Below are 57,671 nucleotides of genomic sequence, written 5' to 3' on the forward strand. Positions count from 1 at the left end.
ACCGCCGCCGACCGCGAGGAGCTGCTGTCGGGGCTCGCCGCGCTCGCCGCCGGTGAGGAGAGCGGCCGGGTCGTGACGGGCCGCGTCACCGCGTCGGGCGGTGGGCTCGCGGTGCTGTTCACCGGGCAGGGCAGCCAGCGCCCCGGAATGGGACGCGAGCTCTACGCCACGCACCCCGCCTTCCGTAACGCGCTCGACGAGACCCTGGCCCTGCTCGACGCCGAACTCGCCGCCGAGCTGGCCGAGGTCGACGCCGCCTCCCTGCGCGACCTCATGTTCGCCGAACCCGAAACCCCCCACGCCCAGGCCCTGGACCAGACGGTCTTCACACAGACCACCCTGTTCGCCCTGGAAACCGCCCTCTACCGCCAGACCACCGCCTGGGGCCTCAACCCCACCCACCTCGCCGGACACTCCGTCGGCGAAGTCGTCGCCGCCCACGCCGCAGGCGTCCTCACCCTCCCCGACGCCACCACCCTCATCACCGCCCGCGCCCGCCTCATGAACAACCTCCCCACCGGCGGCACCATGATCTCCATCCGCGCCACCGAGGAACAGGTCACCGACGCCCTCGCCGCCACCGGCACCGGTGACACCGTGGCGATCGCGGCCGTGAACACCCTCACCGCCGTCGTCATCTCCGGCGCCGAGGCGGACGCCCTCAAGGCCGCCGCCCACCTGGAGGAACTGGGCGTCAAGACCCGACGGCTCAACGTCAGCCACGCCTTCCACTCGCCCCTCATGGACCCGATGCTCGACGACTTCGAGAAGGTCCTCGACACCCTCACCTTCCACACCCCCCACACCCCCGTCGTCTCCAACCTCACCGGCGAACTCGCCACCGGCGACGACCTGTCCACCCCCCACTACTGGCTCCGCCACATCCGCGAAGCCGTCCGCTTCCACGACACCCTCACCACCCTCCACACCCAGGGCACCCGCACCTTCCTGGAACTCGGCCCCCACCCCGTCCTCACCGCCCTCGGCGCCGAGTCGCTCGCCGACGCGGACGACGACGTGCTGCTGGTCCCGGCGCTCCGCCGCGACGCGGCCGAACCGGCCTCCCTGTGGCGCGCGGTGGCCGCGCTGCACACCCGCGGCCTCTCGCCGCAGTGGCCCGCCGTCTTCGCCGGGCGCGGCGCGCGGAAGGTCGAACTGCCCACGTACGCCTTCCAGCACAAGCGGTACTGGTACCTCCCGGCAGCCCCCCAGGCGGCCGACGCCGCCGGGCTCGGGCTGGGCGCGACCGGGCATCCGCTGCTCGGCGCCGCCGTGCCGCTCGCCGGGCGCGACGGCGCCCTGCTCACCGGGCGGCTGTCCATGGCCGCCCAGCCGTGGCTGGCCGACCACGCGGTCCTGGGCACCGTCCTGTTCCCCGGCACCGGACTGGTCGAACTCGCGATCCGCGCGGGGGACCAGGTCGGCAGCGGTGTCCTTGAGGAGCTGATGCTGGAGGCGCCGCTCGTGCTGCCCGCGACCGGCGGCGTCCAGCTCCAGGTCGTCGTCGAGGAGGAGGACGAGTCGGGCCGCCGGTCCGTCGCCGTCCACTCCCGGGCCGAGGACGGCGACGAGGGCGAGTGGACGCGCCACGCGGCGGGTGTGCTCGCCCCCGCGCCCGCCGCCGACGCGGTACCCGCCGCGGCCGCCGCACTGGGCGGCGACTGGCCGCCGCAGGGCGCGCAGGCCGTCGACCTGGCGGGCCGGTACGAGGCGCTGGCGGACCAGGGCTTCGAGTACGGCCCCGTGTTCCAGGGCCTCAAGGCCGTCTGGCGGCGCGGTGACGAGGTCTTCGCCGAAGTCGCCCTCGACGACGCACAGGGCGAACAGGCCGCACGGTACGGTCTGCATCCCGCGCTGCTCGACGCCGCCCTGCACGCCATCGAGCTCGGCGCCCTCCCCGCCACCCCCGACGAGACCCACCTCCCCTTCGCCTTCACCGGCATCCACCTCCACGCCACCGGCGCCTCCGCCGCCCGCGTCCGGCTCACCGCGACCGCGTCCGACGCGGTCTCCATCGATGTGGCCGACGCGGCGGGCAACCCCGTCGCGACCGTCGAGGCCCTGCACCGCCGACCCGTCTCCCGGGCCCGGCTGCGGGCCGCCCGCGCCGCCGAGGACGGGCTGTTCCGGGTGGACTGGCGTGCCCTTGAGCCGTCCGTACGGGCCGGTGCCGAGCAGCGCTGGACGGTTCTGGGTACGGCGCCCGAGGGCCTGGACGCGAACGCGGCCGACCGCCTGGCCGCCGTCGAGGCGGCGCCGGACGTCCTGCTGCTGCCGCTCACGGCCGCCCCGGGCGGCGACGTGGTCGACGCGGTCCACGAGACGACGCGCCGGGTACTTGCCTCGGTGCAGGACTGGCTGGCACAGGAACGCTTCGAGGGCGGCCGCCTGGTCGTCGCCACCTCGGGGGCGGTCGCCGCGCTGGACGGCGACGAGGTCACCGACCTGCCGTCGGCCGCCGTATGGGGCCTGCTGCGCTCGGCCCAGACCGAGAACCCGGACCGGATCGTCCTCGCCGATGTGGACGGGACCCGCGAGTCCTGGGCGGCGCTCGCCGGCGCGGTCGCCTCGGGCGAGCCCCAACTCGCGGTACGGGGCGGGGCGGCGCTGGTGCCGCGGCTCGCACGGGCCGAGGCCGCAACCGAGGAGAGGGATCCCGGGGCGCGGTTCGGCGACGGCACCGTGCTGGTGACCGGCGCCACCGGAGCGCTCGGCGGCCTCTTCGTCCGCCACCTGGTCACCGCGTACGGCGTACGCGATCTGCTGCTCGTCAGCCGCCGGGGCGCGGACGCCGCCGGGGCCGGTGAACTCGCGGCGGAACTGGCCGGACTGGGCGCCCGCGCCGAGTTCGCGGCCTGCGACACCGCCGACGGGGCCGCCGTGGCGGCGGTCCTCGCCCGGGTGCCCGCCGACCGGTCGGTCAGCGGGGTCGTCCACATCGCCGGCGTCCTGGACGACGCGACCTTCGGGGCGCTCACCCCGGACAGCCTCGACCTGGTGCTGCGGCCCAAGGCCGACGCCGCCTGGCATCTGCACGAGGCCACCGCCCACCTGGACCTCAAGGCGTTCGTCCTGTTCTCCTCGATCCAGGGCTGGGTCGGCGGCGCCGGACAGGCCAACTACGCGGCGGGCAACGCCTTCCTGGACGCGCTCGCCGCCCACCGCCGCGCCCAGGGCCTCACGGCCACCGCGCTCGCCTGGGGCCCCTGGGCCCAGGGCGGCATGGCCGCCCAGCTCGGCGCCGCCGACCAGGCACGCTTCGCCCGGGCCGGGATGAGCGCGATCGAGCCCGAGCGGGGCCTTGCCCTGTTCGACACCGCGCTCGCCCTGGAGGCGCCCGCGCTGGCGCCCGTCCTGTACGACACGAAGGTGCTGCGCGCCCGGGGCGCCGAACTCCCGCACCTGCTGCGCGGCCTGGTCCGCGTCCCGGTACGGCGGGCGGCGGCCGCGGCGGGCGGCGCGGACGCCACCGCGCCCGGCCGGAGCCTCGCCGAACGCCTGGCGCCGCTGGCGGCGGCGGAGCGGGAGAAGGCCGTGCTCGACCTGGTCCGCACCGAGCTCGCGGCCGCGCTCGACTATGACTCCGCCGACGGCGTCGACGCCGTCAAGGGGTTCAAGGACCTGGGCCTGGACTCGCTGACCGCCGTCGAACTGCGCAACCGGCTCGGCAAGGCGACCGGCCTGCGGCTGCCCGCCACCGTCGTCTTCAACTTCCCCACCCCGGCAGGACTGGCCGGGCACCTGGCCGCCGAGCTGTTCCCCGCCCAGGACGAGGAGGCGGACGGGCCCGACCCGGCCGCCTCCGCGCCGCACAGCGAGGCGGAGGCCGTCGAGCCGGACCTCATCGACGCCATGGACGTCGAGGAGCTGATCCGTATGGCGCGCGAGGGCATCGAGCCCTGAGAGCCCTGCTGTGAACTCCCGCCTGCGCCCCGATCGCACGCACCGACCGCCGCTGCGCCCGCCCTCCGGGCGGACGGCGGGGGTTCAAAGACAGGCTCTGAGCCGCGGCGCGTGACGGACGGCCGCGCACCACCCCTCGTAGCCCCACATCGCCGGGAAGGACCACGGAGCACATGTCGGACGAACAGAAGCTGAGGGACTACCTCAAGCGCGCCACGGTCGAACTGCACGACTCGCGCAGGCGGCTGAAGGAGGCGGAGGCCGACCGGTCCGAGCCGATGGCCGTCGTCTCCATGGCCTGCCGCTTCCCCGGCGGGGTGCGCTCGCCCGAGGACCTGTGGGACTTCCTGCTCGACGGCCGGGAAGCGGGCAGCGCCTTCCCCGCCGACCGGGGCTGGACCCGGCCCGAGGACGGCGCGGGCGGGGTGCGGGTGGGCGGGTTCCTGCACGACGCGGCCGACTTCGACGCCGAGTTCTTCGGTATCTCGCCGCGCGAGGCCCTCGCCATGGACCCGCAGCAAAGGCTGTTCCTGGAGACCTCCTGGGAGGCCCTGGAGCGCGCCGGGATCGACCCGAGGGCGCTCAAGGGCAGCAGCACCGGCATCTTCGCGGGGCGCGTCACCGAGGACTACGGCCTGGTGCTCGCCGACCCCAGCGACGAGATCGAGCCCTACCGGCTGACGGGCCTGGCGGGCAGCGTCCTGTCCGGCCGGCTCTCGTACATTCTGGGCATGGAGGGCCCGGCGGTCACCGTCGACACCGCCTGCTCCACCTCGCTGGTCGCGCTGCACATGGCGGTGCGCTCGCTGCGCCGCCGCGAGTGCTCGCTCGCCCTGGTCGGCGGCGCGACCGTGCTGGCGACCCCCGACAGCTTCACCGACTTCGGGCGGCGCGGGGCCCTCAGCCCGGACGGGCGCATCAAGGCGTTCGGCGCCGGGGCCGACGGCACGGCCCTGGCCGAGGGTGTGGGCGTCCTGGTCGTCGAACGGCTCTCCGAGGCCCGGCGCCTGGGCCACCCCGTGCTGGCCGTGGTCCGCGGCACCGCCGTCCACCAGGAGGGCAACAGCGGGGGCGTCCCGGGCCGCCGCGCCCGGCGCCGCGTCATCGAACAGGCCCTGGCCGACGCCGGTCTCGCCCCGTCCGACGTGGACGCGGTGGAGGCGCATGGCGAGGGCACCCTGGCCGGGGACCTGGCCGAGGCGGCGGCGCTCGCCGCGGCGTACGGCAAGGGCCGCCAGGAGGACCGGCCGCTGCTGGTCGGCACCGTCAAGTCCCAGCTCGGACACACCCTGGCCGCCGCCGGTCTGGCGGGCATCGTCCGTACGGTGATGGCGCTGCGCCACGGTGAGCTCCCGGCGACGCTGCACACCGGCACACCGTCCCCGCACATCGACTGGGACGGCGGCCCGCTGGAGCTGCTGACCCGCAGGACACCGTGGCCCGAGACCGGGCGTCCGCGCCGCGCGGGCGTGTCCGCCTCCGGGATCACCGGCACCCACGCCCACGTCATCCTGGAGCAGGCCCCCGAGCCGGAGCCCCAGTCCGAGCCGCAGCCCGAGCCCCAGTCCGAGCCGCAGGAGGCCTCCCGGGCGCTCCCGGCGGTCCTGCCGTTCGTCCTGTCGGGCGCGGGGGAGGGCGCGTTGCGCGCCCAGGCCGCGCGGCTGCGCGCCTTCCTGGCCACCGGGCAGGAGCCCGCCGCGGCGGACGTCGCCCTGTCGCTGGCCGTCACCCGCTCCGCGCTCGGCCATCGCGCGGTCGTCCTCGGCGCGGACCGGGCCGAGCTCACCGCGGGCCTGGACGCGCTCGCCAGGGGCGCCGCCTCCCCCCAGGTCGTCAAGGGGGGCGGGGCCGGGCGCGGCCACGGCAAGACCGTGTTCGTCTTCCCCGGCCAGGGCAGCCAGTGGGTCGGCATGGCCCGCGAACTCCTCGCCGCCGACCCGGTGTTCCAAGGCCGCTTCGAGGAGTGCGCGCGGGTGCTGCGCCGCCACGTCGACTGGGACCCGGCCCGGGCGCTCGGCGACGCGGCCGCGCTGGAGCGCATCGAGGTGCTCCAGCCGGTCCTGTTCGCCGTCAACATCGCGCTCGCCGCCGTGTGGCAGGCGCGCGGCATCCACCCCGACGCCGTCGTCGGCCACTCCCAGGGCGAGGTCGCCGCCGCCCACGTCGCCGGATCGCTCACCCTGGAGGACGCCGTCCGCGTCATCCTGGTGCGCTCGCGGCTGTTCGCCGAGGAGCTGACCGGGCACGGCGCCGTCGCCTCCCTCCAGATGGGCGAGGACGAGCTCGCGCGCCGCCTTGAGGCCTACCCCGGCCGGCTGTGGACCGCGGGTGTCAACGGCCCCACCGCCGTCACCGTCGCGGGCGACAACGACGCCCTCGAAGAGCTCGTCGCGGCGGTGACCGCCGAAGGGATACGGGCGCGCATCGTGCCCTCCACGGTCGCCTCCCACAGCCCCAAGGTGGAGCCGCTGCGCGAACGCCTGCTGGCCGAGCTCGACTTCGTCACCCCCACCAAGGCCGCGCTGCCGCAGTACTCGACGGCCCTGGGCACCGTCCTGGACGGCACCGAGCTGGGCGCCGAGTACTGGTACGAGAACTGCCGCCGCCCCGTCTCCTTCGCCCCGGCCATGCACACCCTGCTGGCCGCCGGGCACACCACGTTCATCGAGGTCAGCGCACACCCGGTGCTCACCACCGCCGCCGAGGAGAGCGCCGAGGCGGCCGGCGCCCGGATCACCGCGCTCGCCACGCTCCGCAGGGGCCAGGGCGGACTCGACCGGCTGCACGCCTCGCTCGCCGAGGCGTGGGTGCGGGGCCTGCCGGTGGACTGGAGCACCGAGTTCACCGGCACCGCCGCCCACCGGATCGACCTGCCCACCTACCCGTTCCAGCGCAAGCGCTACTGGTTCCTGCCCGAGGCCGCCGACAGCGCCCGCACCCGGGCGCAGGGGCCCGCGCTGAACGCGCTGTGGGAGGCGGTCGACAGCGGGGACGCGCCCGGCGCCGCCCAGGCGCTGCGCCTGGGCGGCGCCGGGCGGGCCGGAGCGCTGCGCGAGCTGCTGCCCGCGCTGGCCACCTGGCGCCGCGGCCGCCGTATCCGTACGGCCCTGTCCTCCTGGCACCACCGGGCCGTGTGGCGGCCGCTGCCCGAGCCCGACGACGCGCTCCTGTCCGGCGACTGGCTGCTCGTCACCCGCAGCGGCGACAGCGCGGCGGACGCGGTCGAGGCCGCGCTGGCCCGGCACGGCGCCCGCGTGCGGCGCGTCGAGAACGACCCCGAGAACGCCGACGCCGAGCTGCTGGCCGCGCGGCTCGCCCGGGCGGACGCGGCGGGCGCCACTGGTGTGGTGGAGCTGGCGACCACGCCCGGCGACCCGCACGAGGGCGGGGTGGGCACGACCGCCGTCCTGCTGCGCGCCCTCGCCGCGCTCGGCGCCGCAGCGCCCGTGTGGACGCTCACCCAGGGCGCCGTCACCACCGGCCCGCGCGACGCGGTGGCCGGGCCCGCCCAGGCCCAGCTGTGGGACCTGGCCCGCGCGGCGGTACGGGAGAACCCGGCGCTGCGGGGCGGCCTGATCGACCTTCCGGCGCATCTGGACGAGCGGACCGGCACCCGGCTCGCCCTGCTGCTGGCCGCCTCCGGCGACCCGGACGGCGAACGGGAACTGGCCGTGCGCGCCACCGGTGTCCTGGCCCGCCGACTGGTGCGCGCCGACGCCCCGGCGGCGCCCGGCGAGGCCTGGTCCACCGACGGCGCGGCGCTGGTCACCGGCGGCCTCACCGGCCCCGGCCCGCACGTGGCCCGCTGGCTGGCCCGGGCGGGCGCGCGGCACCTGGTGCTGACCGAGGCGCAGCTGCCCGATACGCGGCGCAGCGCCGCGCTGGTCGCCGAACTCGCCGCCCTCGGCGCCGGGGTGACACTCGTCGAGGCCGACCCGGCCGCCCCCGGGGCACTGGCCCGCGCCCTCGCGGCGGTGCCCGAAGGCCTGGAGCTGAGGACCGTCGTGCACACCGGCGCCGCGCGCGGCGCGGAGCCGACGGCCACCGGCCCCGAGGAGCACGCCCGGCTGCTCGCGGCCGAGGCGGCCGCCGCCTGGCATCTGCACGACCTCACCCGCGGCCTGCCGCTCACCGCGTTCGTCCTGTTCGCCACGCTCGACGGGGCGCTCGGCGGCGGGCACGCGGCAGGCAACGCCTACTTCGACGCGCTCGCCGCGCACCGCGCCGCCGAGGGGCTGCCCGCCGCCTCGGTGACCTGGGGCCCGTGGGCCGAGGACCGCACTCCCGTACGGGAGGAGCCCGGCGCCGTCCGCCCCCTCGACCCCGAACTGGCGTCGGCCGCCCTGGAGGAGATCCTGCGGCGCGGCGACAGCGCGGCCCTGGTCGCCGACGCCGACTGGCACCGCCATCTCGCCGCGCTCGGCCCGGCGGTGCCGGCGGCGCTGCTCGCCGAGCTCCCCGGAGCCGCGCCCGCGCCGCGCCGCGCGGCGGCCGCGTCCGGCGCCGCGCCGCAGGAGGGGCCCGCACCGGCCGCGCTGCGCGCCTCGCTCGCCCGGCTCGCCCCGGCCGAGCTGCACCGCGAGGTACTCGCCCTGGTCTGCCGCGAGATCGCCGCGGTCCTCGGCCACGCGGACGCCGCCTCGCTCGATCCGGCCCTGATGTTCCTGGAGCTCGGCCTCGACTCGCTCACCACGGTCGAGCTGCGCAACCGGCTCGCCGCCGCCACCGGGGCCCGGCTGACCGTCCGCGCCATCCTCGAACAGCGCACCCCTCACGCGCTGGCGGCCCACCTCGCCGCCGAACTGGCCCGGCCCGGCGCCGGCGCGCCGCAGGCGCCCGGGACCGGTCTGCTCGCCCCGCTGTTCTCGCGGGCCCGTAAGGAGGGCCGGGCGGGGGAGTACGTGCGGTTCCTGACCGCCGCCGCCGGATACCGCGCCTCCTTCGGGGAGGTGCCCGAGGAGCGCGACCTGCCCGAGGCGGTCCCGCTCGCCTCCGGCCCCGGCGGTGTCGCGCTGTTCTGCCTGCCGAGCCCGCTGGGCGCCGCGGGCCCGGAGCAGTTCGCCGACTTCGCCGCGCACTTCGAGGGCGCGTACGACGTCACCGCGCTCAGCCTGCCGGGCCTGCGGGCGGGCGAGCGCGTGCCGGGGAGCCTGGACGCGCTGGCCGCGGCCGTCGCCGAGGCGGTACGCCGCCGGGCCCAGGGAGCACCGGCCGTGCTGGCCGGCCACGGCGCCGCAGGTCTGCTCGCGCGGGCCGCCGCGGCCCGCCTGGAGGCGGCCGGGGACGCGGTGGCCGGTGTCGTCCTGCTGGACACGGCGCTGCTGAGCGAGGACGAACTCGCCGCCGAACACGGGCCGTTCCTGGACGCGCCGCCCGCGACCGAGGCGGCCCGGGAAGTGCGGCTGACCGCGCTGGGCGCCTACGTCCCGCTGCTCACCGGCCCGCCCGCGCCCGCTCCCGCCGCACCCGTCCTGCTGGTGCGCACCGCCGATCGCGCGGACCGGGCATCCCGGCCCGCCGCGCACCGCACGGTGCGGGCACCGGGCGACCGCTTCTCCCTGCTCACCCACCACGCCCCCGCGACCGCCCGGCTGGTCCGGGCCTGGCTGCCGGCTCCCGCCGAGCCCGCCCCGCAATCCTCGGAACGAAGGAGCACGCCCGCATGACCGAGAGCACCCTGCCCGCATCCGAAAGCGGCAGCACCCCCGTTCTGATCGTCGGAGCCGGGCCGTGCGGCCTGGCGCTCGCCTGCGAACTGATGCAGCTCGGGGTCCCGGTGCGGATCCTGGAGGCCCGCACCGACCGGGCCATCGGCTCCCGGGCCGTGCAGCTGTGGCCGCTCGGCCTCGACGTCCTGCGCACCGTCGGCGTCCTGGACGAGGCGCTGCGCCGGGGCCTGCGCGTCCACAGCAACGTGTACCACCTGCGCGACAGCGTGCTGACCGTGCCGCTGGGCGGCAACGAGCCGCTGCTGCTGCCCCAGGAGCAGACCATGGAGCTCCTGGAGGAAGCCCTGGAGCGGCTGGGCGGACGCGTCGAGCGGGGCGTGCGCGTCACCGCCGTCGAGCTCACCGACTCCGGCGCGAGCGTCAAGGCGGAGGGACCCGACGGCGTCATGCAGCTGATCGAGGCCGACTGGCTGGTCGGCGCGGACGGCGTGCACAGCGTCGTCCGCGACCAGCTCGGCATCGAGTTCGGCGGGGTGCGGCTGCCGCTGGACTTCCTGCTCGCCGAGGGCCGTATCGAGGGCGACTACGAGCCCGGCACCCTGCACTACCACCTCGGCCCCAAGGGCTCGGTCGTCTTCGGCCCGATGCCCGGCGGCAGGGTCCGCGTCTCGGGCGTGCTGGCCCCCGGCTTCCCGCTCACCACCGAGGCCGTCCAGGAGCTCCTGGACGAGCGCACCGGCGGCGGGCTGAAGGTCGTCGAACTGGACACCCTCGCCACCTTCGCCACCGCCGAGCGGATCGCCGCCGGTATGCGCCGGGGCCGGGCGTTCCTGGTGGGCGACGCCGCCCACACCCACACCCCGGTCGGCGGCCAGGGCCTCAACCTGGGGCTCCAGGACGCCCACAACCTGGCGTGGAAGCTGGCCGCCGTCATCAACGGCCAGTACGCGCCCGCCCTGCTGGACAGCTACGAGCCCGAGCGCCTGCAGGCCGCCCGGCAGATCGTCACCACCACCCACCGGCTGATCAAGATGTTCACCCTCGGCCCGGCCGCCTCCCGGGTGCAGAACGCCTCCTGGAAGGTGCTCGGCGCCACCGGGGTGCTGCGCAACTGGTTCGTGCCGCTGCTCGCCGGACGCCGGGTGCGCTACCCCGAGGTGCTGCTGCCCGCGCACCGGCCCGCCTCCGAGCGGCGCGGCGCTGCGCTGCGCCTGCCCGGCCGCGCCCTGCCCAAGCCCGGCGCGCGGGCCCCGCACTGGGTGCCCGCCGCCGCTCCCGGCGCCGGCACGGGCTTTCGTCTGCTGACGCTGGGGCGCCCGGCCGGTTCGGCCCTGGCCGGCCGCGGCCGGCGCCTGGCCCAGGCGCACAGCGCGGCCCTCACCCACGAGCACCACACCCGGTGGGGCACGACCGGCTACGTCCTGGTCCGCCCCGACGGCTACGTCGCCGCCTCCGGCACCGACGCGGCGGGGCTGGACCAGGTGGAGAGCCTGCTCATCGGCCTGCGGGCCGGGCGGCTCACCCCGTCCGCCTGACCACGAAGAAGGAACAGGTATGCACAGCACCCTCGTCGGCGCGGTCCCGGCGGCCCGGACGGCCCCCGTCCCGTCCCCGGCCGCACCCGTCCCGGCCCCCGCGCCGGCTCCCCAGCCCACCTTCGCCGACCTGCGCGCCGAACTCGCCCGCCGCAAGGAGGCAGCCGTCCAGGGCCCGGACCCCGCGGCCACCGAACGCCAGCACGCCAAGGGCAAACTGACCGCCCGCGAGCGCATCGGCCTGCTCCTGGACAAGGACAGCTTCACCGAGGTGGAGGGGCTGCGCAGGCACCGCGCGACCGGCTTCGGCATGGAGGAGCGCCGCCCGTCCACGGACGGCGTCGTCACCGGCTGGGGCACCGTCCACGGCCGGACGGTCTTCGTCTACGCGCACGACTTCCGCATCTTCGGCGGCGCGCTCGGCGAGGCGCACGCCGCCAAGATCCACAAGCTGATGGACCTGGCGCTGGCCGCCGGGGCCCCGCTGGTCTCCCTCAACGACGGCGCGGGCGCCCGTATCCAGGAGGGCGTCACGGCGCTTGCGGGCTACGGCGGCATCTTCCAGCGCAACACGCGGGCCTCCGGCGTCATCCCGCAGATCTCCGTGATGCTCGGCCCGTGCGCGGGCGGCGCCGCCTACTCGCCCGCCCTGACCGACTTCGTCTTCATGGTCCGCGGCACCTCGCAGATGTTCCTCACCGGGCCCGACGTGGTGCGGACCGTCACCGGCGAGGAGGTCAGCCAGGACGGGCTCGGCGGCGCCGACGTCCACGCGGCGACCTCGGGGGTGGCCACCTTCGCCTACGACGACGAGGAGACCTGCCTGGAGGAGGTCCGCTACCTGCTCTCGCTGCTGCCGTCGAACAACCGCGAGCTGCCTCCCGCGGCCGCCTCGGGCGACCGGGCCGACCGCCGCACCGAGTCGCTGGCCGGCCTGGTGCCGCTGTCCGCGAAGGACTCGTACGACATGCGCGCCGTCATCGAGGAGATCGTCGACGAGGGCGACTACTTCGAGGTCCACCCCGACTGGGCGCTCAACGTGGTGTGCGCGCTGGCGCGCCTGGACGGCCAGGTCGTCGCCGTCGTGGCCAACCAGCCCCGGGCGATGGCCGGGGCGCTCGACATCTCCGCCTCCGAGAAGGCGGCCCGCTTCGTGCAGTTCTGCGACGCGTTCAACATCCCGCTGGTCACGCTGGTGGACGTGCCCGGCTTCCTGCCGGGCGTGGCCCAGGAGCACGGCGGGATCATCCGGCACGGCGCCAAGCTGCTGTACGCGTACTGCAACGCCACCGTGCCGCGGATCTCGCTGATCCTGCGCAAGGCCTACGGCGGCGCGTACATCGTCATGGACTCCCAGTCCATCGGCGCCGACCTGTCGCTGGCCTGGCCGAGCAACGAGATCGCGGTGATGGGCGCCGAAGGCGCGGCCAACGTGGTGTTCCGCCGCGAGATCAACGGCTCCGACGACCCCGAGACGATGCGCGCGCACAAGATCGCGGAGTACAAGGCGGAGCTCATGCACCCCTACCACGCCGCCGAACGCGGCCTGGTGGACGACGTGATCGACCCGGCCGACACCCGCACCGTGCTGATCAGGTCGCTGGCGATGCTGCGGTCCAAGCACGCCGACCTGCCCTCGCGCAAGCACGGCAACCAGCCCGCCTGACCCGCACCCGCCCCCCACCACCGCCAAGGAGCAGCGCATGCCCCAGCAACCGCCCGCCGCACCGCGGAGCTTCATCGAGGGACTCGCCTCGGGACGCCTCCCCTGGGAGCTGTTCGCCGACTTCCCCGAGCCCGGCCCCGAGGAGCCGCCCGCCCAGCGCGAAGCCCTCGCGGAGCTCGGCGGGCTCGTCGACGCCCGGGTCGACGGCGACGAGGTGGACCGTACGGGCGTATGGCCCGAGGGACTGGTCGAGGAGCTCCGCGCCCGGGGCTTCTTCCAGCTGCGCGGCCCCTCGGGGCGGGGCCTGACCCCCTACGGCCTGGTCCAGCTCGCGGCGCGGGCGGACAGCCGCTCCATGGGTGTGGGGCAGATGCTGCTGGTGCAGAACGGCATCGCCGCCGGCGCGCTGCTGCCCGCCCTGGAGCCCGGCCCGCTGTACGACTTCCTCAGCGCGCACAGCGCGGCGGGCGCCATCTCCGGCTTCGGCGACACCGACCCGGCGGGCCAGAACAACACCCTGCCCGCCACCACCGCCACCCTCACCGAGGACGGCTCGGCCTATCTGCTCGACGGCGAGAAGCTCTTCATCGCCAACGCGCACCTGGCCGACGTCATCGGGGTCTCCGCCACCGTCACCGGCCCCGGCGGACCCGTGGCGGGCGTCTTCTTCCTGCCCACCGACACCCCCGGCTTCGAGGTCATCTCGCCGAGCGAGTTCATCGGCGTCAACGGCCTGTCGGCGTCGTTCCGGCTCACCGGCGCGCGGGTCCCGGCCGAGCGCGCCCTGCTGGGCGACGCCACCATGCGCCTGCCCCGGGCCATCGCCCTCCAGGGCTCCTACGGCCGCACCGCGTTCGCGTCGGCGGGCGCCCTGGCGGTGCTGCGCAACTGCCTGGAGTACACCGGCGAGTTCGTCGCCCGGCGCCGTATCGACGGACGCCCGCTGGCCGAGTACGACAAGATCCAGCGGATCATCGCCGCCAACCTGTCCGACGAGTTCGCCGTGGAGAGCGCGGTGCGCTGGACCATGCTGGAGCGCGGCCCAAAGGACCGGGCCTTCGAGCTGTACGTCACCAAGAACCTGGCCGCCGAACGCGGCTGGCGGGCCAGCGACCGCACCGTCTCGCTGCTCGGCGGCGAGGGCATCGAGACCGAGCGCAGCAAGCGCCGCCGGGGGGCCGTGCCGCACCCCGTGGAGCGCTACCACCGCGACGCGCGCACCCTGCGCGTCGTCGGCAACGTCGACTTCATCAACGACCACCGCGCCGGGCGCATGCTGCTCGCCCGCCACCAGGCCGGGGCCCCGGCCGCGTTCCAGGCCCCCGAGATCTCCGGCACCCGGCTCAGCGAGGCCAACCGCCGTCATCTGGGGGCCGCCGCCAGCGTCTTCCCGGAGCTCTACCTGGCCTGCCGCCGGCTCGTGGCCGCGGGACTGGACCCGGCCGGGCAGGAGGAGGCGGTGATCCTGGTGGGCCGCCTCGCCACCGAGCTCTTCGCGCTCTGCGCGGTGCTGGGCCGCGCTCAGAGCGAAGGGGACGGCCCCGCCCAGGACCTCGCCGACGTGTACGCCGAGGCGGCCCTGCACCGTGTCACCTCGCTCATCCGGCGCCTGAGCGCCGAAGAACGCTCCGACGTGCCCGACTACGCCGGGATCAGCCGCGCCTGGCTGGCGGCCGGCCGCCCCTCCCAGGACCCCGCCGCGGGGCCCGCGAAAGAAAGGGTCCACTCGTGACCGCCCTCCCCGTCACCGCCGGACTGCCCGGCGTCCTCGACGGCTTCGACCTCACCGACCACACCCGCTTCACCGACGGCGTGCCCTACGCCCTGTTCGCCCGGCTGCGCCGCGAGGCGCCCCTGCTGTTCCACCCGCCGGGCGCCACCGGCACCGACGGCGAGGGCTTCTGGGTGCTCACCCGGTACGCCGACATCGCGGCCGTCGCCGCCGACCCGGCGTTCTCCGCCCAGGGCGGCCCCGGCCGCAAGGGCGGCGGCACCCATCTGGAGGACATGGAGATCGGCGTCCACGCCGGGGTCCTGCTGCCGATGATGGACGACCCGCGCCACCAGGTGTTCAAGGACATGATCACCCCGTCGCTCACGGGGCCCTCCTCGCTGGTCGCCGACGACGAACTGGGCGGCCACGCCGCCGAGCTCGTCGACGCGGTGCTCGCGCGCGGCACCGTCGACCTCGTCGACGAACTGGCCGAACCGTACGCCCTGCGGGCCGTCGCCGGTCTCTTCGGCGCCCCCGAGGACGTCTGGGACCGCCTGCTGACCTGGGTGCACGGGGTGGTGGGCCTGGCCAACCGCCGCACCGGGCAGGCCGACGACTTCTCCCGCACCACCTTCATGACCATGGCCCGCTACTTCCAGGACCTGCTGGCCGCCAAGCGGGAGACGCCCGGCCAGGACTTCGGCTCGCTGCTCGCCCACGGCCACCTCGCCCACGGCTCCGGCGAGCCGCCGCTGAGCGCCCACGAGCGCGAGCACAACTTCCTCGTCCTGCTGATGCACGGCTACGAGCAGGTGCGCAACGTGCTGGCCGCCGCCCTGCTCGCGCTCGCCGAGCACCCCGAACAGTGGCAACTGCTGCGCGAGGACCGCTCGCTGGTGCCCGGCGCCATCGAGGAACTGCTGCGCTGGACGCCGCCCAACCCGTACAACCGGCGCACCGCGACCCGCGACGTCGCGATGCACGGCCAGCTGATCCGGGCGGGCGACAAGGTCACCCTGTGGTGGCCGTCGGCCAACCGCGACGAGTCGGTCTTCACCGACCCCGACACGTTCGACGTACGCAGGAACCCCAACCCGCACCTGTCCTTCGGCGCCGGTGTCCACGACTGCGCCGGCGCGGACGCCGCCCGGCGCGCCCTGCGCCCGCTGCTGGAGCGGCTGTTGGACCGCGTCGCCCGGATCCGGCCCGCCGGGCCCGCCATCCACACCCCCTACAACAAGCACACCGTGCTGCTCGACCTGCCCGTCGAGCTGCTGCCCGCGTGAGAGTCCCCGAGGAGAGCCCCGTATGACCGAGATGCTCGCGCCGACCGAAGAGAACAAGCCGCCGCAGGTCCTGCCGTACGACCCGCTGAACCCGGAGTTCCTGGCGAACCCGTACGAGAACTACGCCAGGCTGCGGGAGCAGGCGGCGGTGCACCGCACCGACGCCGGTGTCGCGGTGATGACCTACAAGGAGGTCAACAAGGCGCTGCGCGACCCGCGCCTGGGCCACGGCGATGGCCTGGGCGTGCAGGACGCCAAACTCCCCACGCCCGAGGGCCCCGGGGACGGCCTGATGCTGATGGACCCGCCGGACCACACCCGGCTGCGGTCCCTGGTCAACCGCGCCTTCACCCCCCGGGTGGTGCAGCGGCTGCGCCCGGTCATCGAGGAGATAGCCGTCGAACTGCTCACCGCGGCCCGCGAGCGGCACGGCGACGGGCCGGTGGACCTGTCCGTCGAGTTCAGCCGCCCGCTCGCGGTGCGCTCCGTCAACCGCCTGGTCGGCGTGCCCGAGGAGTACACCCAGCGGTGCATCGACTTCGGCCGCGACGGCGGCCGGGGCCTGGACCCGGGCTTCACCCTCACCCCCGAGCAGGACCGCCAGCGCCACGCGGTGCGCGAGGGCGTCATGGAGATCGGCCTGGAGATCATCGCGGACCGCCGGGCCAATCCGCGCGAGGACGACCTGGTCACCGATCTGATCCGGGCCGAGGAGGCCGGCGACCGGCTCACCGACACCGAGCTGCTGCTGACCATCTCCATGATCTTCCTGGCCGGGTTCGCCGCGCCGCAGGCGATGCTCGGGCTCTCGGCGGTCGCCCTGATGAACCACCCCGAGCAGCGTGCCTACTACGTCGAGCACCCGGAGCACGCCGACCGCTCGGTGGAGGAACTGCTGCGCTACGACGGCACGGTGCAGCTCGTGGAGCGCATGGCCCTGGAGGACACCGTGGTGGGCGGCGTCGAGGTCAAGGCGGGCGAGGAGGTCTACCTCATGCTCGCCTCCGGCAACCGCGACCCCGAGGTCTACGAGAACCCGGACGCGCTGGACCTGGCCCGCACCGGCCCGCGCAACCTCGGCTTCGGGCACGGCATCCACTACTGCGTGGCGGCCCCGGTGGCCAAGCTGATCACCGAGGTGGGCCTCAACGTGCTGTTCGGGCAGTTCACGCCCGAGCTGCTCACCCCCGCCCCGCCGACCAACGGCGCCATCACCCAGCGCAGTTACAGCGAGATCCCGGTCACGCTGGGCCCCGCGCACTAGCCCAGGACCCTTTGCGGTCCGGTAGAATCGATCATGTCTGCTGCGGTGACGGTCCATCACCGCGTTCTTTGCCACGCTGTCTGCGTCGTGCGCGCGCTCACCTCTTCGTTTCGAGGGGTTTTGCCATGAGCGTGTCCGTCAACGACCTTCTGAAGAAGTACATCGAGGTCTTCAACGAGACCGACGACGCCCGTCGCCGGGCCGGGGTCAGCGCACTCTTCACCGAGGACGCGATCTACTCCGACCCGATGGGCGAGGTCGTCGGCTGGGAAGGCATCGAGGGGTATCTGCGGGCCTTCCGCCAGCAGGCCCCCGGGCTGATCTTCGCCCTGGGCGAGGTCAAGGCCCACCACGACGTCGTGCTGTTCGCCTGGGACGCCGCCCCCGAGGGCGGTGCCCCGATCGCCAGCGGCAAGGACTACGTGCTGCTGCGCGACGGCCGCATCGCGCGGCTGCACGGCTTCTTCGACTGAGCCCGCTCCACGAGCGGTCCACCGGGCCTGCGCCCGGCCGGGATTCCCGGCCGGGCGCTTCGCCTTGCCCGGCGGAGGGAGGGGGAGGGACGGGAGCCCCTCCCCCTTTTTTCGTACGGTTCAGCAGGCGCCCAGGGCCAGCAGGGACTGGCGCATCTCGGCGTGGAAGAGCTTGCTCGGCTGCCGGGTCTGGGCGCCGAGGTGCCCGTACACCTCCAGCGACACCAGGCCCTGCATCCGCGCCCACAGCCGCAGCGCGCCCGCCAGGGCCGCCGGAGAGGCCTCGGGGTGGGTGGCGCGCACCCGGGCGACGAAGCCGGGCTCGAAGTCCTCCCAGCCGTACGGGTGGGTGCCCGCCGCGGGCTCCGGCGCGCCCCGCAGGCGCAGACACGCGGCCACCAGGCCGGTGAGCAGGGCGGGGGCCCGGTGGGCGGCCTCCGGCACCGGCTGCCCCTCGCCCGCGGGGTGACCGTGGATCAGATGGAAGTGGCGCGGGTGGGAGATGCCCCAGTCCCGGTAGGCGTGGCCGAGCGCGAACACCGCGGCGGCCGGGCCCTCTTGGGCGGCGCCGCGGCAGGCGGCCTCCAGGAGGTCGGCCAGGGCCGTGTGGAGGTCCGCGATCAGCGCGGTGATCAGCGCCTCGCGGGTGTCGAAGTAGCTGTAGATGGCGCCGGCCGTCATGCCCATCTCGCGGGCGATGGCGCGCAGCGAGAGGGCGCCCGAGCCCCCGCCGGCCAGGTGGTCGAGGGCCGTCGCCTTGATCTGGGAGGTCGTGTGTGCCCGAAGGCGCTCGCGCCGGCTCTTCCGTGGGATCCCCATGCTTGACACTCTACGGTGCATGATTCCTATACTGCATATGAAAGTTAAACACTGTGTAGGTAGTGCGCGCAGTGCAGACAGCGGCAGACACTCCCGGGTGGACCCCCCGGACGTACGGCACTTCGGTGCCGTCACCCCGTAGGCAACGCGAAGGCTCCGGCCGGTATCCCCGGCCGGAGCCTTCGCGTTGCCCGCACCCCGGCTCTGACACCGGGGTGCGGCGCCTCACGCCCGTACCGGGACCGGCAGCGCCGCCAGCCACTCCCGCACCGCCCGTGCCGTGTGCGGCGCGTGCTCCTCGATGAGGGTGAAGTGGTCGCCGGGCGCGTCCAGGACCGTGGCGAGCGCGGTCAGTTCGGCCCGGTCCGGGCCCGAGGCCCCCCAGCCGTGGTCGCCCGCCCGCACCAGCAGGACGGGCGCGTCCAGCGGCTCGGGGCTCCAGTCGGCCAGCAGCCGCAGATAGCCGCCCATGGCGCTCAGGCGGGCGTCGTCAAGGCCGGTCACCTCGGCCCGCCCGGCCATCGCCGTCAGCAGCTCCGGCCCGAACTCCTCCAGCCGGCCGCCCCCGACGGGGAAGGTGTCGAGCAGCACGACCGCCGCGGGCCCGGCTCCCTCGGCCTCCAGGCGGGCCGCCACCGAGTGGGCGAGGAGCCCGCCGGAGGAGTAGCCGAGCAGCGCGTACGGGCCCTGCGGGGCGGCCTCGCGGATCGAGGCGGCCAGCGAGGCGGCCAGCGCCCCCAGGGTCGCGGGCAGTTCCTCGCCGTCGCGGAAACCGGGCAGCGCCAGCGCCGAGACGGCGTGGGCCCCCTCGAAGCCGGCCGCGAGCCGGGCGAACTGCTCGGGCCCGGAGGTGGCCAGCACCGTGGGCAGGCAGAACAGCGCGGGACCCGTCTCGCCGCTGGCCAGGGACACCGGGGCCGACAGCGCCCGGCCCGTCTCGTGGAAGAGCGGCCGGAAGTCGGCGGCGGTGGCCAGCAGCCGGGTGAACTCCCCGGCCCGGCCGTCCTGGACGGCCGCTCGGAAGAGCCCGGTCAGCATCGACTCGGCGGCTTCCCCGGCGCTCTTTTGCGGCTGCCCCAGAGCGGCGGCGAGGGCCTCGGCGAGGGCCTGCGGGGTGCGCTGGTCGAAGATCTGACGAACCGTCAGCCGTACGCCGGTGGCGGCCGTCAGCCGGTTGCGCAGCTCGACCGTGGTGAGCGAGTCCATGCCCAGCTCCAAAAAGCCGCGCCCCGCGTCCACCGCGTCCGCTTCCGCGACGCCGAGGACCCCGGCGATCTCGGCCCGTACGACATCCAGCAGGGCCTTGTCGCGGGCTTCGGCGTCCAGGGTGCCCAGCGCGTCCAGGGCGCCCGGCCGCGCCGCCTCGCCGCCGTCCGCCACCGGCCTGCTCGCGGCCGCCTCCGGAAGCGCGGCGAACAGCGGGCCGCGTCCGGCGGCGGTGGCCGGGACGTAGTCGGGCCACACGATCTCGGCGGCCAGCAGGTCCTCGCCCGCGTCCAGGGCCTGGTCGAGCACGGTCAGGGCGTGCTCGGGGGCGATGGCCGGGATGCCACGGCGGCGCAGCCGCTCGTGGCGCGCCCGCTCCAGCGCGGCGCGGGCCGGATCGGCGAACTCCTCCACCCACACGCCCCACGCCACCGACGTGGCGGGCCGTCCCGCCGCCCGCCGCCGCTGGGCGAGCGCGTCCAGGTGGGCGTTGGCGGCGGCGAACGCGCCCAGACCCACCCCGACGCCCATGCTCCCGGCCAGGGAGGAGAAGAGCACGAACGCCGACAGGTCCATGTCCCGGCTCAGCTCGTCCAGGATCTCCGCCGCGCGCGCCTTGGCGCCCACCACCCGCTCCAGCGAGGCGAGGCCCACGTCGTCGAGCGGGCTCTCCTCCAGCACCTCGGCGCAGTGGAAGACCGCGGTCAGCGGCTCCTCGCCGGGCAGCGCGGCCAGCACCTGGGCGCCCTCGACGAGGTTGGTGAAGTCGCAGCGGGCGATCGTCACCCGTGCGCCCAGCGCCGCGAACGCGTCCCGCAGGCGCGCGCGTTCGGCCGCGTCCGGCTCCTGCGCGGCGGTCAGCAGGAGGTGCCGCGCGCCGGAGGCCGCCAGGTGCCGGGCGACGGCGAGGCCGGTGCCCCGGGTGCCCCCGGTGACCAGGACGGTGCCGTACGGGCGCCGGCCCCCGTGCGGACGGTGGTCGAGCGGGGCCCGCACCACCCGCCGGGCGAGGACCGCCGGGCCGCGCAGGGCGACCCGGTCCTCCCCGCCGGTGAGCACCGAGGCGAGCAAGGTGGCGGCCGAGCCGTCCGGGTCGTCGGCGGGCAGGTCGACGGTGCCGCCCCACAACTGCGGGTGCTCCTCGGCCAGGACGAGCCCCAGCCCCCACACCGCGGCCTGCGCGGGGGAGGCGACCGTGTCCCCGGGCGCCGCCGCGACCGCGCCCCGGGTCAGCGACCACAGCGGCACCTCGGCGCCCAGCCGGGCCAGTGCGCCCACCAGGCTCAGCGTGCCGGTGAGCCCGGCCCGCAGGGCGGGGTGCCCCGGGTGCGGCGCCTCGTCCAGCGCCAGCGCCGAGACGACGCCGGTGAGCGGGCCCGACTCCAGGACGTCGGCGAGCCGTGCCGCCAGCTCCTCCTTGCCGGTGCCGGGGGCGACGGTGAGCCGCGCCACGCTCGCCCCGCCGCGCTCCAGCGCCGTACTCCACACGTCGGCGTCCGGGGCCGCGGGGGACGGGGGGAGCACCAGGAGCCAGCGGCCGGAGGGCGCTCCGCCGCCGGGAGCGGAGGTCTGGTGCCACACCGTGCGGTAGCGCCAGTCGGCGACGGCCGCGTGCTTGCGCTCCTCGCCGTGCAGCTGGGCGAGGGCGCCGAGGACCGGCTCGACGGCGTCCGCCTCACCGACCCCGAGCAGCCGGGCCAGCGCCGCCGGGTCGTCGTCCTCCACGGCCGCCCAGAAGTCGGCGTCCGGTCCGCTCGGGGCGGGGGCGGGCTTGTGGGCCCCGACCCAGTACTTCTTGTGCTGGAAGGCGTACGTCGGCAGCTCCACCGGGCGCGCGGCGGGCGGCGCGGGCCAGCGCACCGCGAGCCCGGCCACCCACGCCCGCGCCAGTCCCTCGCCCGCCGGCAGCGCGTGCAGCACCAGCGCGCCGGCCAGGGCCGCCGCCTCCTCGACAGCCGGGGCGGGACCGGCCAGCACGAACGTGCGGCAGCCCTCGGCGAGCAGCGCGCCGACTGCCGGGCGGGCCGGGCCGAAGCCGTCGGCGACGACCGCGCGGGCGGCGTCCTCGACGGCCAGCTCCCCGGCCAGGACCCGGGTGGCGAGCGGATGTCCGGCGACCGTCTCCACGGGGACACCGTGGTCCTGCCACAGGCCCGCCAGGGCGAGCGCGACGGTGAACAGGACCGGCCCCTCGACCTCTTCGGTGGTGGGCGCGGGCGCGCCGCGCAGCACGTCCTCGACCCGCCACGGCACCAGGGCCTCGACGGCCTCGGCGGCGCCGCGCAGCCGGGCGGCGAACGCGGGGGAGGACGCGAGCAGTTGGGCCGCCGGGGCGAGCAGCGAGGCCGGGTCCTCGGGCAGCACCAGGGCCACCCGGCCCGGCTCGGCGGCCGTGCCGGTGAGCACGCCCGGCCCCGTCTCGCCGTTCGCCAGCAGGCCGAGGGCCGCGGGCAGGGGGCCGTCCAGGACGGCCGCCCGGTGGCGCAGGGCCGCGCGGGTGGTGGCCAGGGCGTGCGCGAGGTCGGCGCGGCGCGCGCCGGGGTTCAGCGCCAGGTGCTCGGCGAGGCGCCGCGCCTGCTCGCGCAGCGCCGTGGGGCTCGCCGCCGACAGGACCAGCGGCGAGGCGGCCTGCGGCGCGGACGGCTCCTCGGGGGCGGCGGGCTCCGGTGCGGGCCGCGGCGGGGCCTGTTCGAGGATCACATGCGCGTTGGTGCCGCTGACGCCGAACGCGGAGACCGCGGCGCGGCGCGGGCGGTCGGTGCGCGGCCAGGGCCCGCTCTCGGTCTGCAGCCGCACCGCGCCCGCCTCCCAGTCGACCATCGGGGTGGGCTCGTCCACGTTCAAGGTGGCCGGGAGCACGCCGTGCGCCATGGCCTGGACCATCTTGATGACGCCGGTGACCCCGGCCGCCGCGCCCGCGTGGCCGAAGTTGGACTTCACCGAGCCCAGCCGCAGCGGCCGGTCGGTCGGGCGGCCCTGCCCGTACGTGGCGAGCAGCGCCTCCGCCTCGATCGGGTCGCCCAGGCGGGTGCCGGTGCCGTGCGCCTCCACCGCGTCGACCTCGGCGGGCGAGAGGGCGCCGCTGTTGAGGGCGGCGCGGATGACGCGCTGCTGGGAGGGCCCGTTGGGGGCGGTCAGCCCGTTGGAGGCGCCGTCCTGGTTGACGGCGGAGCCGCGTACGACCGCGAGGACGTTGTGGCCCAGGCGGCGGGCGTCGGACAGCCGCTCCACCACCAAGGTGCCCACCGCGTCGCACCACGCGGTGCCGTCGGCCGCGCCCGCGAACGCCTTGACCCGCCCGTCGGGCGCCAGGCCCCGCTGGCGGCTGAAGTCCACGAACAGTTGCGGCGTGGAGATCACCGACACCCCGCTGACCAGGGCGAGCGAGCACTCGCCCTGGCGCAGCGCCTGCGCGGCCAGATGCAGCGCGACCAGCGACGACGAGCAGGCGGTGTCGATGGTCATCGACGGGCCGGTGAGGCCGAAGACGCCCGAGACGCGGGCGGCGAGCGCGTTGCCGCCGCCGGTCAGCCGGTGGCCCGCCACGTCCTCGGGCGGGTCGGCGAGCAGCATCGTGTAGTCGTCGACGCTGCACCCGGCGTAGACGGCGGTGTCGCTGCCGCGCAGCGAGGCCGGGTCGATCCCGGCCCGCTCCAGCGCCTCCCAGGTGGTCTCGAGGAGCAGCCGGTGCTGGGGGTCCATGGCCACGGCCTCGGCGTCGGAGATGCCGAAGAACGCGGCGTCGAACTCCCCGGCCTCCGGCATGAAACCGCCGTGGCGCACATACGAGGTGCCCGGCCGGTCGGGGTCGGGGTCGAAGAGGTTCTCCAGGTCCCAGCCCCGGTCCTCGGGGAACTCCCGCAGCGCGTCCTTGCCCGCCGCGACCAGGTCCCACAGGTCCTCGGGCGAGCGCACCCCGCCCGGCATCCGGCAGCTCATCGCCACGATCGCCACCGGGTCGTCGGCGCGCGCCTGAAGGTCCTTCAGCCGCCCCCGGACCTCGCCGAGTTCGACCGTGACCCGCTTGAGGTAGGTGCGCAGCTTGTTCTCGTCGGAAGACGCTGTTCCCGTGGTCATCGGGTCCTCACTGTCCAAGCTCGTTGTCGATGAAGCTGAAGATGTCGTCGTCGGAGGCGGCGGCGAGCTGGTCCTCGACCTCCAGGCGGGCCCCGGCGGCCGACGGCTCGTCGGACACCTCCTCCAGGAGGCGCCGCAGCCGGGCCGCGACCAGGGCGCGGGCCGCGGCGTCGTCGGCGAGGGCGCTGCCCGCCAGCGCCTCCTGGAGCCGGTCGAGTTCGGCGTCCAGCGACACCGGCGCCTGCTCCGGGAGCAGCTCGGCGCGCAGGAACGCCGCGATGGCCGCCGGGGTGGGGTGGTTGAAGACGAGGGTCGCCGGGAGCTTCAGCCCGGTCGCCGCCCCCAGCCGGTTGCGCAGGGTCACGGCGGCCAGCGAGTCGAAGCCGAGCTCCTGCAGCGGGCGCAGGGCGTCCACCGCCTCGCTGTCGCTGTGCCCGAGCACCACGGCGGACTCGGCGCGCACCAGGTCGCTCAGCGCCCGCTCCTGGTCGGCCGGGGAGAGCTGGGCCAGCCGCTCGGTGAGGTCCTGCGCGGCGCCCGTGGAGGCGGCGGTGTCCGGCCCGGCGTCGCTCAGCGCCCGTACGGCCTCGGGCAGTTCGGCCAGCAGCGGGCTGCTCCGTACGGCGGTGAAGGCGGGTGCGAACCGCTCCCAGTCCACGTCGGCCACGACCAGGGTGTCCTCGTCGCGGGCCAGGGCGTCGACGAGCGCGCCGACGGCCTGCCGCGAGGAGAGCGGGGCCAGGCCCCGTCGGCGCAGCTGCGCCAGGCGCTCCTCCTCGGCCTCCGCGTCGTCCAGGCCCGCGCCCGCGTCCGCCCACGGCCCCCAGGCCACGGACAGGGCGGGCAGTCCGCGTCCGCGCCGCCGGGCGGCGAGCGCGTCCAGGTGGGCGTTGGCGGCCCCGTAGGCGCCCTGGGTGGCGCTGCCCCACACTCCGGCGAGCGAGGAGAACAGCACGAACGCCTCCAGCTCGGCGTGGGACAGCAGGTCGTCCAGGTGGGTGGCGCCCAGGGTCCGGGTGCGCAGGGCGTGCTCCAGGCCGTCCGGGCCGAGGTCGCCGAGCGTGGCCGCGTCCAGCTCGCCCGCCGTGTGGACGACGGCGGTCAGCGGGGCGTCGGCGGGCACCGAGGCCAGCAGCGCGGCCAGCGCGTCGCGGTCGGCCACGTCGCAGACCGCGATGCTCACCCGCACCCCGGCGGCCGCGAACTCGGCCTCCAGGGCGACCTGCTGCGCCGGGTCCGGCTCGCTCTGGGCGGTCAGCAGCAGGTGGTCGGCGCCCAGTTCGGCCAGGCGGCGCGCGGTGTGCGCGCCGATGCCGCGGGTGCCGCCGGTCACCAGGACCGTGCCGTGCGGCTTCCAGGCGGGCCGCACCGCGGCCGCGGCCAGCGGGGCGCGCACCAGTCGGCGGGCCAGCGTCCCGGCGCCGCGCACCGCGAGCTGGTCCTCGTCCGCGCCGCCGGCCACCGCCGCGGCCAGCCGGGCCAGCGCCCGGCCGTCCGGGTCGGCGGGCAGGTCGACGAGTCCGCCCCAGCGGTCGGGGTGCTCCACCGCGGCCGTCCGGCCCAGCGCCCACACCTGGGCCTGCGCGGGGGCGGTGGGCAGGTCGGTGCCCGCGGTGGTGACGGCGCCCTGGGTGACGGCCCACAGCGGGGCCGGGGTGTCGGCCAGCGCCTGGAGGAGCAGCAGGGTGGCCGCGGTGCCCGTGGTGAGCGCCTCACGTCCGCCGAACGGCGTCTCGTCGAGGGCCAGCAAGGACACCACACCGGCCGGTGCCTGCCCGGCCGACTCGCCGATCCTGCGGGCGAGTTCGCCGCGGTCCCAGGCGGCGTCGACGTCCAGGCGCGCCACCTCGGCGCCCTGGAGCTCCAGGGCCCTGGCCGTACGGTCGGCGAGCGCGGCCGCCTGCGCGTGACCCTGCGGGGCCACAAGGAGCCAGGTCCCCGAGAGCGGGGCCGGGGTGGCTTCGGCCACCGGCCGCCAGGCGGCCTTGTAGCGCCAGGCGTCGGCCGCCGAGCGGGCCGCCCGGCCCTTGCGCCAGTCGGCCAGCGCGGGCAGCACCGCGCCCAGCTGCTCCCCGTCGGCCAGGCCCAGAGTGGCCGCGAGGGCGGTGAGGTCGTGGTTCTCCACGGCCTCCCAGAAGCCGGCCTCCACCGCGTCCGCGGCCTGCGTGGGAGCGGCCGCGGCCTCCACCCAGTAGCGCTTGCGCTGGAAGGGGTAGGTGGGCAGGTCCACCCGGCGCGGGCGGGCGGGCAGCGGCCAGCGCACCGGCAGACCCCGCACCCAGGCCTCGGCGAGCGAGGTGTTCAGCCGCACCGGGCCGCCCTCGCCTCGGCGCAGGGTGGCCAGCACCAGGGCCTCGCCCTGCGCCGCGTCGGCGATCTCCTCGACGGCGGCGGCGAGCACCGGGTGCGCGCTCATCTCGATGAACGTGGTGTGCCCGGCGTCCAGCAGGGCCTGCACGGCGGGCGCGAAGGAGACGGGGCGGCGGCAGTTCTCGTACCAGTACTCGGCGCCCAGCTCACTGCCGTCCAGGACGGCGCCGGTGACGGTGGAGTACTGCGGCAGGTCCGCCTTCCTCGGGACGACGAAGTCGAGCGCGGACAGGAGCTGTTCGCGCAGGGGCTCCACCTTGGGGCTGTGCGAGGCGACCGTGGAGGGCACGATCCTGGCCCGGACGCCTTCGGCGGTGAGCGCCGCGACGAGCTCGTCGAGCGCGTCGTTGTCACCGGCGACGGTGAGGGCGGTGGGCCCGTTGACGCCCGCGATCCACAGCCGGCCGTCGTAGGGGGCCAGGTGCGGGGCGAGGGCGTCCTCGGTGATCTGGAGGGAGGCGACGGCGCCGTGCCCGGTCAGCTCGTCCGCGAAGATCCGCGAGCGGACGACGACGATCCGGGCCGCGTCCTCAAGGGTGAGGGCGCCCGACAGGTGGGCGGCGGCGATCTCGCCCTGGGAGTGGCCGACGACGGCGTCGGGGTGGATGCCGTGGGCCTGCCACACCGCCGCCAGCGCGACGTTGACGGCGAACAGGACCGGCTGGAGCACCTCGATGCGCTCCAGCGACGGGGCCTCGGGCCCGCCGCGCAGCACGTCCTCGACGCGCCACGGCACGTACCTCTCGATCACGGCCGCGCAGGCGGCCAGCCGGTCGGCGAAGACCGGGGTGGAGTCGAGCAGGTCCACCGCCATGCCCTGCCACTGCGAGCCCTGGCCGGGCAGCACGAACACGGTGCGGCCCCACTCGCGGGCCGTGCCGGTGACCACCTGCGGCGCCGACTCGCCGCGCGCCAGGACGTCCAGGCCGTCCCCGATCACCGCGGCCCGCTGGGGCAGCGCCGCACGGGTGGTGGCCAGCGCGTGCGCCACATCGGCGCGGCGCAGCTCCGGGCGCAGCGCCAGGTGCGCGGCCAGCTGGCGGGCCTGCTCGCGCAGTGCGGCCGGGGTCGCGGCGGACAGCGTCAGCGGCGTCCGGGACGCCTCGGCCTCGTCCGGTTCGCCGTCCGCGGCGGCCGCGGGCTCGTCCGGGGCCTGCTCCAGGATGACGTGCGCGTTGGTGCCGCTGATGCCGAAGGAGGAGACGCCCGCGCGGCGCGGCCGTCCGGTCTCGGGCCACTGCCGGGTCTCGGCCAGCAGCTCCACCGCGCCCGCGTCCCAGTCGACGATCCGCGAGGGCGTCTCGGCGTGCAGCGTGGAGGGCAGCACCCCGTGCTGGAGCGCCTGCACCATCTTGATGACGGAGGCGGCGCCGGCGGCGGCCTGGGTGTGGCCGATGTTCGACTTCACCGAGCCCAGCCACAGCGGGTCCTCGCCCGAGCGCTCCTGACCGTACGTCGCCTGCAGCGCCTGCGCCTCGATCGGATCGCCGAGCGGGGTGCCGGTGCCGTGCGCCTCCACCGCGTCGACGTCGGCCGGGGTGAGCCGGGCACTGGCGAGCGCGGCCTTGATGACGCGCTGCTGGGAGGGCCCGTTGGGGGCGGTGAGCCCGTTGGAGGCGCCGTCCTGGTTGACGGCGGAGCCGCGTACGACCGCGAGGACGTTGTGGCCCAGGCGCCGGGCGTCGGACAGCCGCTCCACGAGCAGCATGCCCGCGCCCTCGGCCCAGCCGGTGCCGTCGGCGTCCGCCGAGAACGACCGCGAGCGGCCGGTCGGCGACAGCGCCCGCTGGCGGGAGAACTCGATGAAGGTGAACGGCGACGACAGCACGGTCACGCCGCCCGCCAGGGCCAGCGAGCACTCGCCCGAACGCAGCGCCTGGATCGCCAGGTGCAGCGCCACCAGCGACGAGGAGCACGCGGTGTCCACCGACACGGCCGGGCCCTCGAAGCCGAAGGTGTACGAGATGCGGCCCGAGCTGACACTGCCGGTGTTGCCGGTGCCCAGATAGCCTTCCAGGTCGCCGGGCATCTCCGGGAGCCGGCTCACGTAGTCGTGGTACATGACGCCGGTGAACACCCCGGTGTCGCTGCCGCGCAGCGCCGCCGGGTCGATCCCGGCGCGCTCCAGGGCCTCCCAGGAGGTCTCCAGGAGCAGCCGCTGCTGCGGGTCCATGGCGAGGGCCTCGCGCGGCGAGATACCGAAGAACTCGGCGTCGAAGTCGGCCACGTCGTGCAGGAACCCGCCCTCGCGGGTGTACGAGGTGCCGGGGCGGTCCGGGTCCGGGTCGAACAGGTTCGCCACGTCCCAGCCCCGGTCGGCCGGGAACTCGGAGATCGCGTCGGTGCGGCCCATGACGAGCTGCCACAGGTCCTCGGGCGAGCGCACCCCGCCCGGGTAGCGGCAGGCCATGCCGACGATGGCGATCGGGTCGTCGGCGTCGCGCGCGGCGGGTGCCGCGGCGGGCCGGGCGGCCGGGGCCGGGGCCTGCGACGCCTGGAGCTCCTGGAGGAGGTGGTCGGCGACGGCGGTGGCCGACGGGTAGTCGAAGACCAGCGTCGCGGGCAGCCGCAGGCCGGTCGCCTTGCCGAGCCGGTTGCGCAGTTCGACGGCGGTCAGCGAGTCCAGGCCCAGGTCCTTGAAGCCGCGCCGGGCGTCGACGCTCGCGGCGCCCTCGAAGCTGAGTACGGCGGCGATCTGGCCGCGTACCAGCTCCAGCAGGATGTCGTGCTGCTCGGCGGCGCTCCGCCCGGCCAGCTGCTGGGCGAGCGGGGTCGCGGTGGCGGTGGTGGCCGCCCGGCGGGCCGGGATACGCACCAACGACCGCATCAGGTACGGGAGTTCGTCGCCCAGCGCGCGCAGCGCGCCCGTGTCGAGCGCCACCGGCACGGCGACCGCCGAGTCCAGGGCGAGGGAGGCGTCGAACAGGGCCAGGCCCTGCTCGGGGGCGATCTCGCGCATACCGGCGCGGGCCAGGCGGGCCTGGTCGGCGGCGCCGAGCTGGGCGGCCATGCCGCCCTGGGCCCAGGGGCCCCAGGCGAGTGAGGTGGCCGTGAGGCCCTGGGCGCGGCGGTGGGTGGCGAGCGCGTCCAGGAAGGCGTTGCCGGCCGCGTAACTGCCCTGGCCCGCCGTGCCGTAGGTACCGGCGACGGAGGAGAACAGGACGAACGCCTTGAGGTCCAGGTGGGCGGTGGCCTCGTGCAGGTGCCAGGCGGCGTCGGCCTTGGGCCGCAGCACGTCGGACACCCGCTGCGGGGTCAGCGCGCCGAAGACGCCGTCGTCCACCACGCCCGCCGCGTGCACCACGGCCTGAAGGGGATGGGCCGCCGGGATCGCGGCCAGCGTCTGCTTCAGGGCCGCCGGGTCGCTCACGTCGCACGCGGCGAACGTGGCCTCGGCGCCGAGCGCGGCCAGCTCCGCCGCCAGCTCGGCGGCCCCCGGCGCCTGCCCGCCGCGACGGCTGGTCAGCAGCAGGCGGCGCACGCCGTGTTCGGCGACGAGGTGGCGGGCGACGAGGACGCCCAGGGCGCCGGTGGCGCCGGAGAGCAGGACGGTGCCCTGCGGGTCCCAGGCCACCGGCTCCTCCTGCGCCGCGGCGCGCTGAAGCCGCGGGGCGAGCAACTTGCCCTCGCGTACGGCGAGTTGGGGCTCTCCCGAAGCGACGGCGGCGGCCAGTACGGCGGCCGGGTCGGCGGCACTGTCCTCGTCGAGGTCGACCAGCACGATCCGGCCCGGGTTCTCGGTCTGGGCCGAGCGCAGCAGACCCCACACCGCGGCGCCCGCCAGATCGGCCACATCCTCGCCGTCGGCGGCCGCGAGAGCCCGGTGGGTGACGGCGACCAGCCGGGCGTCGGCCGTACGCTCCTCGGCCAGCCACTCCTGGACGGCCGCCAGGGCGCGATGGGTCAGCTCGTGCACCGACTGCGGGGCCCGCGACCCGGGTTCGGCGGTGAAGCGCACCGCCGCCGCCGAGCCTTCGCGGATGTCCGCGAGCGCGTCGCCGACCTCGGCGTACGCGGGCACGTCCTGCGTGCCCGTCGCGCTCACCGGCACCCAGCCGAGGGTGAACAGCGCGTCGCGCAGGCCCGGGGCGGCCCCGGCGAGCTGACCGGCGTCGGCGGGCCGCAGCGACAGCGACTCCACCGTCGCGACCGGCTGACCGGCGACGTCGGCCACGGCCAGCGACACCGAGCCGGGCCCGGTGGGGGCGAGCCGGATACGGGCGGTGGGGGCGCCGGTGGCGTGCAGCCGTACGCCGGTGAAGGCGAAGGGGAGCCGGGTCTCGCCCGGGGTGGCGGCGAGCGCGCCCAGTTCGATGGCGTGCAGCGCCGCGTCGAGCAGCGCGGGGTGCAGACCGTACCGTGCGGCCTCCTCGCCCTGGGCTTCGTCGAGGGCGACTTCGGCGAAGACCTCGTCGCCGCGCCGCCAGACGGCCTTGAGGCCCTGGAACGCCGGACCGTACTCGAAGCCCTTGCGGGCCAGCGTCTCGTACCAGCCGTCCAGTTCCACCGGCTCGGCGCCGGACGGCGGCCACACCACCAGCTCCGCCCCCTCGGCGGGAGCGGTGTCGTCGGCGAGCACACCCGTGGCGTGCCGGGTCCACTCCTGGCCCGCCTCGCCGCCGAGCGCGTCCTCGCCGGACAGCGCCCCGGCCGCGTCGGCGTCCGGGCGCGAGTGGATGCGCAGCGCGCGCCGCCCCTCGGCGTCCGGGGCGTCGACGACCAACTGCACCTGGCGCCCGCCGGTCGCGGGCAGCACGAGCGGCGCCTCAAGGGTCAGCTCCTCCACCGCCGCGAGGCCGGTCTCCGCGGCGGCCCGGGCGGCGAGTTCGACCAGTCCGGTGCCGGGGAACAGGACGGTGCCCAGGACCGCGTGGTCGTTCAGCCACGGCTGGTCGGTGAGCGACAGCCGCCCGCTGAGGACCACGCTGCCGGAGTCCGCCAGGGACATGGTCATGCCGAGCAGCGGGTGCCCGGCCGCCGCACCGGCCGAGTCGGCGTCGGAGGGCAGCCAGTACGGCTTGCGCTGGAAGGCGTACGTGGGCAGGCCGACCTTGCGCGCACCGCGTCCGGCGAACACCGCCTCCCAGTCCACGGCGAAGCCGCGCGCGTGGACGGCGCCCAACGCCTGTGCCAGAGCGGTGGTTTCGGCCCGGTCGCGGCGCAGCGAGGACACGAACGCGGCGTCCGCGCTGTCGCTGTCCGCGCCGAGAGCGGTGAGGACGGGGTCGGGCCCGAGCTCCAGGAAGGTCAGGACGCCCTCGGCCCGCAGGGTGGTGAGGGTGTCGTGGAAGCGGACGGCCTGGCGGATGTGGCGGAGCCAGTAGTCGGGGGTGGTGAGGTCGTCGCCGGAGGCGGTCCGCCCGGTGAGGTTGGAGACGACGGGGATCTGCGGCGTACGGAAGGTCAGACCGCTCAGGACCTTGCCGAAGTCGTCCAGCATCGGGTCCATGAGGGGCGAGTGGAAGGCGTGGCTGACCGTGAGACGACGAGTCTTGGCACCCTGCTCGGCCAGGACCGCGGCCGCCTCCACGACGGCTGCCTCGTCGCCGGAGATGACGACGGACGCGGGACCGTTGACGGCGGCGACGGCCACCCGGCCGCCGACGGTGGCCAGTGCCTCGGTGACCTGTTCCTCGGTGGCGCGGATGGAGATCATGGTGCCGCCGGTGGGGAGGTTGTTCATGAGGCGGGCGCGGGCGGCGATGAGGGTGGTGGCGTCGGGGAGGGTGAGGACACCGGCGACGTGGGCGGCGACGACTTCGCCGACGGAGTGTCCGGCGAGGTGGGTGGGGTTGAGGCCCCAGGCGGTGGTCTGGCGGTAGAGGGCGGTTTCCAGGGCGAACAGGGTGGTCTGGGTGAAGACCGTCTGGTCCAGGGCCTGGGCGTGGGGGGTTTCGGGTTCGGCGAACATGAGGTCGCGCAGGGAGGTGGCGTCGACCTCGGCGAGTTCGGTGGCGAGTTCGGCGTCGAGCAGGGCGAGGGTCTCGTCGAGCGCGTTACGGAAGGCGGGGTGGGTGGCGTAGAGCTCGCGTCCCATTCCGGGGCGCTGGCTGCCCTGACCGGTGAACAGCACCGCGAGCCCGCCACCGGTGGCCTGTCCGGTGACGAGGCGGGAGTCGTCCTCCCCGGCGGCCAGCGCCGCGAGCGCGGTCAGCAGCTCGTCACGGTCGGCGGCGGCGATGACCGCGCGGTGCTCCATGGCGTTACGGGTGGTGGCGAGGGAGTAGCCGACCTCCACCGGTCCGAGAGCGGGGCGCTCGGCCAGGAACTCGCCCAGGCGGGCGGCCTGTCCGCGCAGAGCCTCGGGGCTGCGGGCCGACACGACGACGGGCACGTCCGCCGATGCGGCAGCGGCGTCCGCTCCGGCCTCGCCGTCCGCCTCGACCCCTTCAGCGGCCTCGGTGCCGGCTTCGGCGGGGCTTTCGAGGAGTACGTGGGCGTTGGTGCCGCTGATGCCGAAGGAGGAGACACCGGCGCGGCGCGGCCGTCCGGTCCGCGGCCACTCGCGCGTCTCGTGGAGCAGCTCGACGGCACCGGCCTCCCAGTCGATGTACGGGGAGGGGTTCTGCGCGTGCAGCGTGGAGGGGAGGGTCTTGTGCTGCATGGCCATGACCATCTTGATGACGCCACCGACACCGGCTGCGGCCTGGGTGTGGCCCAGGTTCGACTTGAGCGAACCGAGCCACAGCGGCTCCTGGCCGTCGCGGCCCCGGCCGTAGGTGGCGAGCAGGGCGTCCGCTTCGATGGGGTCGCCGAGGCGGGTGCCGGTGCCGTGGGCCTCGACGGCGTCGACGTCGGCGGGGCTGAGCCGGGCGTCGGCGAGCGCGGCCTTGATGACGCGCTGCTGGGAGGGCCCGTTGGGGGCGGTCAGGCCGTTGGAGGCACCGTCCTGGTTCACCGCCGTGCCGCGTACGACCGCGAGGATGTCGTGGCCCAGGCGCTCAGCGTCCGAGAGCCGCTCGACGAGCAGCACACCCGCGCCTTCGGCCCAGCCGGTGCCGTCGGCGTCCGCCGAGAACGAGCGGCAGCGCCCGTCCTCGGACAGACCACCCTGGCGGGAGAACTCCACGAAGGTGCCGGGAGTCGACATGACGGTCACACCACCGGCCAGCGCCACATCGCACTCACCGCGCCGCAGCGCCTGCACCGCCAGATGCAGCGCCACCAGCGACGAGGAACAAGCGGTGTCCACCGTCACGGCCGGACCCTCGAAGCCGAACGAGTAGGAGACACGGCCCGACAGGACACTGCCGAGCGTGCCGGTGAGCCGGTGCCCGTCCACGCTCTCGACCGGCCGGTGCAGATGGGGGCCGTAGTCGTGGTACATCACCCCCGCGTAGACGCCGGTGTTGGAGCCGCGCAGGGCGGCCGGGTCGATCCCGGCCCGCTCGATGGCCTCCCAGGAGGTCTCCAGGAGCAGCCGTTGCTGCGGGTCCATGGCGAGGGCCTCGCGCGGCGAGATCCCGAAGAACTCCGCGTCGAACTCCGCCGCCTCGTGCAGGAACCCGCCCTGCCGCGTATACGACGTACCAGGCACCGAACGGTCCGGGTTGTAGATGCCCTCCACATCCCAGCCACGGTCCGAGGGGAACTCGGTGACGGCGTCCTCACCGGCGAGTACGAGGTTCCACAGGCCCTCGGGGGAGGCGACGCCGCCCGGGTAGCGGCAGGCCATGCCGACGATGGCGATCGGCTCGTGCTCGCGGGCCGTCAGCTCCCGGTTCTGCTGGCGCAGCCGGGCGGTTTCCTTCAACGAATCCCGAAGCGCCGCCACCACCGCATCGGCGGATGACGAGTCCTTCGCAGTGGACGCCATTGATCTGCCCTCCCTGTCGTGCGCGGGCTCTCGCCGAGCGCTTTCAAGATCCGTGTTCGTGTGATGTGTCGGGTTGCGGGCGGCCGGTGACGGACCGGCCGCGCGCGGAAGGCCCCGGACCCCGTGGCGTGGTGGCCGGGGTCCGGGGCCGGTCCGGGGCCGCCCGGGGCCCGGCGGTACCGGGCGGCCGGGGGCGCGGGGCGCCTCAGTAGGTGTAGAAGCCCCGGCCGGTCTTCTTGCCGAGGAGGCCGCCCTCGACCATGCGCAGCAGCAATGGCGGCGGCGCGTACAGCGGTTCCTTGTGCTCGGCGTAGAGCGATTCGGCGATGGCCACCGAGGTGTCCAGGCCGATCAGGTCGAGCAGGCGCAGCGGTCCCAGCGGGTGGGAACAGCCCTTGACCATGCCCTGGTCGACGACGTCGGCGGTGGCGAAGCCCTGGTCCACCATGCGGACGGCCGCCATGAGATACGGGAAGAGCAGGGCGTTGACGAGGAACCCGGCCCGGTCGGGGGTGCGGATCACGGTCTTGCCGAGGATGCCGCCGACCAGGTGCTCGGCGCGGTCCAGGGCGCTCTCCTCGGTGAGGACGGAGCCGACCAGCTCGACCAGCGGCAGCACCGGGACCGGGTTGAAGAAGTGGGTGCCGACGACCCGGCCGGGGTTCTGGGTGACGCTGGCGATGCGGACGACGGACAGCGAGGAGGTGTTGGTGGCGAGGACGGCCTCCTCGTCCTCCACGATCTTGTCGAGCATGGTGAACAGGTCGAGCTTGGTGGGCTCGTGCTCCACGACGGCCTCGATGACGACCTGCCGGTCGGCGAGGTCCTCCAGCGAGGTGGTGAAGGTGATCCGGCCGAGCACGGCGTCGCGTTCGGCCTCGCCGAGCCGGGCCTTGGCGACGGCGCGGTCCAGCGAGCCGGTGAGCCGGCGCAGGCCGCGCCCGCGGGAGTCGTCGGAGGAGACGGCGACGGTCACGTCGAGTCCGGCCTTGGCGGCGATCTCGGCGATCCCGGCGCCCATCTGGCCGCAGCCCACGACGCCGACGCGCCGGATGTCGGTGCCGGAGTGCGTCATGCCGCTTCCCCCTGCCAGGTGAGGAGGGTGGAGCCGGCCGCCATGCCGCCGCCGAACCCGGCGAGCAGCACGAGTTCGCCGCGGCGCAGCAGCCCGGCCCGGTTGGCCTCGTCGAGGGTGACCGCGATGGAGGCGGATCCGGTGTTGCCGTAGCGCTCCACCGTGCGGTGCACGGCGGCCTGGGTCAGCCCGGAGGCTTCGACGAGTTCACGCATCATGACTCCGTTGGCCTGGTGGGGGATGAAGTGGTCGACGTCGGCCAGCCGGTGGCCGGTGCGCTCGACGAGGCGCCGCAGCGCGGGGGGCACGTTCTCGTTGACGAAGGCGCGGACGGCCCGGCCCTCCATGCGGAAGTAGTGGGCGCCTTCGGCGACGGTCTCGGCGGAGGCGGGCAGCCGGCTGCCGCCCGCCTCGACGCGGATGAGGTGGTGGGCGCCGCCGCTGGTCGTCAGGTCGGTGTCGAGGATTCCGTACCCCTGCTCGGCCGCGCCGACGAGCGCGGCCCCGGCGCCGTCGCCGAACAGCGGCGCGGTGCGGCGGTCGGAGAGGTCCAGGATCCGCGAGTACACATCGGCGGCGATCACCAGGGCGCGGGCGCCGGGGCGCAGCGCGACCAGGCCCCGGGCGAGCTCCAGGGCGTGGACGAAGCCGCTGCACACGGCGTTGACGTCGAGGCAGGCCGCGCCGTAGGCGCCGAGGGCGTGCTGCACCAGGGCGGAGGTCGGCGGCTGCGGGGAGTCACCGGTGGAGGTGGACACGATCAGGTAGTCGACGTCCCCGGCGTCCAGGCCCGCGGCCTCCAGCGCCGCTGCTCCGGCCCGCGCTGCGAGGTCGGAGGTGGCCAGGTGCGGCGGCGCGTACCGCCGGCTCCTGATCTCCGTCTTGCGCTCGATCCACTCCGCGGTGACGCCGCAGCGGGCCGCCACCTCTTCGTTGCTGATTTCTTCCTTCGGTACGTAACTGCCGGTCGCGAGGATCGCTGCCGTGTTCGCCACCATCGGACCTCCTTCCGCGGTCGTGGGTCAGCCCGCCAGGACGCCGGCGGCGTCGGTCCGGAGCGGGTTGATGCGGTCCTCGCCGATGCGGGCGCGCAGCGCCGGATCGGTGATGCCGAGACCCGTCTCGGGGGCCAGGCACAGCACGCCGACCTTGCCGGTGTGCCGGTTGGTCTGGACGAGCCGGGCCGCCTCCCCGACCTCTTCGAGGGGGTGGACCGTGGACAGGACGGGGTTGAGCAGCCCGAGCTGGAACAGCCGGTTGCACTCCCACTGCTCCTGGAGGTTGGCGGCGTGGCTGCCGACGATGCGCTTGAGGTTGCCGCGCAGCGAGTGGTTGTCGTACTTGTGGTGGTAGCCGGTGCTGGAGCCGCAGGTGACGACGGTGCCGCCGCGCCGGGCCACGTGCACCGACAGGCCGAAGGTGGCCTCGCCGACGAAGTCGAAGACGATGTGCGGGTCCTCGCCCACCGCGTCGCGGATGGCGCGCCCGAGCCGGTCGCCGAGCTCGGCGGTGCGCTCGGGGGTGCGCGGCACCTCGCCTCCGATGCCGATCTCGTCGCGGTTGATCACCACGTCGCAGCCCAGCCGTCGCAGCAGCTTGGCCTTGGACTCGGAGCTGACCACCCCCACCGGGATGCCGCCGGCCTGCTTGACCAACTGCACGGCGAACGCGCCGAGTCCGCCGGTCGCGCCCCAGATGAGCACGACGTCGCCGAGCTTGACGCGGGCGCCGCGCTCGCTGATCAGCATCCGGTACGAGGTGGCCGCGGTCAGCATGTTGCCCGCGGCCTCCTCCCAGGTGAGGTGGGCGGGCTTGGGCAGCAGCTGGCTGGCGCGCACCACGGTGTAGTGGGCGAGGCTGCCGAAGTTGGTCTCGTAGCCCCAGATCCGCTGGTCGCCGCCGAGCATGGCGTCGGAGTGGCTGGCCGGCTCGTGGTCGTCGACCTGGACGCAGCTGGCCACCACGTGGTCGCCGGGCTTCCAGCGCCGTACGCCCGCACCCGCGCGGACGATGACGCCGGCCGCGTCCGAACCGACGACGTGGTAGGGCTGGTCGTGCCGCGCGGCCCAGCCGCCCAGCGAGGCGAAGCGCTTGAGGAACTTGAAGGTGGACACGGGGGCGTAGGTCGCCGACCACACCGTGTTGAAGTTGATCGAGCTGGCCATGACGGCCACCAGGACCTCGTCCGGGGCGAGTTCCGGCATCGGCACCCGGCCCACGTGGAGCGTGTCGCGTACATCGGGGTCCGGTGCGGCGAGGGCCCGGGCCTCGTCCTCGGCCCGCAGATGGGCGGCGAGGTAGTCGCTGGGCACCTGCTCGCGGGCCAGCTCCTCCGGACCGGCCCCGGCGAGCACCGCACTTGCCAATGAATCCATGACGTCCCTTTGGCTGAATGGTTTCCGCACGCCGCGTCGCGCACGCTGGGTCTGCAGGGGAAGGCCGGCGACACTGCCGGAACTGCCGACTTCACGACGCGTGCCGCGACGGCGCGCCGGCACGAGCACGGTGCCGGTGAGTCCATGGGGACGCTACGTCCCGCTCCGGCCCCGGCATACCCCAGGTTCGCGCGGCGCCCCCTATTCGCCGCCGGGGCGGCACTAGGGGTGGCGCACCCCTTCCGGTCGGGGCCCATGGTGTTCCCAAGGCAGCGCGCACAGCGGGCGGTTGGGCGTGTTCACGGCCCGCCCACGCGGCGGGAACCGGCCGCTAACCGGGGTGGGAAGCGCACTTGACACTTCACGGCGCGTGATTCCTATACTGCATGCGAAAGTTGAACACTGTTTAGATAGTGTGCACAGTGCAGGGCCCACCGGACGCAACCGGCCGGGCTGCCCGTACGACGTGGCTCGCGCGTCGTGACTTCCGTGTCGTTTCTAGGAGATTGATCAGGCCATGGCGGAATCGTTGACCAGGGCGCCCGCGCGGTTGGGGTGGCAGCTGGCACTGTTGGGCTTCTCGCAGTTGATCATCGCGGTCGACTACAACATCGTGTACGTAGCGCTCCCCGACATCGGTAAGGACCTGGGCTTCTCCGCCCAGTCACTGCAGTGGGTGGTCTCGGCCTACGCCGTCGGCTACGGCGGTCTGCTGCTCCTGGGCGGCCGGATGGTCGACCGGCTCGGCGCCAGGCGCGTATGGCTGACAGCCATGGTGATCTACGGACTCTCGTCGCTGGCGGGCGGACTGGCCACCAACCCGGGCACCCTCATCACCGCCCGCGCGGTCCAGGGCATGGGCGGAGCGCTCCTCTTCCCGGCCACCCTCACCCTCATCTTCATCGGCTTCCCCGAAGGCCCGCAGCGCAACAAGGCGCTGTCGGTGTGGGGTGCCATCGGCGGCGGCGGTCTGGCCGCGGGCTCGGTCCTCGGCGGTCTGTTCACCGACTGGTGGGGCTGGTCGTCGGTGCTCTTCGTGAACGTCCCGCTCACCGCGATCGCGCTGGTGGCCGGCCTGGTGCTGCTGAACGCCGACGGCCCGGCGCAGAAGGGCATCCGCGACTTCGACGTCCCCGGCGCGCTGCTGGCCACCGCGGGCTCCTCGCTCATCGTCTTCGGTCTCGCCTCCGGCCCCGACAAGGGCTGGACCTCCTTCCAGTCCCTGGGCACCGAGGCCATCGGCGCGGCCCTGCTCCTCGCCTTCTTCATCGTCGAGGCACGCACCTCCTCCCCGCTGCTGCCGCTGCGTCTGCTGAAGGTGCGCACCCTGTCGGTGACGATGGTGGTGGCCTGCCTGTTCATGGCGACGCTGTCGACCGGCTACTACCTGCTGACGACCTACCTCCAGCCGGTCCTGGGCTACAGCCCCATCAAGGCGGGCCTCGTCTTCCTGCCGCTGTGCATCTTCTCGATGGCGGCCGGCCAGCTGACGGCGCCGCTGCTCACCAAGTACGGCCTGCGCAAGGTCTTCACCGGCACGCTCATCGTCAACGGCGCCGGCGTCGCGGTCACCGCGCTCGGCATGTCGGTCGGCGGCTCGGTCTGGGCCCTGATGCCCGGCATCTTCCTGTGGGGCCTGGGCGGCGGCGTCGGCTTCACCGTCACCTTCGCGGCGGCCGGCATGGGCATCTCCCCGCTGGAGCAGGGCGTGGCCTCCTCGGCGGTCTCCACCACCCAGCAGGTCGGCGGCGCCATGGGCCTCGCGGCGCTGGTGGCCGTCGCCAACCACGGCCTCGACTTCGACGGCGCGACCCCGCCGAGCGCGGGCGACATCGTCGACGGCCTCCAGCTCGCCGGTGTCATCGCCGGCGCCCTGGTCGCGGTCAGCGCCCTGGTCACCTTCTTCTTCCTGAAGGACCCGGCCCCGACCCCGCTCGCGGCGGTCGCGGGCGACGGCGTGGACACCCCCGCCGAGGAGCCGGTGACGACCGCCTCCTGACCCACCCCGCGGGGGCCGGGCGTGAAGCCCGGCCCCCGCCCCGGAACCTCGTGGCCCTACCGGTCCCCCGCCCAACGGCCGCGAGACACAAGAGGATCCGGCCGAGGAACCCATCTCCTCGGCCGGATCCTCTGCTGTGTGCTGTGTGCGAGCGGGCCCCGACGCCGGGGCCCGCTCGCCGACTCCACCGGTTCCGCCGGGCCCCGGCTCAAACCGCCAGACCGTCAGACCGTAAACCCGGCCTCAGACCCCGCTGGCCACCGGCACCGGAAGCCCCAGCGACGCGGTGAGGTCGAGGAGTTCCTGGTGGTACAGCTTGGCGGGGTCGACGATCTGCGACCGCAGATGCCCGTACACCTCCAGGGCGACCAGCCCGTGCATCCGGCCCCAGATCCGCAGCGCCAGCGCCAGCGCCGCGGGCGAGAGCTCCGGTTCCTGCTCGTGCAGCGCGTCGGTCAGGTCCGGCTGGAAGTCCTCCCAGGCGTGCTCCTCACCGGAGTGGGCGGCGGCCGCGTACGGCCAGGCCGCGGCGACCAGCTGGCTCAGCAGCATGCACACCCGCAGCTCCGCCTCGGAGGCCGGGCTGCCCTCCGGCATCCGGTACCCGGGCACCGGGTCCCCGTACACCAGCTGGAACTCCTCGGGATGGCCGATCGCCCACTGCCGGTAGGCGTGGCCGTGCGCGAGGATCCGCTGCGCGGTGTCCTGCTCGGGCACCTGCTCGTGCGCGGCCTCCAGGGCGTCGGCGAGCGAGGTGTACACGTCGGTGATCAGCGCGTTGATGAGCGCGTCACGCGTGTCGTAGTAGCTGTAGATGGCACCCGCGGTCATGCCCATGTCCCGGGCGATGGCGCGCAGAGACAACGCCGCGGCGCCGGTGGCGGCCATGTGCTTGAGCGCGGTGGCCTTGATCTCCGCAGCCGTCTCGGCCCGAAGCCTTTCGCGGCGGCTCAGTGTCGGTTGTCCCATGAAATGCACCTTACCGTGCGCCATACCACTCCCATACGGCCAGTTCCGGGCGGGCGTACAGCGGAAAACGGGCATTGCGCCGGGTCGGGTGACCCGGCGCAATGCCCATGCGAGGACGGCCTCGCGGATGTGTTCACCGGCCTCCGGGGCCGGGCCCTCAGCGCCGGACCGGCTCGGCGGCCCGCTCGGCACCGGCCCGCGTCCCGGCGGCGCCGGACTGCGGGCGCCGCGGCCGGGCGAACGCCCGCATCACGGGCATCTCCACCAGCCGGAACGTCGCCCACGACAGCACCACGACCACGGCCAGGGCCAGCGCGATGAAGCCGACCGTGCCGGACGTGGACAGCGGCTGGTGCTTCTGGAAGAGGTGGCCGAGCCACATGAGCACCAGGAAGTGCCAGAGGTAGAAGGCGAAGGAGATCTCGCCCAGCCACACCATCGCCTTGCTGCGGAACGGCGACCACTGACCGCCCAGGTCCGCCCGCGTCGCCGACGCGATCAGCAGACCGAACGGCAGCCCCGTGCAGGCGGCCAGGCTGTACTCGTACGGCACCTGGGTGGACAGCCAGTACCCGCCGACCGCCAGCAGCATGGCCGCGGGCAGCGGCAGCCGGAAGAGCCGTCCCTCGCGCACCATCCGGGCCAGCAGGATGCCGAGGAGGAAGTCGAGGGTGCGCACCGGCGGGAAGCCGTTGATGAACCACAGCTCGGTGGCGCTCACCGGCATGCCCGGGCTCGGCGCCTCGTCGGGCAGCACGACGTCGGCCAGCGAGGGGATCAGGGTGATCGCCACGACGGTCCCGGCCACGGCCGCCCACAGCCGCTGCGCCGGTATCCGGTTCACCAGCCGGATCAGGAACGGGAAGCAGGCGTAGAAGAACGCCTCCGCGCACAGCGACCAGGAGACCGGGTTGACACCCCACCAGGTGGTGAAGCGCCAGTCCCAGTCGTGGACCAGGAAAACGTTGGCGATGGTGACTCCGGTGCCCGGGGAGGTCCCCAGCCACACCAGCAGGAAGATGCCGGCCGTCACCGTCAGCAGGTGATTGGGGAACACCTTGAAGAAACGCCGCCGCCAGAAGCCGGTCAGGGTGTCGCCCGGCCGCGCCGCCCAGGTCAGCACGAAACCGCTGAGCACGAAGAAGAAGGTGACACCGGCCCAGCCACCCTGGTCGAAGAGGCGGTGGTACGTCTTGGCGATGTCGGGGTCGGCGAACGGGGCCAGGGCGCCGATGTGGAACGCGGCCACCAGGACCGCGGCAATGATCCTCATCCCCGTGAGTGACGGCAGGGAACTCCCCCGTGGGGTGCTCATCTCGGTGTTTCCTCCTAGCTGGAGCGGCGCTGCCGGTCTCGCCCATGGCGACGCCCGGCGACCCGGCGGCGCCGGGCGACGAAAAGGCCCTCGGGGGTACGAAAAGGCCCTGGGGGTACGAAAAGGCCCTCGGGGCGACGAAAGGCCCTCGGGGGGCCAAAAATCCCTCGGGGGGCACGAAAAGCCCCGGGCGCCGACACCGGGCCGGGCGGCGCAGGGCCCGGTGCCGGCGGATGCTTCCTGACCGGCCGGGCCGCGGCGGGGGAGACGCGGGCCGGCCAGTCCGGGAGCACCCGCCGACACCGGGCCCTGACGCGGTGGCCAGGTGTGACGACCGGGGTGGGGGTGCGGGGGTGCCGGAGTCTCAGGGGCGGTCGGCGGCAACCGGGTTGAGCTGCGGGTCCCACTCCACCAGCAGGTTCTGCGGCCCGCGGAAGGAGGTGTTGGGCAGGTAGGTGATCTCCTGGTCCTCGACGAGACGCATGTGCGGCAGGCGACGCGCCAGCTCCTCGATGAAGATGCGCATCTCCTGACGGGCGAGGGTCGCGCCCATGCAGGCGTGCGCGCCGAAGCCGAACGTCATGTGCCGGTTGGGACGGTCACGGTCGATGTCGAAGGACTCCGGGTCCTCGAAGACCGCCTCGTCATGGTTGGCCGAGGACGTGATCATCATGACGCGGCCGCCGGCCGGGATGGTCACCCCGCCGACCGTGGTCTCCTTGACGGCGAGGCGGCGCCAGGCGGCCACCGAGCCGTCATAGCGCAGCGACTCCTCCACGGCCTTGGGAACCAGCGCCGGGTCGGCGCACACCCGCGCCCACGTCTCGGGGTTCTCCAGCAGCGCGCGCATCGCGTTGCCGCTGGCGTTGGTGGTGGTCTCGTGCGCGGCGACCAGACCGGCCAGCGCCGTGGTCTGGAGCTCGTTGTCACCGAAGAGGCCGGGCTTGCTCTGGCTCTCGCGGATGATGTGCGGCAGCCAGCCCGGCGAGTCGGGGTTCTGCTTGATCTTCTCGACGAGCTCGCCGGTGAACTCCCAGTACCGGCCCAGGTTCGAGGCGACCTGCTTCTGCTCCTCGGCGGAGGGCCGCCCGTACATGAACACCGTCTGGTCCAGCGTGAACTGACGGCACGCCGCGATGTCCTCGTCGGGGATCCCCATGAAGATCAGCGCGATGGTGATGGGCGCCTCCTGGAAGAGGTCCGCCATCAGGTCGGCGCGGCCCTTCTTCACGAACGTGTCGACGTAACGTCCGACCAGCTCCTGGATACGCGGAAGAAGCGCCTCGACCTCCTTGCCCTTGAACGGGTCCTGGTGCGCCCTGCGGCGCTCACGGTGGGAGTCACCGTCCTCGTTGACCAGCGCGAGCCCCGGGTTGAACCCGTGCTGCACCAGGATCCCGATCGTCTCCTCGGTGGAGGGCGTGATCTGGTCGAGGGTGATGGAGGCCGAGAACGTCTCGGTGTCCTTGAAGATCTCCTTGACGTCGTCGTACCGCGTGACGACCCAGTAATCCAATTCAGGGCTGTAGAAGACCGGTTCCTCGGTACGCGCCTCGGCCATCGAGACGCCCGGATGAGCCTGGTACTCGGCTCCGAACGGATCGAAACCGGCGGCCAGCCCGGTCACCGGGCAACCGGTCGGGCTCTGGAGTTCTGGACTGGTGGTCATGCACTTCCCCTCGAAAACCGAGCGACGGGCTCGGGCTGTTCAATCCGGGCGCTGGCCGTGACATTACGAGCCCACCGAGGGCGCTCCAACCCTTAATGTGACCGCCTCCACCCCTATCGGGGGCGGGGTATTGGGGGTACGGGGGAGGCGGCGAGCCCGCCCGGCGAGACGGCATCGGCCCCCGCCTTCGGGCGGGGGCCGACGCAGGTCGCGGTGCGGGTGCGGGTGTGTGCGTGTGCGTGTGCTCAGACGCCGCTGGCGCGGAGCATGTCCTCGCGCTCGACGATCTTGACGCGTTCGCGGCCCTGGGGCTCGCCGAGTGCTTTCTCGGCGGCGTCGAGGCGGTGCCAGCCTTCCCAGGTGGTCCAGCGCACGCCGCGTTGGGTGAGGAAGGCGTCGACGGCTTCCGGCTGCGGTGCGGAGGGGTTGCGCAGGCGGCCGTGGGCGTGGTCGTCGAGGAGGTTGGCGACGGTTTCGTTGGCGTCGCCTTTGGTGTGGCCGATGAGGCCGATGGGGCCGCGCCGGATCCACCCGGTGACGTAGGTGGAGGGGAGGTGGTTGCCGGCTTCGATGACACGCCCGCCGTCGTTGGGGACGGTTCCGGAGTCGATGTCCCAGGGCAGCTTGGGGAGTTCGTCGGAGAGATAGCCGACGGCCCGGTAGACGCCTTGGATGTCCCAGTCGTGGAATTCGCCGGTGCCGTGGACGTTGCCGGTGCCGTCGAGGCGGGTGCGTTCGGTGCGCAGGCCGACAACCGTGCCGTCCTCGCCGAGGATCTCGGTAGGCGACTCGAAGAAGTGCAGGAACAGCTTGTGCGGCCGTTCACCGACGTCGCGGATGGCCCAGTTCTCCAGGGTCTTGGCGACCATGTCGGCTTGCTTGTTGGAGCGGCGGGTGGCGATGGAGCCGTCGTCGTAGTCGATGTCCTCGGGGTCGACGATGACCTCGATGGTGGGAGAGTGGTCCAGCTCGCGCAGCTCCATCGGGCTGAACTTGGCCTGGGCGGGCCCGCGGCGGCCGAAGACATGGATCTCACGCGCCCGGTTGGCCTTGAGACCGTCGTAGACATTCGCCGGGATCTCGGTGGGCAGGAGTTCGTCGGCGGTCTTGGCGAGGATCCGGGCCACGTCCAGGGCGACGTTGCCGACACCGAGCACGGCGACCTTGTCCGCGTGCAGCGGCCAGGTACGCGGCGCGTCGGGGTGCCCGTCGTACCAGGACACGAAGTCGGCGGCGCCATAGGAACCGTCCAGCTCAATGCCGGGAATGTCGAGCGCCCGGTCGGCGTCGGCACCGGTGGAGAAGATCACCGCGTCATAGAACTCATGCAGCTCATCGAGGCTGATGTCACCGGGGTAGTCCACATTGCCGAACAGCCGGATCTGCGGCTTGTCCAGCACCTGGTGCAGGGCGGAGACGATGCCCTTGATACGGGGATGGTCGGGAGCGACCCCGTAACGGATCAGCCCGAACGGCGCGGGCATCCGCTCGAACAGGTCGATGGAAACACCGGGGTCGGTGGCGGCCGCGGACTTCAACAGCGCATCCGCGGCATAGATCCCGGCGGGACCTGCGCCCACGATGGCTGTCCGCAGGGGGCGGGGCATGACAGTTTCCCTTCGACCGACAAAGAACAACTCACCAGCCACCCTAAGAATGGGCAAACCTAGGTGACTACCCCTGTTTCATGAGCCACAAGTGACACCAGTACGGGTGCGAGCTGGGGTACGGGCGCGCCCGACGACGCCGAGCGGGCTGTTGCGCAGAGCCGTTGGTTTGGGGGCGACCGCTGCACTGGCCACACCTACTACCCTGCGATGCAGGGCTACGCCAGCGGCATCGGCCGGGGCCCCAAGACGCGCTCCGACAACAACCTGCGCAAAAGGGGTGGGAACCAGGCTCCCCACCCCTGAGAGGAGACGCGATGGGCGACCAACCTCCCCAGCACTACTCGCCCGAAGGCACCCCCCTGGGCCGCAGCGCGGACAACACCTGGTTCGGCCCCAGCTACTCCACCGAGAGTCCCCGAGCCGCCCGGCTGTGGTGGCGGATCAGGGACCTGCTGCACCGGCCGGTCAAGAACAGCGGCCGCTGAGTACTCGTCAGGGTCGTTGCCCCGCTGCTCTGCCGGAGGCCTCCGTGGGCCGGTGGATGGTCAGATGAGGGTGTTGTACGTGTTCCAGCCGTCGCCAATCTCCAGTCGTGGCCCGAACGGGACGTCGGCTTTGCCGGTGGCGAAGTAGATCCAGAGCCTGCCGTCGTGATCACGGGCCAGCAGACTGCCGCCGTGGCTGTGCCCGGACAGGTCTCCGGGACTGGTGAGCGCGGTGTAGGTGTTCCAGCCACCGCCGACCCGTGTGCGGTCGGCGAAGGGGGCGCTGGCACGGCCGGTTCCCTGGTAGAGCCAGAGGACACCGTTGCGGTCGCGGGCGACCAGGTCGGGGCGTCCGTCGCCGGTCAGGTCGGTGCCGCCGACGATCGTGGTGTAGGTGTTCCAGCCGCCGCCGATGCGGGTGCGGGAGGCGAAGGGCGCGCTCGGGTTGCCGGTGCCCTTGTACAGCCAGAGCGTGCCGGCCCGGTCGCGCGCGAGGAGGTCCGGCCTGCCGTCCCCGCTCACATCGCCCGCGCCGACGAGGGTGTCGTAGACCTGCCAGCCACCACCGACCCGGATCCGGGACAGGAACGGGGCGTCGCCGTCACCGCTGCCCCGGTAGTACCAGAGCACGCCGGAACGGTCGCGGGCGACGAGATCGCCGTTGCCCTGTACCCCGAAGGTGGAGAGTTTCGTCAGCGTGTCGTACGCCTGCCAGCCGCCTCCCACGCGGGTGCGCGGGGTGTAGTACTGGCCGCGATAGTCCGGGTACGCGCCCTCCTTGTACTGCCACAGGACACCGGCGGCGTCCCTGCCGTAGAAGGAATGCCTGGCGAAGGCGGGGACGTAGTCGCGTTCGAAGATGAACTCCTGGTCCTGCGCCAGTACCTGTCTGCCGTCGTCGGCGAGCGTGGAGAAGGCGCCCTTCAGGAAGCCTGCGGTCGGGAGTTCCCAGGAGCCGGAGACGCGCAGGTGGTCGCTCTGCTCGATTGGCTTGTCGGGTCCCCAGGAACGCGAGGGGAAGTCGAGGACGGCAGCGCCGCTCCCATCGATCGTCCAAGGAACCCGGTCGTAGCGAACGCCGTCCGCCGAGTACTCCACACGCACCCCGTCAGCCACCTGCGAGGCGGTGTAGTGGGCAGCTGCCAGCTGTTGCGCGGTAAAGCGCAACCGGGTGTGGGTTGTCGCCGGGGGTGAGGCCATGGCTCCCATGCGTGTGGTGAGTCGCATGTGGGCTGGCTGGGGGTAACCCACGCTGACGTCGATGGTCGCGTCGGTGCCCGTACCGTGCCCCGGAGATTCCCAGTTGCTCGTGAACGACGGCGACGACAGACGCATCCCTATCGGGCCCTGCTCGAAGGCGTTGTCGAGGAACTGTCCGCTGGCACCGTCCACGAGGCGGCCGTACATGGACACATGGCTGTCGACACCGTACTCGGCGGCCATGTGAAGACGAGTCGTGCCTTCGGTCAGAGGTGCGCCGGGAATACCGTCGCGATCGCTGTCGGCCGCGCCGATCTCGAAGATCCTCCTCGACCCGTCCGACGGGTCGTAGTGAGACGGTACCTCCGTACCGGCGTCGTCCGTGATGCGTATGTGGTCCAGTCCGGCGCCGTGCAGGTCCAACCGGATGTAGGCGTCGCCGACGGGCGGGTTGGTGACCGTGAGGTCGGTTTCCCCTGGGGTGCCGTTGACGTAGATGGGGCTGGGCGTGCTCAGATCCAGTCCGGCTTCGGAGGCGCCGGAGTCGGCGGCCATGGCCGTGTGCACGGGGGCGGTGCTGATTGCCGCACTCAGCGCGGCGATCGCCAGCGCAACGCGGTGACGGTGGCTTATTCGCACGTGGGGTGGCTTTCTGGGTGGCTGTTGATGGCTGGGGGGAAGGGCCGGAGTGGGTGCCCGGCCTCGGGGACCGGGCACCCTGCTGCTCGATCAGGCGAGGTCGCGGAAGGTGGCGAAGCCGCCTTCGTTGGGCCAGAGGCGTTGGGCGGTGCTGAGGTTGCCGTTGCCGTCGCCTGCCCACCAGTAGAGGTTGCCTGCGCCGGAAATGGCGGCGACGTCGGTTTTGCCGTCTGCGTTGAAGTCGCCGGTGGTGAGGTCGCGGAAGGTGGCGAAATCGCCTTCGTTGGGCCAGAGGCGTTGGGCGGTGCTGAGGTTGCCGTTGCCGTCGCCTGCCCACCAGTAGAGGTTGCCTGCGCCGGAAATGGCGGCGACGTCGGTTTTGCCGTCTGCGTTGAAGTCGCCGGTGGTGAGGTCGCGGAAGGTGGCGAAGCCGCCCTCGTTGGGCCAGAGGGGGTGGGCAGCGCCGAGGTTGCCGTTGCCGTCACCTGCCCACCACAGGAGGTTTCCGGAGCCGGAGATGACGGCGACGTCCGACTTGCCGTCCCCGTTGAAGTCGCCAGAGGTCAGATCCCGGAAGGTTTTGAAGGCCTCGTCCGTGGGCCACAGCTGCTGGGTTCCGCCGAGGCCGCCGTTGCCGTCACCAGGCTTCCAGTACAGGGTCCCCAAGCCACTGATGTCGGCGACATCGGTCTTGCCATCCCCGTTGAAATCGCCCGGGGCGAGGTCGCGGAAGGTGAGGTAGTCGCCGTCCCCTGCCCACAGTCGAGAGCCGTTGCGCAGGCTGCCGTTGCCGTTGCTGTGCCAGTAGAAGAGATTGCCTGAGCCGGAGATGGCGGTGAGGTCGCTTCTTCCGTCGCCGTCGTAGTCGTTCCTGGCGTACGGACGGTAGGGGGAGCCTTCGAGGGTCTGGATGGTCTTGCCCCAGACGCGCTGGCTGATGTCCGCGGCGGAGGTGAAGGGGTACTGGCCCGCGGCGGATGCCCGGCCGGGGAACTCGATGAGGCGTCCGTCCCAGGTGGTGGAGACAAGATCGGCGTAGCTGTCGCCGTCGAGGTCGCCGTCGGAGGTGATCGACGGGTGGGCCAGCAGGGAGAACCCGGAGCCGATCTGCTGGCGGGTGGTGATGTCACCCAGGCCCATCGGGTCACCGGGGCGGTTGTAGTACGCGTACAGAGCGCCAGTCGTGGTGTCACGGGCCCACAGGTCCGGCAGGCCGTCACGCGCGGCGCCGCCGGCGGCGCCGATGTCGCCGGGGGCGAGAACGGTCATGCTCTGCCAGCCGCCCGCGCCGATCTGAACCGAGTCGCGGAAGCGGCCGTTGCCGAGCCCTTCGAAGAGCCAGAGCATGCCCTTCTCCACGGTGATCAGGTCGTTGCGGCCGTCCCCGTCCACGTCGCCGGGTGTGATGACCTGGGTGACCCGCTGCCAGTCGGCGTTGTAACCCTGGCACTTGGTCGCGTCGGAGGCGCACCCGGGCCGGGTCACCGTCACGAGCTGGGCCTTGGTGAAGTCGCCGTTCGTCGGGTTGAGGTAGAGGTACAACTCCCCCTCCTTGTAGGCGAACAGGTCGTCGACGGTCTGCCCGCCGTGCTGGGAACCGCGGTGGGCGAGGATCGCTCCCGCCCAGGTGGCAGCGGTCGGTAGCTTGCTGGGCGCCTGGTAGCGCGCCACGGTGCCGCCGCGTGCCGGGTCGTCCGTCCCGACCGGGTACATCCGGATGTTCCCGCCCTCGTCCACGGTGGCGACGTCCGGCAGGCCGTCACCGGTCAGGTCCCCCGCCACGGTCTTGGCGTTCTGGTTCCCCGGCACGTAGAAGTCGTACTCGTACGTCCGCGAACGGTTTCCGGCGTTGTCGACCGCGTCCACGTAGAGGACGTTCGTGCCCCAGTGGGCGGGCGTCAGGTTCAGGGACGCCGTCCCGTTCACGGCGTCGACCGTCGTGGCGCCGCCGACCGGGAGGGTCCGGTTGAAGGAGTACTCGAAGTAGTCGACGCCGCTCCCGCCGTCCGAGGCGCTGAGCCGGAACGTGCCGCCGAACCGGTCGTCCGCGTGGTGCGTCGTGACCGTCGAGCCGGAGGCGGGGTAGTCGTCCGATACGACCGTAGGCTCCGAGGGCGGTGTCCCGTCCACCCGGAAATGGCAGACGGGCGTGGTGGCGGAGTGGCTGATGCCGTCGTCGGAGCGGGCGTACCAGCCGTACAGATGACCGTCGGTGAGGGTGCCGACCGTCTTGTCGACGGCGGTTCCGCTGGAGACCCAGGCGGTACTGGAGCCGGGATCGCCCATGCCGATGACGCTCTTGCTGCCGTCCGAGTCGTCCCAGATCCCGAACTGCCCCCGGACCTGCTGGTCCGAGTCGGCGTCGGCGACCGTGGCGCGGAGGTGGATTCCGTCACCGGCCGCGTTGGTCGCGCCGATCCAGCCGATGGTGTTCTGCCCGCAGTCCGGCGTGGCCGGAGACACGGAGGCGGGTGTGGTCTGGGGCAGCGTGGGCACCTTGGGGATGGTGTTGTACTGCACGACCAGGGACGCGTTGGTCGAGAACCGCTTGAAGGCGTCCCGGTTGCTCTCGTCAGCGGCGAAGACACCGACCGACAGGCTGGAGCCCGCGTTGTCGACCGCCGAGGTGACGTCGGCCTCGGCGAGTTGGTCACCGGGGCAGTCGTTGTTGCGGGTGCCGGTGACCGAGGCGCTGCCGATCCTCTCGTGGGCGCTCGGCGCGGTGTTCCAGGTGATGCCCGAGCTGAAGGAGTCGGTGCGGTAGACGTTGAGCCCGTACTTCTCACAGCCGATCGAAGCGGAGTACGTCTCGGTCATGGTGAGGGCGGCCGAGTGGATGACCTTTCCGGCGTACGGGGAGGTGTTGAACTTGTAGTAGACGCGCTCGATGCCGGTGTCGGTCTGGTAGCCCTGGTAGCCGACGCCGGGGTTGCCCCACTTGCCGGTGTCCCAGGCGCTGTTCTTGTAGGCCTCCCAGACGGCGCCCCAGGTGTTGCTGCCGGTCCTGCTCGGTTCCCAGTTGGGGTCGATGTACACCGGGTAGTGCGTATCGGTGGCGGTGAGCAGTTGCTGGTCGGGAGTGAGAATGATGGCGCCCTCGTCGGCTCGGGCCTGCAGGTCCGCCTGCTTGGCACCCGCTCCCGGACCGTCCGGCGAGGAGCCGGCCTCCCCCGAGGCGGCCGCCTGCTCCTGGGTGAGGGCCTTGTCGCGTGTCACCGAAAGGCCGGACGTGGCCGGGCCGGACGGGGTGCTGGAGTCCCACATGGTCGGCGTCGGGGCGGAGAAGACCGCGGCCCCTGTGCTGTCCTTGGCGCTCAGGCCGCCGTGCGCGTCATCCGACAGCGTGAGCCCGTTCGTCGTCCAGGCGGGGAGCCGCACGGTGGCCAGCTTGGGGTTCTCGGCGGCCTCGCGGGTCTTGACGATCAGGACCTGGGTGAATCCGCCCTGGTCCTGCGCGGTGACCCGGAGATCGATGTCGGGAAGGACGTCCGGGTACAGGACGGCTCTGCCGGACACGGTGGGTGCGGGCAGGGGGTCGGGCCAGGAGAGCGCGAGCTGCCTGCCTTCGGGCGTGGTCATCTTGGCCAGCGGGCCCGTGCCGCCCGGCGAGAACGCGAGAGCGGTGGGAGTCGCGGTGGTGGTGATCGAACCGTCGTCGCCGCGCCGGAGAGTGGCGTCGAGCGGCGTCCACTGCCCGTCCTTGTTCACCCGTACGGGAGCGGCGTTCTGACTCTGGGTGAAGCTTCCGTCCGGGTTGGCGGTGAGGGTGCTGGTCTGGGTGGTGGCGCTCTGCACGGGCACGGCGGAGCCGGTCGCCCTGGCCTGCGCCGCCGCCTCGGCTTCGGCGGCCTGAAGACCAGTGAGCGCGGTCGTCGGTTCCGGAGCCGGGTACTCGACCGGATTCGGCTTCACCGGCTCCGGAGTGCCCCCTCCGTCGGCCGCTGCCGGGCCCGCGCCGAGCGCGACGGATATCAGGGCGATGCTCACCGCCATGCTCCAGGCGGAGGCGAGCGCTTTTCGACGGCGCCGTCTTTGGGTTCCCATGCTGCTCCTGTATGGCCACGGAATTCAGAATTCAGCCCGCCTTATTCAGCGAGCGCCCGGGGAGCATATATGGGGAGTCTGACATTCGGGCCAAGGTCTCGTGGCGGCCGGAATGGCGGCTGGGTCGAAGCAGGGCATAACAGCTGGAGCGGTACTGGCGGTTCATCGAGACGGCATCGGTATATACGGAGATGCGTTTCGGCCACATGGCAAAATGCCGGCCAGTGCATTGCCTGTAGTTCATGTGGGCGCGCTGCCTGTGAAGTGCCCGGGTCTGGGTCAAGGCGCGGCGATTTGCGGCCTTCTATTTGCCTTATCTTTGCGTTCGCGTGTGGCGGCAGGTGCTTTCCCGCTGCTACTTTTCCGGTCTCTTTTGCTTGCCGGGGTGGGGACTGCAGTGAGAAGTAGAAGAAGCTGGTATTGCTCGCAGCTTTTTGGCCGGATTCAATGCATGGGCAGGCTGCGTGGCACGGTGGCATTGGCCGCCTGTTTCGCGTTGGTCCTGACGCTGCTGTCCGGGGCGCCGGTGCTGGCCCAGGGGCACCATCTGCCCAAGCAGTGGTCGCCGCGCCCCCTGGACAAGGCGCACTCGGTGAAGGGGCACGACGTCGAGCCGCAGCGGGGCGCCGCGCCCTCCGGTACTCACGGGTCGTCACCTGCCAAGTACCACCCGCTGTCCGTGACCTGGCCATCAGCGACCCGCGTCCAGGTCAATCCGGCCGCCGACCACATCGCGCCTCCACTGGCGCCCTCGCGGCAGCCGGTTACACGGCTGCCCTACGCCGAACCCGGCCCGGCCCACGCGGCAGGAACCCCGGTGTGGGTCGGCCGCCCGGGTTCACTGACCAAACACCGTACGAACCAAGCCACCGGCACAGCACCCACCGCCGTCACGGTCGCCGTCGCGGGCCACACTGCCGCCCAGCGCGCCGGGATCAACGGCGCCCTGTTCTCCCTGACCGACAGCGCGCCGCGCCACGCGGGCAGCACAGCCTCGGTCGGCCTGGACTACACCGGCTTCGCCGACGCCTACGGCGGCGACTACGCGGCCCGCCTCCAACTGGTCCAGCTGCCCGCCTGCGCCATGACGACACCGCACTCCCCGGCATGCCGCACGTCCAAGCCCCTGCCTTTCCGCAACGACTTCGAGAACCACCGCCTGGTGGCCGACGTCGTGCTGCCCGGCGCCGCCACGACAGACAGCGCCCAGTCGCTCGTACTCGCCGCGACAGCCGCCCCCGCCGGAGCCGGCGGCACCTATGGCGCCACCGCACTCTCCCCTTCCGGAAGCTGGAGCGCGGGCACCTCCTCCGGCGACTTCACCTGGACGTACCCGATCAGCGTGCCCCCGCCGCTGGGCGGCTCCGCGCCCGCCGTGGCGCTGTCGTACGACTCCTCCAGCATCGACGGCCGGACCGCCGCGACCAACAACCAGCCCTCCTGGATCGGCGACGGCTGGGACTACCAGCCCGGCTACGTCGAGCGCTCGTACAAGCCGTGCTCCAAGGACGGCCAGGCCAACACGGTCGGCGACAACTGCTGGGTGACCGACAACGCGACGCTGTCGCTCGGCGGTCGCACGGTCAAGCTGGTGAAGGACGACACGACTGGCATCTGGCGTGAGAGCGGCGACGACGGCTCGCGGGTAGAGCACCTCACGGGCGCGACCAACGGCGCCCAGAACGGCGAGTACTGGAAGGTCACCACGACCAACGGCATCCAGTACTACTTCGGCCTCAACCACGCCCCCGGCAGCACCACCACCCCCACCACCAACTCCACCTGGACCGCCCCGGTCTTCGGCAACGACACCGGGGAGCCCTGCCACGGGAGCACGTTCGACACGTCCTGGTGCCAGCAGGCGTGGCACTGGTCCCTCGACTTCGTCGTGGATCCCAACCAGAACGTGACGACGTACGCGTACAAGACCGAGCCCAACTACTACGCGCGCGGCACCTCCAACACCCTCACGTCCTACATCCGCGGCGGATACCTCACCACCATCTCCTACGGCCAGCGGGTGCCGGACGCGGTCGCCGGGAGCAAGGCCGCCGCCCAGATCCTCTTCGCCACGTCCGAGCGCTGTGTCTCCGACTCGACGTTCAAATGCCCCGACACGCCGCCCACCGCGGCCACCGCCAGCCACTGGCCCGATGTGCCGTTCGACCAGAACTGCGCCTCGACCGGAACGTGTGCGAACCACGCGCCCTCGTTCTGGACCACCAGACGGCTCACCACCATCAGCACCCAGGTGCTGGTCGGCTCGGCGTACTCCCCGGCGGACACCTACGACCTCACCCACCAGTTCCCGGCCACGGGCGACACCAACAAGCCGGGCCTGTGGCTCGCGTCGATCACCCACACGGGCAAGGACGGCGGCACGCTCGGGCTGCCCGCCGTCACCTTCTACGGGACACGACTCGCCAACCGGGTCGACACGACCACCGACAACATCCCACCGATCAACCGGTACCGGGTCCGGGCGATCGTCACCGAGGCCGGCGCCCAGATCAACATCACGTACAAGTCGCCGGAGTGCGTCAAGGGCACTCATATGCCCGCCGCGCCCGACAGCAACACGATGGCCTGCTACCCCGTGTACTGGGTACCGCAGGGCGCGAGCGACCCGACCCTGGACTGGTTCCACAAGTACCTGGTCGAACAGGTCACAGAGGTCGACAACTCGACGCTCGGCGCCGCCGCCAAGTCCACCTCGTACGAGTACCTGGGCGGCGCGGCCTGGCACCACGACGACGAAGAGCTGATGGACCCCAAGAACCGCAGCTGGGGCCAGTTCCGCGGCTACGGCGAGGTAGTCACCCACACTGGCACCGCCCCACAGGCGCTGACCCAGAGCTCTGCCCTCTACCTGCGCGGCATGAACGGGGACCTGAAGGCCGACGGCTCCCACAAGTCGGTCACCGTGACGGACTCCGCGGGCGTCTCGCTGACCGACGACGACCAGCTGGCCGGTGTCGTCCGCGAGAGCCGGGCCTACGACACGTCCGGCGGAACCGTACAGGAAGCCACCTTCCGTACCCCCTGGGACGGCCGCGTCACCGCCACCCACAAGCGGACCGGTCTGCCCGACCTGACCGCCCGGCTCGGCGGCACCGCAAAGGTCCAGACGAGTGCACTGCGTTCGGACAAGACCTGGCGTACCTCGGAGATCGACACTTCGTACGACACGGACGGGCGGGTCGTCGCGGTCGACGACAAGGGCGACGGCACCTCGGCGACGCCGGAGGTCTGCACGAAGACCAGCTATGCGCAGAACGCGAACGCCTGGGCCAACATGCTGGCCTTCCCGTCCGAGGTCATCAAGATCGCCGGCAGCTGTGACAGCACGCCGAACGCGGACAACACCCTCGCGGACAACCGCAGCCTGTACGACAACAAGCCGTTCGGCCTCGTCCTGGGCACCGGCGACGCCACGTCCACCCAGGTCCTCGACCACTACGACAGTTCCGGCGCGGCCCAGTTCAAGACGGTCGGGACCACCACCTTCGACATCTACGGCCGCGCGACGAGCGTGACCGACGCGCTCGGCGCCACGACCTCCACCTCCTACAGCCCGGCGACCGGCGTGCTGCCGACCTCCGCCACGAGCACCCAGCCGGCCGTGGCCCCGGCCACCGCGGGCTGGAAGAGCACCACCACGTACGACCCGCTGCGCGCGGCCCCGCTGACCACGACCGACGCCAACGGCCGCATCACCGACGTGGCGTACGACCCGCTCGGCCGACTCGCGGCCGTCTGGCTGCCCGGCCGGCCCAAGGCGAGCAAGAGCGCCAACAAGCGCTTCACCTACGCGCTCAACAAGGGCACCCCGAGCGTCGTCACCAGCGAGACGCTCCGCGAGGACAACTCCTACACGATCGACTACAAGCTGTACGACGGCCTGCTGCGGCTGCGCCAGGAGCAGCAGAGCAGCGCGGACGGCGGCGCGGGCCGGCTGGTGTCGGACACCTTCTACGACACCCACGGCTGGACGGTGAAGTCCAACGCCCCCTACTACAACACCACCGACCCGACCCCCTCGCTGTTCGTGGTCAACGACGACCAAGTGCCGTCCCAGACAGGCACGTTCTACGACGGCATGGGCCGCCCCGTCGCGCAGACCCTCTCCAGCCTCGCCGTGGAACAGTGGCGCAGCAGCACCGCGTACCTGGGCGCCGACCGGGTGGACGTCACCCCGCCCCCCGGCGCCTCCGCGACCAGCACCATCACCGACGCACGCGGCCGCACGGTCGAGCTCCGCCAGTACCACGGCAGCACGCCCACCGGCCCGTCCGACGTCACGCGCTACCACTACGACGCGACAGGCAACCAGGACCAGGTGACCGACAGCGCGGGCAACAAGTGGAGCACCGCCTTCGACCAGCGCGGCCGCAAGTCCTCCTCCACGGACCCGGACACCGGCACGACCACCTACGGATACGACGACCTCGACCGGCTCACCTCGGTCACGGACGCCCGCCACAAGACACTGGCGTTCACCTACGACGAACTGGGCCGCAAGACAGCCGAGTACGCGGGGTCGACGAGCGGCACCAAGCTGGCCTCGTGGGCGTACGACACGCTGGCCAAGGGGCAGCCGACCTCCTCGACCCGCTACAGCAACGGCAACGCGTACACCAACGCGGTCACCGGCTACGACGTGGCGTACCGGCCCACCGGCAGCACGGTCACGATCCCCGCGGCCGAGGGCAAGCTCGCGGGCACCTACACGACCGGCGCGGTCTACACGCCCAACACCGGTCTGCTGGACACCGCCAAGATGCCGGCAGCGGGAGGCCTGGCCGCCGAGTCGGTCTACTACTCGTACAACCTCGCCGGAAAGCCGATGCTGGTGGGCGGCGCGGCCGACTACATCAGCGGTATGTGGTACACGCCGTACGGCCAGGTCCAGCGCAGCCTGCTCGGTGACGTGCCCAAGCAGGTTTCGCAGACCAACAGCTACGACGCCGCCACCGGCCGGGTGCTCAAGTCGACGCTCGACAAGGAGAACGGCACCACGCCGGTCGACGTCACCAGTTACACCTACACCCCGTCCGGCGCGGTCACCTCGGCCTCGGACGTCCAGGACACCGGCCAGACCGACACGCAGTGCTTCAGCTACGACTACCTGAACAGGCTCACCGAGGCGTGGACCGACAAGGGCGGCACCACCACGGAACCCGCCCCCAAGGCCTCCGGTATCGGCGGCTGCACCAACACCACGCCGAGCGCGGCCAACCTGGGCGGCCCGAACCCGTACTGGCAGTCGTACGGATACGACCTGACCGGCAACCGTACGAGTCAGGTCGACCACGACGTCACCGGTGACACCACGAAGGACGTCACCCACACACAGGCCTACCCGGCGGCCGGGAAGCCGCACCCGCACGCCGTCCAGTCGATGACGGCCAGCAGCCCGGCCACGGGCACCAGCACGGAGACCTTCGCCTACGACGAGGCGGGCAACACCACCGCGCACACCACGGGCGCGGGCACGCAGAACTTCACCTGGACCGACGAGGGCAAGCTCGACACCGTCACCAAGACCCAGACGGAGAAGGGCACGGACTTCGTCTACGACGCGGACGGCAACCAGCTGCTGCGCCACGACCCGAAGACGTCGACGCTGTACCTGCCGGGGACGGAGGTGGTGCTCAACAAGGACACGGACACGACGAGCGCCACCCGCTACTACGGCGTGCCGGGCTCCCTGACCCTGGCCCGCACGAGCGACGGACGCCTCACCTACCTGGCCTCCGACCCGCACGGCACGGACAACGTCGCGGTGGACTCCGCGACGCTCACGGTCCAGCGCCGGCCCACGACCCCGTTCGGCCAGAACCGAGGCGGCCCGACGCCCTCCACATGGCCAGGCGACAAGGGCTTCGTGGGCGGAACGGTGGACACGGAGACGGGCCTGACCAACCTGGGCGCCCGCGAGTACGACCCGAACCTGGGCCGGTTCCTGTCGGTGGACCCGGTCTTCGACGCGGCCGACCCGCAGGCCCTCAACGGCTACGCGTACGCGGACAACTCCCCGCTGAACAACGCGGACCCCACGGGGCAGACGATCTGCGACTTCAACCCGGAGAAGTGCCACCGGGACTCCACACCGGAGACGAAGAGCGAGGACGCCTACGCCACGTACACCGCCAAGACCGGCGTCGTGTACGACACGCGGCCTGCACCGCCCAAGAAGCCGAAGCACCACCACTGGTGGCAGAAGGTCTGGGACAAGGTCGAGACGGTCGCCGTGATCGTCGTGATCACGGTGGTGGTCGTGGCCGTGGTCGCTGCGTGCGTCACCCCGGCGGGCGTCGCCTGCGCCGGAGTCATGATGGCGGCGGCCACCGGCGCCGCCGAAGGCGCCACGTTCGGAGCAACAGCGGCAGCGGCCGGGGCCGTGATATCAGCGGGCGGAGAAGCACTCGCTGCGGTGGGAGCCGGCGCGGCGGTGGTCGGCGCTGCGGCGAAGGTCGCCAAGGGCGTCTCC

Annotated in this window: 22 protein-coding genes and 1 pseudogene (2 of these 23 running past the window's edge); 11 read left to right on the forward strand and 12 right to left on the reverse strand. The window is 73.4% G+C overall.

Annotated elements, in window-relative coordinates; genetic code table 11:
- The 8 genes from BX283_RS40975 to BX283_RS39545 all read left to right on the forward strand — a co-directional run.
- A protein-coding gene (locus BX283_RS40975) for a type I polyketide synthase (RefSeq protein ID WP_180357524.1) crosses the window boundary here: on the forward strand, window positions 1-3,903 show its final stretch. The gene continues 4,590 nt to the left of window position 1, outside the view; 3,903 of the gene's 8,493 nt are visible here — the last part of the coding sequence; its start codon lies beyond the left edge, outside the window; its stop codon occupies window positions 3,901-3,903.
- 173 nt (window positions 3,904-4,076) lie between these two features.
- Window positions 4,077-9,569 (forward strand): type I polyketide synthase, encoded by a 5,493-nt coding sequence (locus BX283_RS39515; protein WP_101393007.1) that lies wholly within the window; start codon window positions 4,077-4,079, stop codon window positions 9,567-9,569.
- Complete coding sequence (locus BX283_RS39520; RefSeq protein ID WP_101393008.1) at window positions 9,566-11,107, forward strand: FAD-dependent monooxygenase; 1,542 nt, start codon at window positions 9,566-9,568, stop codon at window positions 11,105-11,107. Before BX283_RS39515 ends, BX283_RS39520 begins: the two co-directional genes overlap by 4 nt.
- Window positions 11,108-11,126: 19 nt before the next feature.
- Complete coding sequence (locus tag BX283_RS39525; RefSeq protein WP_101393009.1) at window positions 11,127-12,773, forward strand: acyl-CoA carboxylase subunit beta; 1,647 nt, start codon at window positions 11,127-11,129, stop codon at window positions 12,771-12,773.
- A gap of 37 nt (window positions 12,774-12,810) precedes the next feature.
- The gene (locus tag BX283_RS39530) at window positions 12,811-14,505 is read left to right on the forward strand and encodes an acyl-CoA dehydrogenase family protein (protein ID WP_101393010.1); all 1,695 of its coding nucleotides are present in this window, start codon (window positions 12,811-12,813) and stop codon (window positions 14,503-14,505) included.
- Entirely contained in the window at window positions 14,502-15,773 is a 1,272-nt protein-coding gene (locus BX283_RS39535) for a cytochrome P450 (protein WP_101393011.1), read from the forward strand. Before BX283_RS39530 ends, BX283_RS39535 begins: the two co-directional genes overlap by 4 nt.
- Before the next feature lie 22 nt (window positions 15,774-15,795).
- Window positions 15,796-17,037 carry a cytochrome P450 gene (locus tag BX283_RS39540; protein ID WP_101393012.1) on the forward strand — a complete coding sequence of 414 codons (1,242 nt, stop codon included), beginning with the start codon at window positions 15,796-15,798 and terminating at the stop codon, window positions 17,035-17,037.
- Between the two features lie 125 nt (window positions 17,038-17,162).
- Window positions 17,163-17,510: a nuclear transport factor 2 family protein gene (locus BX283_RS39545; protein WP_101393013.1), complete on the forward strand. Its 348-nt coding sequence runs from the start codon at window positions 17,163-17,165 to the stop codon at window positions 17,508-17,510.
- A 120-nt stretch (window positions 17,511-17,630) separates the two neighbouring features.
- On the opposite strand, the gene BX283_RS39550 is transcribed toward BX283_RS39545, so the two are convergent.
- The 6 genes and pseudogenes from BX283_RS39550 to ccrA form a co-directional block, all read right to left on the reverse strand.
- The gene (locus BX283_RS39550) at window positions 17,631-18,329 is read right to left on the reverse strand and encodes a TetR/AcrR family transcriptional regulator (protein ID WP_101393014.1); all 699 of its coding nucleotides are present in this window, start codon (window positions 18,327-18,329) and stop codon (window positions 17,631-17,633) included.
- A gap of 225 nt (window positions 18,330-18,554) precedes the next feature.
- A pseudogene (locus BX283_RS39555) lies at window positions 18,555-23,585 on the reverse strand (SDR family NAD(P)-dependent oxidoreductase); the annotation flags it as partial.
- A 34-nt stretch (window positions 23,586-23,619) separates the two neighbouring features.
- Window positions 23,620-33,798: a type I polyketide synthase gene (locus tag BX283_RS39560; RefSeq protein ID WP_101393016.1), complete on the reverse strand. Its 10,179-nt coding sequence runs from the start codon at window positions 33,796-33,798 to the stop codon at window positions 23,620-23,622.
- A 205-nt stretch (window positions 33,799-34,003) separates the two neighbouring features.
- Window positions 34,004-34,873 carry a 3-hydroxybutyryl-CoA dehydrogenase gene (locus tag BX283_RS39565; protein ID WP_101393017.1) on the reverse strand — a complete coding sequence of 290 codons (870 nt, stop codon included), beginning with the start codon at window positions 34,871-34,873 and terminating at the stop codon, window positions 34,004-34,006.
- Complete coding sequence (locus tag BX283_RS39570; RefSeq protein WP_101393018.1) at window positions 34,870-35,871, reverse strand: 3-oxoacyl-ACP synthase III family protein; 1,002 nt, start codon at window positions 35,869-35,871, stop codon at window positions 34,870-34,872. The genes BX283_RS39565 and BX283_RS39570 overlap by 4 nt, the downstream gene beginning before the upstream one ends.
- Window positions 35,872-35,895: 24 nt before the next feature.
- Window positions 35,896-37,248 carry a crotonyl-CoA carboxylase/reductase gene (gene ccrA, locus BX283_RS39575; RefSeq protein WP_101393019.1) on the reverse strand — a complete coding sequence of 451 codons (1,353 nt, stop codon included), beginning with the start codon at window positions 37,246-37,248 and terminating at the stop codon, window positions 35,896-35,898.
- Window positions 37,249-37,765: 517 nt separating this feature from the next.
- Here ccrA and BX283_RS39580 point away from each other — a divergent pair.
- Window positions 37,766-39,247 (forward strand): MFS transporter, encoded by a 1,482-nt coding sequence (locus BX283_RS39580; protein WP_101393020.1) that lies wholly within the window; start codon window positions 37,766-37,768, stop codon window positions 39,245-39,247.
- Between the two features lie 243 nt (window positions 39,248-39,490).
- Here BX283_RS39580 and BX283_RS39585 read toward each other — a convergent pair whose 3' ends face one another.
- The 4 genes from BX283_RS39585 to BX283_RS39600 all read right to left on the reverse strand — a co-directional run bounded on the left by BX283_RS39585 (window position 39,491) and on the right by BX283_RS39600 (window position 44,807).
- On the reverse strand, window positions 39,491-40,216 hold the full coding sequence (locus tag BX283_RS39585; protein WP_101393021.1) for a TetR/AcrR family transcriptional regulator: 726 nt from the start codon (window positions 40,214-40,216) through the stop codon (window positions 39,491-39,493).
- Window positions 40,217-40,373: 157 nt separating this feature from the next.
- Entirely contained in the window at window positions 40,374-41,489 is a 1,116-nt protein-coding gene (locus tag BX283_RS39590) for an acyltransferase (RefSeq protein WP_180357525.1), read from the reverse strand.
- Window positions 41,490-41,895: 406 nt separating this feature from the next.
- Window positions 41,896-43,200: a cytochrome P450 gene (locus tag BX283_RS39595; protein ID WP_101393023.1), complete on the reverse strand. Its 1,305-nt coding sequence runs from the start codon at window positions 43,198-43,200 to the stop codon at window positions 41,896-41,898.
- Window positions 43,201-43,445: 245 nt separating this feature from the next.
- Entirely contained in the window at window positions 43,446-44,807 is a 1,362-nt protein-coding gene (locus BX283_RS39600; RefSeq protein WP_101393024.1) for an FAD-dependent oxidoreductase, read from the reverse strand.
- Between the two features lie 317 nt (window positions 44,808-45,124).
- On the opposite strand from BX283_RS39600, the gene BX283_RS40980 reads away from it, so the two are divergent.
- The gene (locus tag BX283_RS40980) at window positions 45,125-45,295 is read left to right on the forward strand and encodes a hypothetical protein (RefSeq protein ID WP_180357526.1); all 171 of its coding nucleotides are present in this window, start codon (window positions 45,125-45,127) and stop codon (window positions 45,293-45,295) included.
- A 60-nt stretch (window positions 45,296-45,355) separates the two neighbouring features.
- Here the strand turns inward: BX283_RS40980 and BX283_RS39605 are convergent, their stop codons facing one another.
- Both BX283_RS39605 and BX283_RS42290 read right to left on the reverse strand, forming a co-directional pair.
- On the reverse strand, window positions 45,356-47,062 hold the full coding sequence (locus BX283_RS39605; protein ID WP_257584530.1) for a VCBS repeat-containing protein: 1,707 nt from the start codon (window positions 47,060-47,062) through the stop codon (window positions 45,356-45,358).
- Between the two features lie 162 nt (window positions 47,063-47,224).
- Entirely contained in the window at window positions 47,225-51,121 is a 3,897-nt protein-coding gene (locus tag BX283_RS42290) for an FG-GAP-like repeat-containing protein (RefSeq protein WP_143676653.1), read from the reverse strand.
- Window positions 51,122-51,629: 508 nt separating this feature from the next.
- Here BX283_RS42290 and BX283_RS39615 point away from each other — a divergent pair.
- Window positions 51,630-57,671, forward strand: the 5' portion of a protein-coding gene (locus BX283_RS39615; protein ID WP_101393027.1) for an RHS repeat-associated core domain-containing protein. The gene runs 888 nt beyond the window's last position; 6,042 of the gene's 6,930 nt are visible here — the first part of the coding sequence; the start codon lies at window positions 51,630-51,632; the stop codon falls past the right edge of the window.

Origin of the sequence: Streptomyces sp. TLI_146 (assembly GCF_002846415.1) — a bacterium.
Taxonomy (GTDB): Bacteria; Actinomycetota; Actinomycetes; order Streptomycetales; family Streptomycetaceae; genus Streptomyces.

Coding starts and splice junctions, on each gene's coding strand:
- BX283_RS39580 (WP_101393020.1), top strand. CDS start 37,766: ATGGCGGAATCGTTGACCAGGGCGCCCGCGCGGTTGGGGTGGCAGCTG.
- BX283_RS39585 (WP_101393021.1), bottom strand. CDS start 40,216: ATGGGACAACCGACACTGAGCCGCCGCGAAAGGCTTCGGGCCGAGACG.
- BX283_RS39570 (WP_101393018.1), bottom strand. CDS start 35,871: ATGGTGGCGAACACGGCAGCGATCCTCGCGACCGGCAGTTACGTACCG.
- BX283_RS39515 (WP_101393007.1), top strand. CDS start 4,077: ATGTCGGACGAACAGAAGCTGAGGGACTACCTCAAGCGCGCCACGGTC.
- BX283_RS39520 (WP_101393008.1), top strand. CDS start 9,566: ATGACCGAGAGCACCCTGCCCGCATCCGAAAGCGGCAGCACCCCCGTT.
- BX283_RS39540 (WP_101393012.1), top strand. CDS start 15,796: ATGACCGAGATGCTCGCGCCGACCGAAGAGAACAAGCCGCCGCAGGTC.
- BX283_RS39565 (WP_101393017.1), bottom strand. CDS start 34,873: ATGACGCACTCCGGCACCGACATCCGGCGCGTCGGCGTCGTGGGCTGC.
- BX283_RS39530 (WP_101393010.1), top strand. CDS start 12,811: ATGCCCCAGCAACCGCCCGCCGCACCGCGGAGCTTCATCGAGGGACTC.
- BX283_RS39560 (WP_101393016.1), bottom strand. CDS start 33,798: ATGGCGTCCACTGCGAAGGACTCGTCATCCGCCGATGCGGTGGTGGCG.
- BX283_RS39545 (WP_101393013.1), top strand. CDS start 17,163: ATGAGCGTGTCCGTCAACGACCTTCTGAAGAAGTACATCGAGGTCTTC.
- BX283_RS39600 (WP_101393024.1), bottom strand. CDS start 44,807: ATGCCCCGCCCCCTGCGGACAGCCATCGTGGGCGCAGGTCCCGCCGGG.
- BX283_RS40980 (WP_180357526.1), top strand. CDS start 45,125: ATGGGCGACCAACCTCCCCAGCACTACTCGCCCGAAGGCACCCCCCTG.
- BX283_RS39550 (WP_101393014.1), bottom strand. CDS start 18,329: ATGGGGATCCCACGGAAGAGCCGGCGCGAGCGCCTTCGGGCACACACG.
- ccrA (WP_101393019.1), bottom strand. CDS start 37,248: ATGGATTCATTGGCAAGTGCGGTGCTCGCCGGGGCCGGTCCGGAGGAG.
- BX283_RS39590 (WP_180357525.1), bottom strand. CDS start 41,489: ATGAGGATCATTGCCGCGGTCCTGGTGGCCGCGTTCCACATCGGCGCC.
- BX283_RS39595 (WP_101393023.1), bottom strand. CDS start 43,200: ATGACCACCAGTCCAGAACTCCAGAGCCCGACCGGTTGCCCGGTGACC.
- BX283_RS39525 (WP_101393009.1), top strand. CDS start 11,127: ATGCACAGCACCCTCGTCGGCGCGGTCCCGGCGGCCCGGACGGCCCCC.